This is a genomic window from Blautia sp. AM42-2, assembly GCF_003480245.1.
In the GTDB taxonomy this organism is placed as follows: domain Bacteria; phylum Bacillota; class Clostridia; order Lachnospirales; family Lachnospiraceae; genus Fusicatenibacter; species Fusicatenibacter saccharivorans.
Map to the genome: position 1 here is coordinate 7,377 of NZ_QUIM01000016.1, position 47,072 is coordinate 54,448.

At 48.2% G+C, this 47,072-nt stretch carries 46 protein-coding genes and 2 pseudogenes; 25 read left to right on the top strand and 23 right to left on the bottom strand.

Annotated elements, in window-relative coordinates; translation table 11 throughout:
- Window positions 1–213, bottom strand: a pseudogene (locus tag DW915_RS15935) (IS200/IS605 family accessory protein TnpB-related protein); the annotation flags it as partial.
- 19 nt (window positions 214–232) lie between these two features.
- On the bottom strand, window positions 233–667 hold the full coding sequence (tnpA, locus tag DW915_RS14030; protein WP_118742340.1) for an IS200/IS605 family transposase: 435 nt from the start codon (window positions 665–667) through the stop codon (window positions 233–235).
- A gap of 356 nt (window positions 668–1,023) precedes the next feature.
- Between tnpA and DW915_RS14035 the strand changes: the two genes are divergently transcribed.
- The 6 genes from DW915_RS14035 to DW915_RS14065 all read left to right on the top strand — a co-directional run bounded on the left by DW915_RS14035 (window position 1,024) and on the right by DW915_RS14065 (window position 6,338).
- Entirely contained in the window at window positions 1,024–1,917 is an 894-nt protein-coding gene (locus DW915_RS14035) for a DegV family protein (protein WP_118742322.1), read from the top strand.
- A 171-nt stretch (window positions 1,918–2,088) separates the two neighbouring features.
- Window positions 2,089–2,640 (top strand): stage V sporulation T C-terminal domain-containing protein, encoded by a 552-nt coding sequence (locus DW915_RS14040; RefSeq protein ID WP_117801849.1) that lies wholly within the window; start codon window positions 2,089–2,091, stop codon window positions 2,638–2,640.
- Between the two features lie 257 nt (window positions 2,641–2,897).
- Window positions 2,898–3,842 carry an ABC transporter permease gene (locus DW915_RS14050; RefSeq protein ID WP_022462693.1) on the top strand — a complete coding sequence of 315 codons (945 nt, stop codon included), beginning with the start codon at window positions 2,898–2,900 and terminating at the stop codon, window positions 3,840–3,842.
- Window positions 3,843–3,919: 77 nt separating this feature from the next.
- Entirely contained in the window at window positions 3,920–4,723 is an 804-nt protein-coding gene (locus DW915_RS14055; protein WP_022462692.1) for an ABC transporter permease, read from the top strand.
- A 1-nt stretch (window position 4,724) separates the two neighbouring features.
- Window positions 4,725–5,603 carry an ATP-binding cassette domain-containing protein gene (locus DW915_RS14060; protein ID WP_022462691.1) on the top strand — a complete coding sequence of 293 codons (879 nt, stop codon included), beginning with the start codon at window positions 4,725–4,727 and terminating at the stop codon, window positions 5,601–5,603.
- Between the two features lie 3 nt (window positions 5,604–5,606).
- Complete coding sequence (locus DW915_RS14065; protein WP_117510043.1) at window positions 5,607–6,338, top strand: ABC transporter ATP-binding protein; 732 nt, start codon at window positions 5,607–5,609, stop codon at window positions 6,336–6,338.
- 2 nt (window positions 6,339–6,340) lie between these two features.
- Here DW915_RS14065 and DW915_RS14070 read toward each other — a convergent pair whose 3' ends face one another.
- Window positions 6,341–7,324: a dipeptidase gene (locus DW915_RS14070; RefSeq protein WP_118742323.1), complete on the bottom strand. Its 984-nt coding sequence runs from the start codon at window positions 7,322–7,324 to the stop codon at window positions 6,341–6,343.
- A gap of 284 nt (window positions 7,325–7,608) precedes the next feature.
- Here DW915_RS14070 and DW915_RS14075 point away from each other — a divergent pair, with 284 nt between their 5' ends.
- The 6 genes from DW915_RS14075 (at window position 7,609) to fucO (ending at window position 13,641) form a co-directional block, all read left to right on the top strand.
- A complete protein-coding gene (locus DW915_RS14075) occupies window positions 7,609–9,006 on the top strand; it encodes an alanine/glycine:cation symporter family protein (protein WP_118742341.1) in 1,398 nt (465 codons plus the stop codon).
- Window positions 9,007–9,153: 147 nt separating this feature from the next.
- Window positions 9,154–10,242, top strand: coding sequence for a hypothetical protein (locus DW915_RS14080; protein ID WP_118742324.1), 1,089 nt, complete (start codon window positions 9,154–9,156; stop codon window positions 10,240–10,242).
- Window positions 10,243–10,308: 66 nt separating this feature from the next.
- A complete protein-coding gene (gene codB, locus DW915_RS14085) occupies window positions 10,309–11,553 on the top strand; it encodes a cytosine permease (protein ID WP_118660603.1) in 1,245 nt (414 codons plus the stop codon).
- Window positions 11,554–11,689: 136 nt separating this feature from the next.
- Entirely contained in the window at window positions 11,690–12,271 is a 582-nt protein-coding gene (locus DW915_RS14090; protein WP_117801843.1) for a TetR/AcrR family transcriptional regulator C-terminal domain-containing protein, read from the top strand.
- Between the two features lie 3 nt (window positions 12,272–12,274).
- Window positions 12,275–12,382 carry a DUF6783 domain-containing protein gene (locus DW915_RS16605; protein WP_416388165.1) on the top strand — a complete coding sequence of 36 codons (108 nt, stop codon included), beginning with the start codon at window positions 12,275–12,277 and terminating at the stop codon, window positions 12,380–12,382.
- 110 nt (window positions 12,383–12,492) lie between these two features.
- Window positions 12,493–13,641: a lactaldehyde reductase gene (gene fucO / locus DW915_RS14095; RefSeq protein WP_055226239.1), complete on the top strand. Its 1,149-nt coding sequence runs from the start codon at window positions 12,493–12,495 to the stop codon at window positions 13,639–13,641.
- Window positions 13,642–13,879: 238 nt separating this feature from the next.
- Here fucO and tig read toward each other — a convergent pair whose 3' ends face one another.
- Window positions 13,880–15,115: a trigger factor gene (gene tig, locus DW915_RS14100; protein WP_158581067.1), complete on the bottom strand. Its 1,236-nt coding sequence runs from the start codon at window positions 15,113–15,115 to the stop codon at window positions 13,880–13,882.
- A gap of 243 nt (window positions 15,116–15,358) precedes the next feature.
- Here tig and DW915_RS14105 point away from each other — a divergent pair, with 243 nt between their 5' ends.
- Window positions 15,359–15,814 carry a hypothetical protein gene (locus DW915_RS14105; protein ID WP_118742326.1) on the top strand — a complete coding sequence of 152 codons (456 nt, stop codon included), beginning with the start codon at window positions 15,359–15,361 and terminating at the stop codon, window positions 15,812–15,814.
- 148 nt (window positions 15,815–15,962) lie between these two features.
- On the opposite strand, the gene DW915_RS14110 is transcribed toward DW915_RS14105, so the two are convergent.
- The 7 genes from DW915_RS14110 to ispE form a co-directional block, all read right to left on the bottom strand.
- Window positions 15,963–16,415 carry a DUF1934 domain-containing protein gene (locus DW915_RS14110; RefSeq protein WP_022462143.1) on the bottom strand — a complete coding sequence of 151 codons (453 nt, stop codon included), beginning with the start codon at window positions 16,413–16,415 and terminating at the stop codon, window positions 15,963–15,965.
- A 39-nt stretch (window positions 16,416–16,454) separates the two neighbouring features.
- Entirely contained in the window at window positions 16,455–17,279 is an 825-nt protein-coding gene (gene murI, locus DW915_RS14115) for a glutamate racemase (protein ID WP_055221779.1), read from the bottom strand.
- 197 nt (window positions 17,280–17,476) lie between these two features.
- Entirely contained in the window at window positions 17,477–18,223 is a 747-nt protein-coding gene (gene spoIIR, locus DW915_RS14120; protein WP_117762086.1) for a stage II sporulation protein R, read from the bottom strand.
- 96 nt (window positions 18,224–18,319) lie between these two features.
- Window positions 18,320–20,056, bottom strand: a complete 1,737-nt coding sequence (locus DW915_RS14125; RefSeq protein ID WP_118742327.1) for a GerAB/ArcD/ProY family transporter — start codon at window positions 20,054–20,056, stop codon at window positions 18,320–18,322.
- 3 nt (window positions 20,057–20,059) lie between these two features.
- Window positions 20,060–21,592: a spore germination protein gene (locus tag DW915_RS14130; protein WP_118742328.1), complete on the bottom strand. Its 1,533-nt coding sequence runs from the start codon at window positions 21,590–21,592 to the stop codon at window positions 20,060–20,062.
- 145 nt (window positions 21,593–21,737) lie between these two features.
- Window positions 21,738–22,451, bottom strand: coding sequence for a GntR family transcriptional regulator (locus DW915_RS14135; protein WP_243033842.1), 714 nt, complete (start codon window positions 22,449–22,451; stop codon window positions 21,738–21,740).
- Window positions 22,438–23,319 carry a 4-(cytidine 5'-diphospho)-2-C-methyl-D-erythritol kinase gene (ispE, locus tag DW915_RS14140; RefSeq protein WP_118742329.1) on the bottom strand — a complete coding sequence of 294 codons (882 nt, stop codon included), beginning with the start codon at window positions 23,317–23,319 and terminating at the stop codon, window positions 22,438–22,440. Before ispE ends, DW915_RS14135 begins: the two co-directional genes overlap by 14 nt.
- A 407-nt stretch (window positions 23,320–23,726) precedes the next feature.
- Between ispE and DW915_RS14145 the strand changes: the two genes are divergently transcribed.
- Both DW915_RS14145 and DW915_RS14150 read left to right on the top strand, forming a co-directional pair.
- Window positions 23,727–24,470 carry an AzlC family ABC transporter permease gene (locus tag DW915_RS14145; protein ID WP_022462149.1) on the top strand — a complete coding sequence of 248 codons (744 nt, stop codon included), beginning with the start codon at window positions 23,727–23,729 and terminating at the stop codon, window positions 24,468–24,470.
- On the top strand, window positions 24,460–24,762 hold the full coding sequence (locus DW915_RS14150) for an AzlD domain-containing protein (RefSeq protein ID WP_330410127.1): 303 nt from the start codon (window positions 24,460–24,462) through the stop codon (window positions 24,760–24,762). The genes DW915_RS14145 and DW915_RS14150 overlap by 11 nt, the downstream gene beginning before the upstream one ends.
- Before the next feature lie 60 nt (window positions 24,763–24,822).
- On the opposite strand, the gene DW915_RS14155 is transcribed toward DW915_RS14150, so the two are convergent.
- The gene (locus tag DW915_RS14155) at window positions 24,823–26,352 is read right to left on the bottom strand and encodes an alpha-N-arabinofuranosidase (RefSeq protein ID WP_118742330.1); all 1,530 of its coding nucleotides are present in this window, start codon (window positions 26,350–26,352) and stop codon (window positions 24,823–24,825) included.
- 435 nt (window positions 26,353–26,787) lie between these two features.
- On the opposite strand from DW915_RS14155, the gene DW915_RS14160 reads away from it, so the two are divergent.
- Window positions 26,788–28,080, top strand: coding sequence for an L-cysteine desulfidase family protein (locus tag DW915_RS14160; RefSeq protein ID WP_117813094.1), 1,293 nt, complete (start codon window positions 26,788–26,790; stop codon window positions 28,078–28,080).
- A gap of 8 nt (window positions 28,081–28,088) precedes the next feature.
- Here the strand turns inward: DW915_RS14160 and DW915_RS16610 are convergent, their stop codons facing one another.
- Complete coding sequence (locus DW915_RS16610; RefSeq protein WP_416388260.1) at window positions 28,089–28,247, bottom strand: DUF6783 domain-containing protein; 159 nt, start codon at window positions 28,245–28,247, stop codon at window positions 28,089–28,091.
- On the opposite strand from DW915_RS16610, the pseudogene DW915_RS16615 reads away from it, so the two are divergent.
- The 3 genes and pseudogenes from DW915_RS16615 to DW915_RS14170 form a co-directional block, all read left to right on the top strand.
- Window positions 28,173–28,358: pseudogene (locus DW915_RS16615) on the top strand (DUF6783 domain-containing protein); the annotation flags it as partial. The gene DW915_RS16610 and the pseudogene DW915_RS16615 overlap by 75 nt on opposite strands.
- Before the next feature lie 41 nt (window positions 28,359–28,399).
- Window positions 28,400–29,308, top strand: coding sequence for a ribokinase (locus DW915_RS14165; protein WP_118742331.1), 909 nt, complete (start codon window positions 28,400–28,402; stop codon window positions 29,306–29,308).
- A gap of 140 nt (window positions 29,309–29,448) precedes the next feature.
- The gene (locus tag DW915_RS14170) at window positions 29,449–29,691 is read left to right on the top strand and encodes a helix-turn-helix transcriptional regulator (RefSeq protein WP_278309011.1); all 243 of its coding nucleotides are present in this window, start codon (window positions 29,449–29,451) and stop codon (window positions 29,689–29,691) included.
- Between the two features lie 96 nt (window positions 29,692–29,787).
- Here DW915_RS14170 and DW915_RS14175 read toward each other — a convergent pair whose 3' ends face one another.
- Window positions 29,788–30,414, bottom strand: a complete 627-nt coding sequence (locus DW915_RS14175; protein WP_055221835.1) for a GntR family transcriptional regulator — start codon at window positions 30,412–30,414, stop codon at window positions 29,788–29,790.
- A gap of 285 nt (window positions 30,415–30,699) precedes the next feature.
- Here DW915_RS14175 and DW915_RS14180 point away from each other — a divergent pair, with 285 nt between their 5' ends.
- A complete protein-coding gene (locus tag DW915_RS14180; RefSeq protein ID WP_118742332.1) occupies window positions 30,700–31,653 on the top strand; it encodes an Rpn family recombination-promoting nuclease/putative transposase in 954 nt (317 codons plus the stop codon).
- A 75-nt stretch (window positions 31,654–31,728) separates the two neighbouring features.
- Here the strand turns inward: DW915_RS14180 and DW915_RS14185 are convergent, their stop codons facing one another.
- The 7 genes from DW915_RS14185 to DW915_RS14215 all read right to left on the bottom strand — a co-directional run bounded on the left by DW915_RS14185 (window position 31,729) and on the right by DW915_RS14215 (window position 41,917).
- Window positions 31,729–32,160: an RrF2 family transcriptional regulator gene (locus DW915_RS14185; RefSeq protein WP_117813096.1), complete on the bottom strand. Its 432-nt coding sequence runs from the start codon at window positions 32,158–32,160 to the stop codon at window positions 31,729–31,731.
- 175 nt (window positions 32,161–32,335) lie between these two features.
- Window positions 32,336–33,643 carry an O-acetylhomoserine aminocarboxypropyltransferase/cysteine synthase family protein gene (locus tag DW915_RS14190; protein WP_118742333.1) on the bottom strand — a complete coding sequence of 436 codons (1,308 nt, stop codon included), beginning with the start codon at window positions 33,641–33,643 and terminating at the stop codon, window positions 32,336–32,338.
- Between the two features lie 374 nt (window positions 33,644–34,017).
- Window positions 34,018–34,926, bottom strand: coding sequence for a LysR family transcriptional regulator (locus tag DW915_RS14195; RefSeq protein WP_117813097.1), 909 nt, complete (start codon window positions 34,924–34,926; stop codon window positions 34,018–34,020).
- A 127-nt stretch (window positions 34,927–35,053) separates the two neighbouring features.
- Window positions 35,054–35,986 carry a cysteine synthase A gene (gene cysK, locus DW915_RS14200; protein WP_055221811.1) on the bottom strand — a complete coding sequence of 311 codons (933 nt, stop codon included), beginning with the start codon at window positions 35,984–35,986 and terminating at the stop codon, window positions 35,054–35,056.
- A gap of 141 nt (window positions 35,987–36,127) precedes the next feature.
- Complete coding sequence (locus DW915_RS14205) at window positions 36,128–36,652, bottom strand: spore maturation protein (RefSeq protein WP_118742334.1); 525 nt, start codon at window positions 36,650–36,652, stop codon at window positions 36,128–36,130.
- Window positions 36,653–36,777: 125 nt separating this feature from the next.
- Complete coding sequence (locus tag DW915_RS14210) at window positions 36,778–38,988, bottom strand: glycoside hydrolase family 36 protein (RefSeq protein WP_118742335.1); 2,211 nt, start codon at window positions 38,986–38,988, stop codon at window positions 36,778–36,780.
- A 178-nt stretch (window positions 38,989–39,166) separates the two neighbouring features.
- On the bottom strand, window positions 39,167–41,917 hold the full coding sequence (locus DW915_RS14215) for an alpha-mannosidase (protein ID WP_118742336.1): 2,751 nt from the start codon (window positions 41,915–41,917) through the stop codon (window positions 39,167–39,169).
- Between the two features lie 291 nt (window positions 41,918–42,208).
- Here DW915_RS14215 and DW915_RS14220 point away from each other — a divergent pair, with 291 nt between their 5' ends.
- The gene (locus tag DW915_RS14220) at window positions 42,209–43,354 is read left to right on the top strand and encodes a substrate-binding domain-containing protein (RefSeq protein WP_118742337.1); all 1,146 of its coding nucleotides are present in this window, start codon (window positions 42,209–42,211) and stop codon (window positions 43,352–43,354) included.
- Window positions 43,355–43,361: 7 nt separating this feature from the next.
- On the opposite strand, the gene DW915_RS14225 is transcribed toward DW915_RS14220, so the two are convergent.
- A complete protein-coding gene (locus DW915_RS14225; protein WP_158581068.1) occupies window positions 43,362–44,399 on the bottom strand; it encodes a helix-turn-helix domain-containing protein in 1,038 nt (345 codons plus the stop codon).
- Between the two features lie 489 nt (window positions 44,400–44,888).
- On the opposite strand from DW915_RS14225, the gene DW915_RS14230 reads away from it, so the two are divergent.
- From DW915_RS14230 to DW915_RS14240, 3 genes are all read left to right on the top strand, one after another.
- Complete coding sequence (locus DW915_RS14230) at window positions 44,889–45,089, top strand: DUF6199 family natural product biosynthesis protein (RefSeq protein WP_117659859.1); 201 nt, start codon at window positions 44,889–44,891, stop codon at window positions 45,087–45,089.
- 70 nt (window positions 45,090–45,159) lie between these two features.
- Complete coding sequence (locus DW915_RS14235) at window positions 45,160–45,528, top strand: hypothetical protein (RefSeq protein WP_117659805.1); 369 nt, start codon at window positions 45,160–45,162, stop codon at window positions 45,526–45,528.
- A gap of 87 nt (window positions 45,529–45,615) precedes the next feature.
- Window positions 45,616–46,104: a hypothetical protein gene (locus tag DW915_RS14240; protein ID WP_002569239.1), complete on the top strand. Its 489-nt coding sequence runs from the start codon at window positions 45,616–45,618 to the stop codon at window positions 46,102–46,104.
- 152 nt (window positions 46,105–46,256) lie between these two features.
- Here the strand turns inward: DW915_RS14240 and DW915_RS16260 are convergent, their stop codons facing one another.
- Entirely contained in the window at window positions 46,257–46,382 is a 126-nt protein-coding gene (locus DW915_RS16260) for a hypothetical protein (RefSeq protein ID WP_007037420.1), read from the bottom strand.
- 349 nt (window positions 46,383–46,731) lie between these two features.
- Here DW915_RS16260 and DW915_RS14250 point away from each other — a divergent pair.
- Window positions 46,732–47,072, top strand: a 341-nt coding sequence (locus DW915_RS14250) for a plasmid mobilization protein (protein WP_118742338.1), incomplete at its 3' end; no start/stop codon positions are given.

Genomic DNA, 47,072 nt, shown 5'->3' on the forward strand with positions numbered 1-47,072 from the left:
GTCAAACCGGGCCGGATTCCGTTTCGTTGTATGCACCAGATGTTCTGCTGCATTGAAACGTTTCTTACTTTCCTCAATTTTGACCAGTTCTTCCCACACAGATTCATACACTTCGACCAGATAGCGGACAGCAGAACGGTAAATCTCCAGTGTCTGGCGGATCGGAATATTCTGTTTTCGTAATTCAACACCATAACTGGATATGATTTTCATTCGCTTTCTCCTCCGGGTTTTAACGGGATTTTTCCTTCTGCCCTTCTATATAAGCAAGTACCTGTTCACGGCTCCGGTCACTGACCGTTACAGCACAATAAGACGGATTCCACAAATGCCCTCCCCACAACTCTTTCTTTAGCTCTGGATGCAAAAGGAACATCTGGCGCGCAAGATTCCCCTTCATGATTTTGATCATGTCTGAAATATAAAACTGTGGTCTGCAATCTACAAGCAGATGAATATGATCCGGCATAACCTCCATAGCCAGGATTTGAAATTTATATTCCTGTGCAAGACTTTCCAGCATTTCTTTGCATTCCACATCAATTCCGTCTTTTAAAACCTTTTTTCTGTACTTTGTACACCAGATCAGATGATACTGCAGAGAGTACACATATCCTCTACCATAGGAAAGACCATTTTTATTAATTGTAAACATATCTTTCTTCATAAAAATAGTATACCATATGCATAGGAATATATCAAACATTTGTTCCTCTTTTTGGTAAAAATTTTGCGCGTCTAACTCATCACTGAAGTAACGAGAATGCGACGCGCAGTTTTCAAAAGCCGTTTTTACTAAAAATACGTCTGCCGTTTTTGGTCATTATTACTATGCATTGATACCTGGTCAAATTTCTTCCGAAAACAGATGATTTCAGGAATCAACTTGTCGGCACACTCCTTTGTAGTATGTTGTCTATCCTCCATTGAAATCCCTCTTCTTTGGTGATACAATATGTTACAATGCTTATCAAAAGTTACATCATTTTGGGGGACATTTACACTACAAAGGAGAATTTATTTATGTTTCAGGTTTTTGTTGATTCAGCAGCAAATCTGCCTGCTGTTACTGCGAAAAAATACGATATCCATGTCGTTTCTTTCGTCAATCTTGTGAATGGAAAAGAGCTGGTCTGCTTCGACCCGGATCTGTCACCGGAAGAGGAGCTTGCAAAAGGAAAAGAATATTACAATGCCATGCGCACCGGCTGTGAAATCAAGACCGGACTGATCAGCACCGCAAATTTTGCGGATGCGTTCCGCACCGCTCTTGAGGCAGATCAGGATGTCATCTATCTTTCCTTAAGCAAAAACATCAGCGGAACTTATAACTCCGCAAGACTTGCTGCAGAGGAGCTTCTTGAAGAATACGGCGGAAAACGTAAAATCCGCCTCGTCGATTCCCTGAATGCCTCTCTTGCACAGGGCATCCTCGCCATCTATGCCAGCGAGATGCGCGATCGGGGCATGAACGTAGACGAAGCGGCAGATCTTCTGGAAACCTACGTTAGCAAAATGAACGGTGTTTTCACCGTCGGCGATCTGAAATATCTTTCCCGTACCGGAAGAATCAAGGGAAGTGTCGCTGTGGTCGGAAATATGCTGAAAATCAAACCGATTCTGCGTGGAAGTGAAGATGGCTATATTGTTTCCTACAAGAATGTCCGCGGACGCAAGGCCGTTTTAAATGAACTGATTCGTCTTTTCTGTGAAACGATCGAAGAACCGGAAAAGCAGATCGTCGGAATCGCACATGCAGATGCCTATGAGGAATCTCTTTATATGATGGAAGAAATCCAGAAAAGAGTGAAGGTGCGTGAATTTATCAATACTTCTTACGATTACTGCACCGGAAGCCATGTCGGACCGGATACGATCGCTTTGTTCTATCTCGGAAAAGACCGCAGTCTTCTGTAAAAGGAGCAACCAGACTAACCACTGCTGTTCCCCTGTATTTTTCCGAAATTGCTGTAAACAGCGGAGATACTGTTTCTTCTTTCCATGCATAATTCCACCTGTTTTTCCACATACTACCCATACAGCACAAATTATGGAAAGTACATTGCGGAAACAGGAGGAATTTTTCATATGAAAGCGACGGGAATTGTTCGAAGGATTGATGATCTGGGGCGTGTGGTAGTTCCCAAGGAAATCCGGCGCACGATGCGGATCCGGGAGGGACAGGCCATGGAAATTTATACCGGACGGGAGGGTGAGATTATCCTGAAGAAATACTCACCGATCGAAGAGCTGGCGGAATGCGCAGCTGGGTTTACAAAATCGATTTCAACGGTGACCGGATGTCTCGTCTGTGTTTCGGATCAGGAACAGATTGTGGCGGCAAACGGGCCGGAACAGAAAAATTATCTTGGCAAGTCCATCAGCAGCCGGCTGGAGGAGGCGATTCTGAACCGGAAAACAGTACTTGCGCGTCCCGGTGAAAAGGCTTATTTTTCAATTTTGGAAAACACAGACAATACTACTCCTCTGCCGGAGCTCATTTTTCCGATTCTCTCCTCCGGTGATGCCATCGGTTCGGTCATTCTCTGCGGCAAAGACAGGGAGTCCCTGCTGGGCGACACGGAAAAGAAGCTCCTCCAGGTAGCTGCAACGTACCTCGGACGGGAAATGGAAAACTAAACAGGGGATTTATCGAAGGCAATTTATCAAAGGCTTTTTGCATCATCCGCACCGGTTATGCAAGAGGCCTTTTCCTGTTATTCTGTAATTCGAGATATTCCAATTTTATCTTGCTATTTACACCTGCATTGTCTACAATAAAAATGACGTGCACGAAAACCTTCAGCCGATACGCCCGAAGCTTTTCTGTGCCTGCTTTTATAAGCCGGGAAAAATTCCCGGAGTATCCTACATTACACAAGGAGGAATTTCCATTCATGAAATACATTGCAAAGAAATTCGGCTCTCTCCTTCTTACGCTGCTTCTTGTATCCTTTTTGTCGTTCTTTGCCTTTTCCGTCATACCCGGAGATGCAGCAAAATCGCAGCTTGGAACAGAAGCAACGCCGGAGCGGATTGAGGCTCTGCAAAAGGAAATGGGACTGGATCGGCCGGTTCTGGAACGGTATGCTTCGTGGGTAACCGGCTTTTTTCATGGAGATCTCGGCACCTCGTATTCGTACTCGATGCCGGTCGGAGAACTGATCCGCGATAAAGTTCCGATTACCATCGCTATCACCGTTATCGCATTCCTGATGATCCTTGTTGTCTCGATTCCCATCGGCATTTTCACAGCACAGCACGCCGGAGGCCATCTGGACCGGCTGATCATGACGATCAATCAGGTGATCATGTCTGTGCCGGGATTTTTCATCGGTATTCTGATCACGTATCTTTTCGGTCTGATTCTCAAATGGTTTCAGCCGGGCGCCTATGTGCCGATTTCTGAAAATTTTTCCGGTTTTATCGGTTATCTTGTTGCACCGTCTGCCGCCATTGCACTTCCACGCTGTTCCATGGCTGTCAAAATGCTGCGCAGCTCTGTGCTCTCGCAGCTCGATGCCGACTATGTGCGCACCGCCTATTCCCGCGGAAACAGTACACGCCGTGTTATGTATCACCATGTGCTGAAAAACGCCCTGATTCCGGTACTGACCTTCTGGGGCATGACAATCGCAGATATTGTGGCAAACAGCATTATTCTGGAACAGGTTTTTTCGATTCCGGGCATGGGCAATCTTCTGATCACTTCGATCTCCAACCGCGATTACCCCGTGGTTCAGGGCATCCTTGTACTGATCGCCGCCCTCATTATTATCATCAATTTCGTGGTAGATCTGCTGTATGGCAGAATTGATCCGCGTATCCGCGTAAAAGACTGACGGGAGCTTTCGATCATCAGCTCCCGCGACCGAAAGGTCGTGGGGAGCCGCCCACGACAAAAGAAAGGGTTTTCATTATGAAAAAGAAACGCAATCTCACGCTGATCATCGGAGCTGTTCTCACCGCTTTTATGCTTCTGTTTCTTCTGATCGGCTTTTTCTACACACCGTACGACCCGGACGCAATGAACGGCGCAGCCAAGTTTGCTGCTCCATCTCTGTCACACCCGTTCGGCTGCGATCACTTTGGACGCGATATTTTCAGCCGCGTCTTAAAAGGAACCGGTACAACCTTCTTCGTCGCTTTCGCTACTCTGCTGCTCGGCGGAACCATTGGTGTTCTTGTCGGTGCGTTCACCGGGTATTTTGGCGGATGGATTGACGAAATCCTGATGCGCATAAACGATGTCATTGTTTCCTTTCCGGGAATCCTGCTGGCGCTGGTATTTATCGCACTGCTGGGTCCCGGCAAATACAACGTGATCCTTGCACTCGGTATCGTATTCATTCCGAGCTTTGCACGTATCACCAGAAGCGAATTTCTCGCACGCAAAGATATGGACTATGTCAAAAGTGCCCGTCTGATGGGTGTTTCCCATCTTCGGATCATATTTGTACATATCCTGCCAAATACGGTCCCGTCCCTTCTTTCGATGGCAGCAATCGGCTTCAACAACGCCGTTCTCTCCGAGGCCGGCATGAGCTTTCTCGGCATCGGTGTCCAGCCGCCCGATGCCTCGCTTGGACGGATGCTCTCAGAATCCCAGACGTATCTGATGACTGCTCCCTGGGGCTCTGTTTTCCCCGGTCTTGCCGTCATTTTACTGGCGCTTGGCGTATCGCTCCTCGGCGACGGATTACAGAAGAAAGGCGGTAACTGATATGGCACTTCTCGATGTACGTGACTTAAAAATTGCATTTTACGATACCACGCCACCGACCGAAGTGGTAAAAGGCATCTCCTTTTCCTTAGAAGAAGGTGAGACGCTTGGCATTGTCGGGGAATCCGGTTCCGGCAAAACCCAGACGGCGCTCTCCATTCTGCACCTTTTAAAGGAAAATTCCGCCGTATCCGGCGGAGAAATTCTCTACGAAGATTCTTCCGTTGCGCACGCTTCCAGCCAGGATCTGCAGCGCATCCGCGGAAAAGAAATCAGCATGATTTTTCAGGAACCGATGACCTCTTTAAATCCGGTTCTGACCATCGAAGAACAGATTGCAGAGGGACTGCTGATCCATGAGAGCTGCACACCGGCAGAACGTCATGAAAAGGTTCTTGCCATAATGCATGAGGTCGAGCTTCCCGACCCGGAAAAGCTTTGCAAAAAATACCCTCACCAGCTCTCCGGCGGTCAGCGCCAGAGGGTGATGATCGCTGCGGCGCTTATTACAGAACCGAAGCTTCTGATTGCAGACGAGCCGACAACAGCTCTTGATGTGACGATTCAGTCGCAGATCTTAAAGCTGCTGAAAAAAATCAATGAACGCCATCACACGGCGATTCTTTTTATCTCACACGACCTCGGCGTCATCCGTTCGCTCTGTGACCGGGTCATCGTCATGAATCATGGGACGATTGTGGAATCCGGCAGTGTAGACGATGTCTTTTTCCACCCGAAGGAAGACTACACCCGCCGCTTGCTCGATGCAATTCCGAACCGACGAACATCGCTGCGAAAGCGAATCAAAATCGCTCCAACAGCTCAATGGCCGACAGGCTCTGACAAAAAAGCTGCTCCGCCTGCGGAAAAGGAGGAATAACCCATGGAAGAAATCAGTCCGAACAACATTCTGAAAGTCAGCCATATTTCTGCCTCCTATCAGGAGGGAAAGCAGAGAAAAACGGTGCTTCATGATATCTCTTTCGAGCTTCATGAAAATGAAATTCTCGGTCTCGTCGGAGAGAGCGGATGCGGAAAATCGACACTCTCCAAAGTGATCTTAGGATTTATCCGCCCAGATGAGGGCGAAATAATTTCGCAGGTCGACCATCCGCAGATGATTTTCCAGGACCCGTTTTCCTCCCTGAATCCGGCGAAGAAAATCTCCTGGATTTTAGAAGAACCGCTTCGGATGCAGAAGGTTCCGAAAGAAGAACGAAAAAAACGGGTTCTTGCGATGGCTGAAAGAGTCGGTCTCTCCGCAGAGCACCTGAAACGCCGCCCGCATGAGCTCTCCGGCGGCCAGCGCCAGAGAGTCAGCATCGCGGCCGCACTGATCCAGGGCTCACGCCTGATCCTTGCCGACGAACCGGTTTCCGCTCTCGATGTGACGATTCAGAAGCAGATCATGGAGCTGATGGTTCAGCTTCAGGAGGAGCTTCAGCTCTCGATTCTCTTTATCTCGCATGACCTCAACGTGATCTATCAGATGTGCGACCGGGTTCTCGTGATGAAAGAAGGCCGGATTGTGGAGAACGCGGAGACGGAAGAGCTGTTTGCGCATCCGCAGAATGATTATACAAAGGAGCTTCTGGCGGCATCACCGGAGCTGTAGTTTTATTTCCAGCATTCTCTAAACACCCGAAGTACATTCTTGGAAAAGACCTTCTCGATCTCCTCATCGGTGAAACCGTCGTGGCTCATCACATCTGCGAGATGCTGCATATGCGCAGCGTCCGGCACATCCGTCTTGCCGCTGAAACCGTCAAAGTCGGTTCCAAGGCCGATGATGTCGATGCCGCCGACGTTTCGCAGATACTTCATATGGCGTACCATGTCCATCGTCGATGCCTTTTTCGTTGCCGGCTCCTCCTCGCGCAGAAACGACGGACAGAAATTGATACCGGTGACGCCGCCACGCTCTGCGAGCTGACGAATCATTTCATCCGAAAGGTTTCGCAGATGGAAGCACGCACCGCGCGCATTGGAATGGGATGCAATGACCGGACCTCTCGTATGTGCAAAAACATCGCGGATTCCGGCATCATTTAAGTGTGATAAATCGATCACTATGCCGAGCCGCTCCATCTCCTCGACAAAGGTAATACCGGTCGGTGTCAGCCCGTTTTCAAGATCCGGAAGATATGGCTTTCCCTCTTCCTGCGCCGGGTTCGGGAATCCAAGCTCATTCGGAAAGTTCCAGGTCAGCGTGGAAATCCGCACACCGAGATCGTACAGTGTGTGCAGTTTTTCGATACTGCCTTCGTAAACACCACCCTCTTCGACGGTCATCACCGCACCTATTTTTCCTTCCTTCTGTACCTGCATCAGATCCGCATACGTTTTGATCTGACAAATGCGGTCCGGATACCGTTCCACCTCTGATTTCCAGAGATCAGCCAGCTTTCTCACATGCTCAAACGGTGTTTCGTCTTTCAGTCCCTTCAGGAACGTAAACAGAGAAAAGCACTGGCAGAGGCTGCCGCCCTTTTCCAGCTTATCCAGATTGATCTGAAGATCCGCATCCGCAAGATGCTCCTGTTTTTCCTTCCACTGCAGCGCCGGGATGGTGTCGCAGTGCATATCAATTACCTGAAACATGGCAATAATCCTCTTTTCTGTTTTTTCTCTATTCTATCATACTTCGCTGCATTCCTTCACAAAAACTGGAAGAAAACGTAAAAAACCGCCTGGCTCATGGTAAACCCATAAGGCTAGAGAAAATATATCTTTCCGGAATCGCAAAAAATTGGGGGTCCGCGTTTTTTCTCGAAAAAAACTTGCAAATCTCGTCTGAGATGATATACTTTTTGCATTGTGTTACTTTATGAAAGCACTGATCTTCCAAGAAAGTGCTTCTGCTTATGAAAAAGAAAGAGGTATCTATGCTCCAACTGATTGAAACCATCAACAATGCCGTGAACAATTTTATCTGGGGTGTTCCGGCTATGATCTGCATTTTCGGTGTCGGCCTTTACCTGAGTCTGCGCACCCGTTTTCTCCAGATTCGAAAATTCCCGTATGCGATCCGCACAACGCTCGGAAGAATGTTCCGCAAACGAGATGCTTCCGATGGCGCAATTACACCGTTCCAGGCGGTCTGTACAGCACTTGCCGCCACGGTCGGTACCGGTAATATTGCCGGTGTTGCCGGCGCTATCGCTATCGGCGGACCCGGTGCCGTGTTCTGGATGTGGGTTTCCGCCCTGCTCGGCATGTGTACGAAATTTGCCGAGGTAACACTGGCTGTTTTCTATCACGAGAAAAACGCCAACGGGGAACTCGTCGGCGGACCGATGTATTACATCAAAAACGGTCTCAGCAAAAAATGGCATTTTCTGGCCTATCTTTTCGCTGCTTTCGGTGTACTGACTGTGTTCGGAACCGGAAATGCAACGCAGGTCAACACCATCACAACCGCAGTCAACTCCGCACTGATGAATTACCATGTGATCTCAAAAGACGCGATCCCGACCTCCAACCTGATTCAGGGTATCATTATTGCGGCACTCGTAGCGCTGATCCTGCTCGGCGGTGTCAAACGGATCGCACAGGTAACAGAAAAGCTCGTTCCGTTTATGGCTCTGTTTTATATTGTCCTTGCCATCGGTGTAATTTTACTGAATCTCAACCGGATTCCGTCTGTTTTCGTATCGATCCTTGAGGGCGCCTTCCGTCCCTCTGCTGTTACAGGCGGTATCGTCGGAAGCATGCTCATGAGTGTGAAAAAAGGTGTGTCCCGCGGTATTTTCTCAAACGAGGCAGGTCTTGGTACCGGTTCGATCGCGCATGCCTGTGCCGACACAAAAAAGCCGGTCAAACAGGGTATGTTCGGTATCTTTGAGGTATTTATTGATACGATCGTGATTTGTACCTTAACTGCACTTGTTATTCTCTGCAGCGGTACTTCCATCACCTACGGACAGGCTGCCGGCGCAGAGCTGACCATCAGCGGTTTTACCCTTACATACGGAAACTGGGTTTCGCTGCTCACCGCGTTCGCGATGTGCTGCTTCGCCTTTTCCACGATTCTCGGATGGGGACTTTACGGTGCACGCTGCATCGAGTTTTTATTCTCCGAAAGAATCACAAAATATTTTATGGCCGCCTATGCGCTGGTTGCCATCCTTGGCGCCACCGCAAACCTCGGCCTGATGTGGAGCATTGCCGAGACCTTCAACGGCCTCATGGCAATCCCAAACCTGATTGCGCTCTTCCTGCTTTCGGGCAAGGTTGTGGAGCTTACAAAGGAATATTTTTCCAGAGAAGGCAAAACCCGGTAAAATTCCTTTTCTCGCGGCGCATTCCCTTCTTCTGTAAGAAAATCATGTAAATTCGCCTTTTCCCTTGACAATCAGGTTGCTACCCCTTACACTGTTAAAAGTTTATAACATGTTTACCAAAGAGGGAAAACCGGGAGGAACTTTTGAATGGAAAAATGGAATGAAGTAAAACTGGTGCCGGAGTTTTCGGAACAGGGCGTGGACTGCTATCGCCTCGCAGGCGGCGATTATGAGAACGAATACTATATCGTTTCCGAAGCAGAGACAAGAAAGCTTCTGAACACACCGGAGGTTGTCGGATATGAGGTTTATCACTGCCTGATTCCGTCTACTTCACAGATGCTTTATTATTTTAAAGAGCAGGGAAAGGTAACCGCAGCCAACATCCTTTCCATCCTGCGCGGCGCTTTGAATTATCCGCTGGAGGAAAGCTGCTACCGTGAGCACATTCGTGTGCATGACATCAGCTTTCTGTCAAGTGAGCGTGTCTTCAAAGAAGAGGAGATCGCGGGTCTGGAAATCAAATACAGCAAGCTGACAATGGTTCCGGGAAGCACACTTCTGATCGGCGATATCATCGCAACGGGTGAGACGCTGATCCACTGCCTGCGCTACGTAACCGATTTCTACCGTGAGCACGGTGCTTCCCTTCGTAACATTATCATCTTTACGATCGGCGGCACAACCGGAATCAAAATCCTGGAACGTCTCACAAAAGAAATCCGCGAGTTCTGGCCGGAGTTTGAAGGCTTTATCACCGTATATTACGAAGGAATCTTCAGCACCTATCAGGACAAGGGCGTATCCGGAATCAATCTGCCGGATGTCGATTTCTACTGGAAAGACGGTATCATTGCACCGGAGTTCCGAAGAGAAACGCTTTCCATGCGCGATCCGCTGTTTGAAAAATGCATCATCTACGATGGCGGTGCAAGACGCTATGAAATCCACGAGCACGTCGAGGAGGTTCTCGATTTCTGGAATAAAATGCTGGAGAGGGCCGACCGGATCGACTTTACCAGACTGCTCGAGGAGAAGCTCGGCTGCCCGCTTGGCGCATCCTACGAAGAGTGGATTCACATCAATCACTACGAAGAAATCGATGAACGCGTGGCCAAATGGCTGTACCGCCAGGAAAAAGGTTACATTGCAAGCCTTGGCGATGCTACCCTGAAAGAAATTGCGGCTGAACGAATTGAAGAGTTTACCGCAGCACTTCGCAAATACATGCTGTAACAAAAAACCATTTCTTACGGTTCGCTGAATTTCGGCGAACCGTAATCACAGTTTTCAGGAGATATTATGGAAAAAGAAAAGAAAGTAAAAGATGTTGACTTCGCGGACAGCGCAGTTCCGGCTTCTGCCCGGAAAAATGTAGTAACTATGTTTATGATCATGCTTGGCTTCACCTTCTTCTCGGCAAGCATGTGGGTCGGCCAGCAGCTCGCTGACGGCCTCGATTTCTGGGGCTTTTTGGGATCACTGATCCTTGGTGGAATCATTCTTGGTATTTATACCGGTCTGCTCGGCTACGTCGGTGCAAAAACCGGTCTGTCACTTGATCTTTTGTCCCAGAGAGCCTTTGGCGAAAAAGGTTCCTATCTGCCGTCAGCCATGACCAGCTTTACGCAGATCGGATGGTTTGGTGTCGGTCTTGCCATGTTTGCAATTCCGGTTTCCAAGGAGCTGCTCGGTGGAAGCACTGCGGCACAGTGGGGACTTGTTATTCTTGCCGGCGTCTGCATGACCGCCTCTGCCTATTTTGGTATTGAATCTCTGACCATCGTCAGCTATATCGCTGTACCAAGTGTTGCCATTCTCGGAACGATCGCCATGGTCATGGCCGTAATGAGAGGCGACGGAACGATCATCGATCAGTTTGCCAAATCCAGCGGATCTCTGACTATCATCGGCGGTGCCGGTCTTGTCATCGGCTCCTTCGTTTCCGGCGGAACCGCAACCCCGAACTTCGCACGTTTTGCAAAGGACGGAAAAGCGGGTGCCATCACCACGGTTGTGGCCTTCTTCATCGGAAACTCCCTGATGTTCTTCTTCGGTGCCGTTTCCTCGATCTTTGTCGGCGGAAACGATATCTTCGAGGTTATGGTCCGCCTGAACCTGTTCTACCTGGCTGTTCTCGTTCTCGGTCTTAATATCTGGACTACAAACGACAACGCTCTGTATACCGCAGGTCTTGGTCTTGCCAACATCTTCCATCAGAGGAAAAAACCGATGGTTCTCCTTTCCGGTATCATCGGAACGGTTGCCTCCGTATGGCTGTACTACAACTTCTGCGGCTGGCTCAACATTCTGAATTGTACCCTGCCGCCGGTCGGCATGATTCTGGTGCTCGCCTACTTCATGAACAAAAAGGACTTTGAAACCGATCAGCCGAAGCTTAAAACCGTAGACTGGTTTGCGGTTGCCGGTGTCATTCTCGGTGCCATTGTTGCGAACCTCTTACACTGGGGCATCGCTTCCATCAACGGCATGGTTGTTGCCGCTGTATGCTACTGTGTCGGACAGGCCGTAAACAAAAGAAAATGAGCAAAATCGTCCTGAATATGTTCCTGTATCTTATCTCCGGAACATGTTCAGGGCTTTTTATTTTTTCGGATTCGCGTTATAATATATGCATAACTCTGCATAGTTACAATTTTCGAAGCGAAAGGAAACTGCCCGGATGATCCATTCCACCGTATCTGCTCCCAAAGGAGAAAAAACAAAATACCGTCTTGCCGAATCCATGAAGGAGTGCATGAAATCAACCCCTGTCGAAGAGATCACCGTGCGCCAGATCTGTGAAATCTGTGGTGTTACCCGCCAGACCTTCTACCGCAATTTTCTCGACAAATACGATCTGATCAACTGGTATTTTGATAAATTACTGACAAAATCCTTCGAACATATGGGTCGCGGAACGACCGTTTTTGACAGTCTGGAAAAGAAATTTACCTATATTCAGAAAGAAAAAGCTTTTTTCGCCGCTGCCTTCCGCTACGACAAGCAGAATTCTCTGCGTGAGCACGATTTCGATCTGATTCTCGCGTTCTACGAAAATCTGATTCACGAAAAAAGCGGCAGTCCGGTTTCACCGGAAATACATTTTCTTCTCGAAATGTACTGTCAGGGTTCCATCACCATGACCGTAAAATGGGTGCTTACCAGCATGGATCTGACACCTTCCGAGTTTGCCGCTCTTCTCGTCCGGGCAATGCCGGAAGACTTAAAAAAACTGTTCCGAAATCTGCAGCTGCTCTCTTAGAGCGTGTCAAAGTGGGACTTGCAGATTGCGGAAATGGTTTTTCAGACACGCTCTGGTTATTTTTCACAAATTTTGTTCTGTTGTTTTTGTCACAATGGCGATTTTTTTTAAAGTGTTACACTTCGCCTCTTCTGTCACTTTCTTTTTCCCTTCCGGATTTGTTAATATAATAACAAGTTCAGTAAAACTATTTATTCATTTTAGAAGGGAGTTTTTCAATCATGGCAAATCGTATTAATTTAAATGCAACCTCTTATCACGGAGCAGGCGCTATTGCCGAAATCGCAAATGAAGCAAAGGCACACGGCTTCAAGAAAGCTTTCGTATGCTCTGACCCGGATCTGATTAAATTCAACGTTACTTCCAAAGTAACCGATATTCTGACCGCAAACGGACTCGACTATGAGCTTTACAGCGATATCAAGCCAAACCCGACCATCGAAAACGTAAAACACGGCGTAGAAGCTTTCAAGGCATCCGGCGCTGACTATCTGATCGCCATCGGCGGCGGCTCTTCTATGGATACCTCCAAAGCCATCGGTATCATCATCGCAAACCCGGAGTTTGAGGATGTCAGAAGCCTTGAGGGCACCGCACCGACCAAAAATCCGTGCGTACCGATCATCGCCGTTCCGACTACAGCCGGTACTGCTGCAGAGGTTACCATCAACTACGTTATCACCGATGTAGAGAGAAAACGTAAATTCGTATGCGTTGACCCGCACGATATGCCGATCATCGCAGTTGTTGACCCGGATATGATGTCCTCCATGCCGAAAGGCCTGACCGCTTCCACCGGTATGGACGCTCTGACTCACGCAATCGAAGGCTACACCACAAAAGCTGCATGGGAAATGACTGACATGTTCCATCTGAAAGCCATCGAACTCATCTCCAAATCTCTGCGCGGTGCTGTCGCAAACACCAAAGAGGGACGCGAAGGCATGGCTCTTGGCCAGTACATCGCAGGTATGGGCTTCTCCAACGTAGGTCTTGGAATCGCTCACTCCATGGCACACACCCTTGGTGCTGTTTATGATACCCCACACGGTGTTGCATGTGCCATGATGCTTCCGATCGTTATGGAATACAACCAGGAGTGCACCGGTGAGAAATACCGCGAAATCGCACGTGCCATGGGCGTTACAGGTGTAGACGAAATGTCTCAGGAAGAGTATAGAAAAGCAGCGATTGATGCTGTTAAGAAGCTGTCCGCAGACGTTGGAATCCCATCTGTTCTCGAGGCAGTCAAAGAAGAAGATCTGCAGTTCCTTGCAGATTCCGCACACGCAGATGCCTGCGCACCGGGCAACCCGAAGGATGCAAGCGTAGAAGATCTGAAGGATCTGTTCCGCAAAATCATGGCGTAACGAACATAATTCGTTTCCCACATGCGAAGCGGATATTCACAATCCGCTTCGCTACTTGCTCATAACCAAATAACTGCTCCGCAGTTTATCAGAAGGAGCTTGCACTCCTCCTGATACAAGCAAGTCCCCACCCACTGCTTATTGCTTTTCGCAATGGAAGCAGGGGACTTACTTGATTCGGTTAAATCACCCCGGAAAACAGAAGTTTTCATCCTGTTTTCCGGGGTGATTTTTCTTTTTATTTTACTGTATTTCCGTCTGCATCCACAGTCACGGTATTGACTGTTGCATTGTCGAGAACCATATTGATCATGCGCTCCATCATGATGTTGCGCACTACCGTATCTTCCCCGTAATAGTCATTGGCTGCCTTCAGGAAATCTTCCTGCGACATATTGGCATTGGCTGCCTCGTCGTTTAAGATCTGCTGGTAATCCTGGTCATCTGTAGTCCAGCCTTCTGCCTCTTTTACGGCATCCAGAAGAAGGGCACTTTTTGCCATCGTTCCTGCATACGTTGCTTTCTCCTGATTGTAGGTTGCTCTGTCCGCATACTGCTCCAGATAGTCGTCCAGGGAAATGCCGTAATTCTGAAGATAAGTGGTATACCGTTTATCGTAATCTTCTTCGCCAAGGGTGATATAGGATTTCGGAATTTTGTGAAACGTACAGCCGTCTGCCATCTGCTGCATCGCGTCATTCTGCAGATTATTTTCCGCTGTCGTCTCATTTGCAGCCTCCAGCTCTGCGCGTTTTCCGGCACGGTATTCCTCCACAGTACTGTAATCTGTATTTTTTGCTACCCATGCATCATCGAGCTCCCATCCGTCAATGTTTTCTGCCGGGCGGGTAAACGCATTTACCGTAACGGTAAACACAACGTCTTTTCCTGCCAGATCGGTACTCTGATAGCTGTCCGGGAATTTCAGGTTCAGATCCTTTGTCTCCCCCGTTTTCATTCCAACGACACCATCTTCAAATCCATCGATGAAGGTTCCGGAACCAATCACCAGATTGTAGGAATCACTGCTTCCGCCGTCAAACTCCTTGCCGTCAACTTTTCCAACATAGGCAATATCGGCGGTGTCGCCTTTTTGTACGGTGGCATCCGGATCGTCCATGGTGACAGCTGTCTCTGCCATAATGGCCGTCTGTACGTCATCATCCGTTACCTGCTCTACTTTCTTTTCCAGTGTCAGCTTTTTGTAATCTCCAAGCGTTACACACTCTGCCGGATCAACTTCCTCATCGACAACCGGAATCCCGTCTACATCACTCGGGGAAGCGTATTCCTCAGAAGCTGTGCTGTCGGACGATGTGCTGCCTGCGCTCGACGCATCGGATGCTGAGGAAGCGCTTGTGCTGCTTGCGCTTGATACGGAACTGCTGCTTGTTGTATTGTTTTTTCCACATCCGCTCACACTGGCTGCTCCCAGTGTCATGAGCAGAAGCATGACTGCTGCTTTTCTTTTCATTCTTGAATTTTCCTCCATACTACGCCGTTCCCGGCGCGTTGTAAATCTCATTTTACCATACTTGTCTGGTAAAAAAAAGGCTGGGGCTCCGATTTTAGAAATTCTTATGATTTTCGACCGTAAAATCGCCTGGATTGCGCTAAAATGTGTTTGCGTTTTGCCGAAATCAATGTTAGAATGTTCATAGACTGGCATTGTATGTTCCGATGCCCACATTATTTTTTGCAGAGGAGGAATAGAGGGATGAAACCCTGGATTATCGTATTAATCGTATTAGCTGTCATCGCTGTCATCCTTGGTCTGCTGTATTACTTCGGTAAAAAAGCACAGACAAAACAGGCCGCACAGCAGGAACAAATGGAGGCCATGAAACAGACTGTCTCCATGTTGATCATAGATAAGAAAAAGCTTCGCATGAAAGATTCCGGACTTCCACAGATGGTCATCGACCAGACACCGAAAATGATGCGTCGTGCAAAACTGCCGATCGTCAAAGCAAAAGTCGGTCCGAGAATCATGACCCTGATCTGCGACGCTTCTATCTTCGATCAGATCCCGGTAAAAAAAGAAGTCAAGGCTACCGTAAGCGGTATCTATATCACCGGAGTTCGCGGCATCCGCGGTTCTTTAGAGCAGCCGGCAAAGAAAAACGGCTTCTGGCAGAAAATGCTCCGCAAGGCACGCGGCGAGGAAAAATAAAATTTCATCTGAAGCAAAAAGAAACACGCTTTGCGTGTTTCTTTTTGCTTTCGCGGCAGTCGCCAAGGTCTCGTGCAAGCCCGGACTTTGGCTCGTTGCTCGCGAAAATACCCGAGTTGAATGATTTTCATTCTTCCCGGGTATTTTTTTATAAATTCAGTTTTCCGCCTTCCCGCGGTCTTACCTCGATATCGATTACGCAGTCCCCCACGTAGCTGTCGTTGATGTCGAGCGCGTATTCTGCCTTCAGTAAAATCTGATCCGGCGTCTCTTTCATTCTGACCTTCGTCGCCGCAACTCCCATGTTGATCATGCCATATGGCGTGTGATAAAACGAAATGTTCTTTTTATCCTCCTCAAAAATCATATGGACATCAATGAGGCCGCGCTTGCGCACCTCGAGGGCGTTTTCCGTAAATTTGATCATATTGTGCGTCATCATGTCAAAGCCTTCGGTTGCCTCGTCGTAGATCAGAAAGTGATGGCCGTTTTTCTTGTAGTACGAACCCGTCGTCATAACCTCCACCGGTTCTTGTTCGCCGGATTCCTCATCCATCAGATACTGCAGTCCGCGGATGCTGATGAGTACGTCTTTTTCCATCCTTTTCTGATGTTCCTCTCTCTTTTCTGTATGTCGTTTTTAATAGTTTTCAATCTGTACCTGTTTCGTATCGCTGATCTGCTCCGGCAGAACGGAATGTGCGAAGGCATTGAACCGCTCCACGCCGTCGCTTGCGAAGAACTGGTATTTCTGACGGCCCAGCTCATCGTTTCCCGGATTCTCCAGATCCAGCTCCCGCAGCAGTCTGCGCAGTGCCTGTGAGGTTTCGTATGCCGGGTTGACGAGTGTTACTTTTTCTCCGACTACTTTCCGCAGCAGAGAACGCAGCAGCGGATAGTGGGTGCATCCCATAATCAGCGTGTCGATGTCTTTATCCAGAATCTCTGCCAGATAGCGGCGCGCCACTTCCTCGGTGATCGGATCTTTTGTCCAGCCCTCTTCCACGAGCGGCACGAACAGCGGACACGGTTTTCCGTAAACGGTGATCGCCGGATCTGCCTCGGTAATGAGCTGCTGGTAGAGGCCGCTCTGAATAGTGCTCTCGGTTGCGATGACGCCGACACGCTTGTTCTGCGTCGTCTCGACGGCCATCTGTGCGCCCGGTTTTACCACGCCGATGATCGGGAGATCAATCTCTTTTTCGATCGTATCGAGTGCCAGCGCACTTGCGGTGTTGCAGGCGATGACGATTGCCTTGACCTGCTGGGTTTCCAGAAAGTGTACGATCTGGCGGGAATAACGGATGACGGTATTTTTCGATTTGGAACCGTACGGCACACGCGCGGTATCTCCAAAATATACGATTCGTTCGTCGGGCAGGTTTCGCATAATCTCACGCACTACGGTCAGTCCGCCGACACCGGAATCAAAGACGCCGATCGGCGCCTGTCTGTCTGCTTTCATACTTTCCTCCATTTTTCATCCGGCATTACTTTTTTGTCATGCCGAATGGGGTTCATTTCTATATTTAATATATCTGAATTTTTACATTTCTTTTTTCATTTCACGACCCTGGTTAAAATAGGTTGCTGATACATTATTTTAACCCGAATGGAGGAATATTGCAATCATTTCTCTTGAAAGTCTTTCGAAAAATCCGCCTAACGCCAGAAAAACCGGAACGAAATCCAGTCACTTTTCAGGATTTCGCGGTAGGCGGCGTCACTCAACAGATTCTGCAGCGGAATCCGGCTTTTTTCGACTTTTTCTGCACTTTCGCCGTCCTCGTTTACGGGGCGCAGGGCATCCGAAAAGCAGATGGACGGGTACAGCATGCACCACCAGTTGTGCCCTTTGGCTCTGCCGATGTTGATCTGAAGAGCGTCGTACGTTCCGGCGGGGAGAATATAATTGCCCGTTTCTTTTTCCTCAAAACTGGCTTTTCCGTACGTTACGGTGATATCGTCAGTACTGCCTCCTGCGCGCAGCGTCTGAAGGGCGGCGGCACGGATGGAGGGCTCGTTTTCACGCAGGATTTCTTCGGTTTCTGCTTTTGTTTCGGCTCCGTGCAGGATCGTCTGCAGTTCTTCGGCAACGGCATCGCGTACCTGAAGCTTGATCTGCTGGTCGGAGGCGCAGTCGCTGTTGGCTCTTACGTGAAAGCGCACGATCTTTGCAGCGACTTCCTGCTGCAGACGGGACTCGCGGAGAAGATTGGCGGTTCCGGAAAGGATCAGCGCCGCAATGCAGACGGGGAGCCAGCGGCGGCAGAAAATTTGAAATGCCGCCTGGAATTGACTTCTATACTGGTTCCCAAATGTATTTCGGGGCTGCGCCTGCCTGTCCCTGGATTTCTTCTGTGTCTGATTTTGATTCCGTTTCCGGCTCTGTACTTTTTTCTCATTCATATGCTGCCTCCTGTTTTTTCCAGTTTTGCCGGATTTCAAAACTTTTATACACAGACACTCACTGCCCGCTCCGATATTCCATACACTTTAAACCTTTTACGGCGCTTTCGGAATCCACAGAATGCTCCTTTCGTTTTCCCACGCATAGCACAAGTCCGCCAGTGTCACCGCCTCTTTTCTTTTCACCCGGTTGTCATAAATTCCGCACAGGTACTCACCGACAGACTCCACCTGTTTTCCGTTCTGCTCCATGATATCTTCTGGTTTTTCTGCGTGAAACAGATAGGCACTGTGCCCAAGCGCACGGTCCTGTTCCAGGTACTTCAACAGTTCTTCCATCCGTCCCCGGTCACTGAGCAGTGCATCGGAAAATACAATCGCCTGGACGTGTCCGGTGTCGAGATCATATTCCTCTGTGCTGTCATATTGCTGCGCAATCTCCTCAAACGTCTCCGCTTCAAAGAACAGCGATGCGGGGTCCTCGTCGGTTCCCTCCTCCTGCTCATCCTTTCCCTGGCCGGTCACCACCGCAAGATTCGCAGGCGCATACCAGACGCGCCATTTACCGCCAGCCGTCTCCTTTTCTCCGCCGCTCTCACTGACCGCCGTCCCGGTTTCTTCCCCAGTTTCACTGTTTTCCGGCGCAGTCGCCTCTTCCGACATATAATCAAAGGCAACCGCCAGTGGATACAGCCGCTTTTCCGGCTCTACTGCCCCGCAGGATGACAGGAAAATCATACTGCCCAGCGCCAGACACACAAGCCGCAGTTTTTTCATATGCTTCTGGCAGAAGCCGAGCAGCACCGTGATGGCAAGGAAAAACGGAAAGTAACCGTATCGGACCGACCAGCCGCTTTCCGCGCATGACAGCAGCCATATAAAAAGCACTGTACCGATCCGTACATAGAGATTCTGCGGTTTCCACAGTCCCGTCTTCTCTCCGATCAGCGATACGTAAAACAGCAGACTTCCCAGTGTGAACAGCAGTCCCATCAAAAGAAATGCCATCCACAGAATATCAAACCGCTCCAGAAATCCACCCGGCAGGCTCGTTCCTGCCATTAACAGTAAGAGCGGGTCCTGCGCCGCAGCCGTGCCGCGCCGGCCGAAAACGCCGAGCAGCGCCATGCTTCCTGCAATTACAAGAAGCCCCGTTTTCCAGATACTCTGCGTCACCGGAAGAATGACACTCCTGTGCTCTTTCTGCACATGCCCCAGTAAAAACGGCAGCAGCGCAATCGGTGTTCCATTTTCCAGTGTTCTCCACACATTCCACCCAAAAAGTATTCCGTTATCCACAATTTCAACAGACTTTGCTGTCTTCCAGGCATCCTCAAACGAGGAAAAATGCATCTGCGGAACCGTCAGCAGAAGCAGAATCAAAATCCCGCCCACAATCCACGGATAGAGTGCTTCCGCCAGCCGTCCTCTTTTCTGTACTTCACTGCCGACACCAAACCCGGCCGCCGCGAGCAGAAACAGTCCGCAGAGCTCCTGCGGTACACCCGCTGTCAGATACGCGGCGGCAAGCTCCGCCATTCTGCGAAGCAGTGTTCCGCCGAGGAAAAGCAGATAACACAGATACATCACTGCCAGAAGGAGTTTCCCAGCCTTTCCCATCACGCTTTCCAGGCGGCAGTAAAGCCCGCCAAGGCGCACGAGATAAATGCACCACACCGCCAGCAGCCCATATCCAACGAAAATCCCTGCCATACCGGGCAGGCCGTCCGATGCGCCGTACGCCGCGAGCTGCCAGAACGCCGGGCAGAGCAGAACGAGCACGATCTGGCGTTCCATCTGGCGCTGTGAAATTCTGTCATTTTCCGAAAACATGCGTCACTCTCCCCTTTCCTGTTTTTCTTCCGGCTCCGCAGCTTTTCTGTTTTTCCGCAGCCGCACTCTCTGATTGCGCTTTGTAAAGACCGGCCGCTCCCGCATCTGATGCAGCGGCGGCCGCCATACGGAATCCTTCGGCGCATGGTAGCCCGCAAGTCCTTTCCCGACGAACGGCATCAGATAGGGAATGCCAAAACTCGTAAGCCCGGCAAGATGACCCGCGAGAAGAAACGTGCCGAGCACCATGCCGAAAATGCCGAGCCATCCGCCGAGCAAAATGAAGCCGAACTTCAGCAGCCGGAACGGCGCACCAAACTCTTCGTTCGGAATCGCCAGCGAACAGAGCGCCGAAACCGCAACCACAACGACGGTCATCGGGCTCACCAGATTGGCGGAAACCGCTGCATCTCCGATGATCAGCCCGCCCACAATTCCGATCGTCCCGCCAAGCGGCCCCGGCATGCGCACACCGGCCTCGCGGATCAGTTCAAAAGCAAATTCCATCAGAAGAATTTCCAGAATGCCGGGGAACGGAACGCCTTTCCGCGCTTCGGCGAACGCCAGCAGGAGTTTGGTCGGAAGCACCTGTGTGTGAAAGCCCGTGACAGCCAGGTATCCGCCCGAAATCCACAGGGTGAGAAAGACCGCCGCATACCGCAGCAGCCGCTCAAATGAGACGATCAGAAAATGATGATACCGGTCCTCACTGACCTTTAAAAAGCTGTCAAATGATGCCGGGAAGAGAATCCCGACCGGGGAATTATCACATAAAAGCAGGATTCTTCCGTCCAGAATCTCCATCGCCGCGCGGTCCGGCCGTTCGGTCGTCTCGAAGCGCGGGAACGGCGATTTCCACTGCGGTTCGCAGAGCTGCTCGACCATGCCGCTGTCAAAAACGCCGTCCACCTCCCAGCCGGCAATCTGCTGTTTTACCTCTTCCAGAAATTTCGGATAAATCAGCTCTTTCTCATACACCAGAGCCAGAACCGTATCAGAACGCGCACCAAAATGTATCTCCTCCACTTTCAGATCGGTGGTCCGCAGACGCTTGCGGACGAGTGCCGTGTTGGTTTTGACAGAGTCGGAAAAACCTTCGTTAGAGCCGCGCAGCACTTTTTCGGACTCCGCTTTTTGCACTCCTAAATTTGGATAACCCTTCGATCCGATCTTGACTGCACGGTCATAATGATCCACAAAAAGAATTGCATTTCCCGCAAGCATGGAAGCGAACGCAGCTTCCATAGTGTCAAATTCCAGTGCATCCGAAATTCCGAGCTGATTTTCCGAGAGAACCCCCGGGATATCTGCCTCGGGAACCTCCATCAGACGGTTCAACAGCTTCCCGATCACGGAATCCTTCAACATAACGCAGCTCACCGCCACTTCTACGTAGATCAGCAGCGCACCGGTTCCGCCCGTTTTGCCGAGTTTCATCGGGCGGATCTGAATATCATCGCAATTTTCACACCATGTACGGATCACGCTTTCATTTTCCGCCAGTGTGAGTGAAATCTGCGTCTTCTCTTTTTCCATGCCTGCGTCCCTCCTTCTCCTCCTTTTGAAAGCTTCCGAAAAACCATCTGGAGAAATATACTCTGCAAAATTCCATAAAAAAACATTCTGTCACGATTTTTTTACTCTGTAACAGAATGTTCCTTTTTCGAAATTTTATACGCTTTTATTTTTCTTCTACACCCGTCATGCTCTGGTGATGTACGGTCTGCATAATACTCTCCTGCTGTCGCTCGATATGCTCGCGGATCATCTTCTGTGCGCCTGCAAGATCCCGATTTTTCATACGTTCATAGAGGGCATCGTGCTCCTCGACCAGGGAACGTCGGGATTTTACATCCTTTAAATATTCAATCCGGTAACGGTACATTTGCTCCCGCAGATTGTTCAGCAGCTGAATCAGGCGCTCGTTGTTCGTCGCCTGATAAATCACATCATGGAATGCCACATCTGCCTTTGCAAGCTTCTGCAGATCATCCGTCTCTGTTGTCTCCAGCATTTGTTCAAAGCTGCGCGATGCCTGATAAAGCTTCTGCAGTTCGCTCTCTGTAATCCGCTGACACGCCAGTTTTACCGCCAGCTCCTCGAGTCCGAGCCGCACCTCCAGCACATCGTTCAGATCTTTTTCCGTGATCTGCGCCACCTGTGCACCCTTTCGCGGCACCATGATTACAAGGCCATCCAATTCCAGCATGCGAATCGCTTCACGGATCGGCGTACGTGAAACGCCAAGCTGATTTGCCAGCCGGATCTCCATCAGCCGTTCACCCGGCTTTAACTCCCCGCGCAGAATCGCCTGGCGCAGTGTGCGGAACACGACATCGCGGAGCGGAAGGTACTGATAATCCTCCATCTGCAGGTCTAACTCATTTTTTGCCATACTTTGTACCTCCCGGTTTTGATACTGTAGTCAGGAATGTCTGTTTCGACAGTCCGCTTATTTTTAACTGATCGCGGGCAAATTCTGCCTTGTCCGGATCGTCGAAAATGCCGAATACGGTCGGGCCGCTGCCGCTCATCATCGCATTGACCGCACCGTTTTTCATCATCTGTGCCTTGATCTCATCGATCACCGGATACGCCGGACACGTCACGGATTCCAGCACATTTCCCATGCGGTCCGTGATGCCGTACAGGTCATGATTTCGGATCGCCTCTACCATGCCGTCGATATCCGGATGCTCCGTCACCGCATCAAGATGCAGGTTTCCATAGACAAATTTCGTCGAAACATTGATGCCCGGTTTTCCGATCAGCACGTAGCACATCGGTACGCCGGGAAGGGATGTCAGCTTTTCGCCGATTCCTTCTGCCAGCGCCGTACCGCGCATCACACAGTACGGAACATCCGCTCCGATCTGCACACCCCGCTCCATCAGCTGGCGTTTGGTCAGACCAAGCTGAAACATGCGGTTAATTCCTACCAGTGCTGCTGCCGCATCCGAGCTTCCGCCCGCCATGCCGGCCGCTACCGGGATAAATTTTGTCAGGTTCATATCAACGCCCTGACGGATATCAAATTCATCCATCAGAAGCTTGGCCGCTTTGTATACGAGATTTCCGTCATTACACGGAAGGAACGGCAGATTGGTTGTAAGCCTTATTCCGGGTTCTTTGCTCTCCTTTATTTCCAGCTGATCGTACATCTGGATCGTCTGCATTACCATGCGGACTTCATGGTAACCATCCTCTCTTTTTCCGGTCACATCAAGACCAAGATTTATTTTTGCAAGCGCACGCAGTTTCATCGTAGGCACCACCTTCGGTAATGTTTTTTGTATACATAGATATTAATGGATTTTTCTTCTATTTTCAAGCTTTATCTTCTGTTTTTGTACATAATTTTATACAATTCAGTTCAACAGACTTAGAAACGCAGGCGTAAGCGGTGGCTAATGGAAACGAACAAGAGCAAAATAAGAGTTTACGAACCTGTCGAAACTTGCTATAATTTTCATCAGATATCAGGGCAAAAGATCAAAAAGCCGGTGCAAGCTCGCTTGCAAGAGGATTTTTGATCTCTTGACCCCAACATTTTTGTCAGAAGCCAGAGCATGTCTGAAAAAAACTTTTCGTAAGCTGCGAATCTCAGATTACGGAAATGATTTTTTCAGACATGCTCTAGCTTCTGCGAAAGAAAAGGAAGTAGCTTTTTATGAGTTCACAAAGATCTTATTCATTTTCCCGCCAGGTTCTGGTCAACGGAATCCGCGATGGCATTCCGATCGGGCTTGGCTATTTTGCGGTCTCGTTTTCGCTCGGCATTGCAGCGCGTAAGGCAGGTCTTAGTCCTTTTCAGGGCTTTCTCGCCAGTCTTTTCAACAATGCTTCCGCCGGAGAATACGCTGCCTTTACACTGATTGCCGCCAACGCAGGCTATCTGCAGGTCGCTATCATTACGCTCATCGCCAATGCGCGGTATCTTCTGATGAGCTGCGCGCTTGCCCAGCGTTTTTCACCGGACACGCCGTTTTTCCACCGTTTTCTCATTGGTTACGATGTGACGGATGAACTGTTCGGCATCACAATTGCGCGCCCGGGCTGGCTGAATCCGTATTATACATACGGTGCCATTCTCGTCGCTGCTCCCGCGTGGTCGATCGGCACGGCTCTTGGTATTATTGCCGGAAATCTGCTGCCGCTGCGCGCTGTCAGTGCCTTAAGCGTGGCGCTGTACGGCATGTTCCTTGCAATCATCATTCCCCCGGCGCGAAAGAGCCGTGTGGTAGCGGGTCTTGTTGCCGTCAGCTTTTTCTTAAGCTTTATCTGCAGCTATCTCCCGGGCATCTCCACTCTCTCCGACGGAACCAGAACGATTCTGCTCACCGTTCTGATTTCCTGCGCCGGAGCTATCCTGTTCCCGGTAAAGACAGAGGAGGAAAATGCTGATGTACAATAATTATATCTATATCGCCGTCATGGCTCTGGTTTCCTACACAATCCGGATTCTGCCGCTGACGCTGATTCGGAAGCCGATTAAAAATCAGTTTATTCAGTCGTTTCTGTACTACGTTCCATACGTGACGCTGTCCGTCATGACCTTCCCGGCGATTGTCCATGCAACACAGAGCCCTGTTTCCGGCGCACTCGCGCTTGTCGTCGGCATCGCAGCCGCATGGTTCGGTGCAAGCCTGTTTCAGGTTTCGGTGGCATGCTGTGCCGTGGTGTTTGTGATTGAATTGTTTTTGTAATAGAAATGAGCCGCCCTGTGGGAACAATCCTTTTCCCCGGGGCGGCCCGTTTTATATGTATTACTTTTCTGTTTCTGTTTTTCTGAAATGATAAACGCTGACCGAAGCCGCCGGCAGTGCAATCTGGAAGGAGTCTTTTTCCCGTGCAGGTGCTTTTCCTTCTTTGCAGCGGACTCGGTTCGGATGTTTCGCATCGTTGTAGTTCTGCGGATCTTTGGAGTACAGTGTTTTGGCCTCAACAAATTCCGGACACTGTTTGAATTTCAATTCGATTTTCTTTGATTCGCTGTAACTTGTATTTACGAGATTGACGTAGATATCATCATTTTTGATCGAGGCAAAAATGCAGACCTCAGGATCTTTGTTCTTTTCCTCAAAGCCAAGCGTATACGCACCCTGATGCACCTGATACATATCGAACACATCGTAGTTTGGTGTCAGAATACAATGCTCACCATCCGTCAGGAACAGGGAATTCAGGACATTGACAGACTGTGCCACACATGCCATGCGCACATCCCCGGTATTGCGGTGGAAGATGTCGAGCGTCAGTGCAGTTGTAACGGCATCGCGCATCGTACACTGCTGATACAGCGCCGGGCGCGCATTAAATGCACTGCTGTGCCAGTTGCCCCACTCACCGACAATCAGTTCACATTTTCTCGGTGCCGCCTGGAACGGACCCTCCGGTTTCGGAAGTGTCTCAAGACCGGCGTCTATCAGGCGGCGCTGCTCGTGAATGACATTTTCCAGCTCTTTGCATCCATTGATCACGTCATACCACTGTTTTTCATCGAACTTTTTCTCTGTCTGAAGCTGTTTCAGATTCCAGTTGTAAAAATGGAGATCATAGCCGTAAAGCGATGGCATACGGTATTTTCCCATCTCCTTGAAAAAGTCTTTCGTCCACGCAACACGCTCTTTTGGCTTGTTGCCATCCGGACCGCTGGCAATGCATTTTGGCGGAAATGCCTGATCGCCCGATCCAAAGGATGGACAGGACGATGTAAATTTCCGATATTCATCCGCATACATCTGCGGCGTCATTTTTCCGCCGCCATCCCAGACTTCATTTCCAATACCCCAGTATTCTACCTGAAACGGCGCTTCGTGTCCGTTTACCTTCCGCTCTCTGGTAAGTGTTGTGGATTCTCGCCTGTTGCAGTATTCCATCCATTCACGCATCTCTGCCGGAGAACCTGTCATCATGTTGATATTAAACCATGGCTTTGCGCCGATCATTTCACAGAATTCCATCATCTCGTGCGTACCGAACTGATTCGGATCGGTTTCAAATGTACCAAAATTTTCATTATAAGTAACCGGCCTGTTCTCTCTTGGTCCGATACCGTTTCTCCAGTGGTAAACATCCGCATAGCATCCGCCCGGCCAGCGGATCACCGGCGGATGCAGCTTTTGAAACGCATCCACAAGATCTTTGCGGATTCCATGATAATTCGGAATCTCCGAATCCTCACCGACCCAGATGCCATCGTAAATACAAGAACCAAGAAATTCTATAAAGTGTCCCTGCAGCTCCGGGTAAATATAGTTCTCTCCGATTAATTTTCGAAACGTAATTTTTTGCATACAGACTTCCTCCCCTGTAAGAAATTCAGCACCACAAAGCGCGAATTACTGCGTCACAGATTTTTATCATACTCTGGTACGCCTTCCCATCGGCTCCTTGTAATTCGCGCTCTGCAATACTGCCTTTTGCGTATTATTTTGGGTCTTTGCTATATATTTCAGTATAGGACATGTCGAAAAAAAATACAACGTGTTGCCGGAAAATCCCAACGTGTGTCTGAAAAGAATTTCCGAAACAAAACCTGCGACGAGAACTGTTCACGCGGGCTATAACAGCCGAAGAAGAACAAGCATTCCGCAAATTCAGTCTTGTAGCCTGGGAAGATGCAATTCTATGCTTGACATCTGATATTATCAGTGATATATCATTAGTATAACCAGATAGTATGCAAAACTTATTGTTTATCCGGATAAAAAACACACAGGAGAACTTCAATGGATCAGAAATTATACAACAGTTATGTAAAGATTTTAAAGAACGAACTTGTTCCGGCCCTCGGATGTACCGAACCGATTGCGATTGCCTATGCGGCTGCGAAAGCACACGAGGTACTCGGACAGATGCCGGAGAAGATTGAACTTTGCTGTAGCGGAAATATTATCAAAAATGTAAAAGGCGTTAAGGTTCCAAATTCCAACGGACTGAAGGGAATTGATGTTGCGGCAACACTCGGTGTTGTCGGCGGACGGGCAGATCGTGAGCTTGAGGTTCTTGAGGACGTAACCGAAGCAGACATCGAAAAGACAAAAGAGCTGGTACAGCAGGGATTCTGCACCTGTACGTTAAAGGAAGGTGTAGAAAATCTCTATATCGTTGCAAAAGTCATTGCCGGGGAACATAGTGCGGAGGTTACCATTGTCAACCGCCATACACTGATTTCACGCATTGTAAAGGACGGCGAAGTGCTCTACCAGATTGCCGCACATGAGGACTCTCCGGAATATGTAGATAAAAGCGTGCTGAATGTCAAAGACATTCTCGAATTTGCCGATACAGTAAGAATCGAAGATGTCAAAGACATTCTTGACCGTCAGATCACCATGAACTCTGCGATTTCCGATGAAGGCCTGAATCATCCGTACGGAGCACAGGTAGGCCGCACCCTTCTGAATGATTATGGCAATGACGTTAAAATCCGTGCCCGTGCCCGCGCAGCTGCCGGTTCCGATGCACGTATGAGCGGCTGTTCCCTTCCGGTTGTCATCAATTCCGGCAGCGGAAACCAGGGTATGACCGTTTCTCTTCCTGTTATTGAATTTGCAAAAGAATGGAACGTTTCTCAGGATAAACTGTACCGCGCACTCGTTGTCAGCAATCTGATCGCCGTTCATCAGAAAAAATATATTGGTAGCCTTTCCGCTTACTGCGGTGCCGTCAGCGCAGGCTGCGGCGCAGGAGCTGCCATCACCTATCTTTCCGGCGGATCGTATGAGGATGTCAGCCTGACCATCGTCAACACCATCGGAAACGTCGGCGGTATCGTCTGCGACGGAGCAAAATCCTCCTGTGCAGCAAAAATCGCATCCGCTGTTGATGCCGCAATTCTGGCTCATTACATGGGCCAGCACCACAGAAGCTTCCAGCCGGGAGAAGGTATCGTGCGGGAAGATGTCGAGGATACGATCAAGAGTATGGGATACATCGGAAGAGTCGGCATGAAAGATACCGATACGGAGATCCTGAATATTATGATCGACCGTGTGGATATTGACGAAGTTTGTAAATAACAAAAGTATTACGCTTGACAGCCATCTGGGCAGACTTGCACAGATGGCTTTTTTATGTTGCTCTTTCTATCCACCCTTAAAACCGCTACGATGCCCTCATCCGGGCAAAATCTCCCGTAAATTGTGACACACATTTTGCGGAAAACCTTTTTAACAGACTTTTTCAAACAGGCTTTGATTTTGATTTGAAAAAACGGAGGTTCTGCATTATGATAAAGTACAAGGAATCTATGTACTGGCTTTACCGCTTCCGAAAAGCTATGGTGTCTTCCTTGTGACGGATTCTGTAAAATAAACAGGAAGCAGAAAGAGAGTATCTATGAAAGTATTAGTCTTCGGTTCTTTAAATATCGATTACGTCTACTCCGTCAATCATTTTGTCCAGCCCGGCGAGACGCTTTTAGCGGATGACCGGCAGATTTTCAGCGGCGGAAAAGGGCTGAACCAGGCGATTGCTTTTGCAAAATATGGTCTGGAAACGTGGCATGCCGGCGCTGTTGGGGCGGAGGATTCTGCTCCGCTGCTGGAAACGCTGAAAGATGCTGGTGTTCACACGGATCTTGTTCTGAAAAAAGAAGGATCATCGGGACACACGATCATTCAGAATACACCGGAAGGTGAAAACTGTATTATCCTCTTCGGCGGTGCAAATCAGGCCATTACTAAAGCGGATGTGGATCATATATTAACCTTCGCTGAACCGGGCGACTATCTGGTCCTGCAGAATGAGATCAGTGAGATCCCTTATCTTATGAACTGCGCGTACGAAAAAGGCATGCACATTGTGCTGAACCCCTCACCCGTCAATGCAAAGATTTTCCAGATGCCGCTCGAAAAGGCCGAATATCTGATTCTGAACGAAATTGAGGCCGCTGCAATTTTAAAAGAAACGGGTGCTGCCCTTGCTGAAAACGCGGATGGCACTGCTCTGCTGAACGGACTGGTTCACAAATTTCCGGATAGCAAAATTGTGCTCACCCTCGGCAAAGAAGGTTCCATGTATGGCTATCACACCAAACGCTGCGCACAGGGCATTTTCCCGGTAAAAACCGTTGATACCACAGCGGCAGGCGATACCTTTACCGGATACTTTGTCGGTGAAATCATAAACGGAAAAACACCGGAAGAAGCACTCAAGACTGCCGCCATGGCATCTGCGATTGCGGTAGGGAAAAAGGGCGCCAGCACATCGATTCCGACGCTTGCGGAAGTCAGGGACTCTTTATAAAAGATTCAGAAAATCGGCGTAGCAAACATACTACAAATTTGATATAGTATTCGCACGAAACAAGATCAGTATACCAAGATATTCATATCCGTTCGCATCTTTCCGATCCTGAACTGGGCCGCACCTCCATCGCCGAGGAAATCCACATGAACCTGGACTACCTGTCCCACATTTTCAGTACGAAAACAGGAGCGTCGCTCAGCAGCTACATTATGGATGAACGCATGGCAGCCGCAAAACGCCTGCTTGCCACCACAAGCTTCTCCCCCCAGCAAATCTGTGACCAGATCGGAATCGCAAACGTTTCCTACTTTTACCGGCAGTTCAAGAAAAGCAGCGGGGTGACACCGCAGCAGTATCGGGAGAAGCATTTTCATGGATAATCACGAGCACCGGAGCGTGCCTGAAAAAGGTCTCCAGCGCGCAAAAAAACAGAGTGTATTGGGATTTTTTCGTTCCCATGCACTCTGTTTCATTTCTTACCCGCAAAAATCCGCCAGATCCTCTTTCAGATAATTCTGCGTCTTCTCCAGATCTTTCTCCCGGATGCTCTGCATAATATCGTTATGATGCGCAATGTCCAGTGCCGGGTTTACGTTGGACCAGGTTTGCCAGTAAAACTGGGCGTAAGCGCGTTTTAAGACGTTCATGGTGCGTTCAAGCTCCTGATATGCGTAAGCATTGCCGGAGAAGGAAATCATCTTCAGATGGAATGCTGTATTTGCCTCCCAGTGATCCCAGACGCTGTCGGTGCTCTGCTTGCATCTCTCGTCGATTTCGGCGAGCTCCGCCAGGTTTTCTTCGGTGATGTTTCCGATCGACTGGCGAAGGTATCCGCCTTCAAGAACGAGACGGAAATCCAGGATATTCTGTGCCTCCTCGCGGGATACGCTGACGACCTGATAGCCGAAGCGTGGGAAGCTGCGGAGAATTCCCTCGTTGCAGAGCGTTACCAGCGCTTCACGGATCGGTGTCTTGCTGCAGCCGAATTTCTGCACGAGTTCCTGCTCGTTGATGATCTGGTTCGGTTTATATTCATCAGTAAAAATGCCGTTCAAAATGGCCTGGTATACCATGTTTTTGAGACTTTCCTGCTGTTTCTTCATCCGGAAAAACTCCTCACTTTTCATATTCTCGGCGCCGCAAAAATGTGCTTCCGGCGCTGTTTTTTATCATAACAAAATTTTTTTCACTTGTAAATGCCGGATCCCGCGATTTCCCAGCCTTTGCTTTCCAAAGACCTGTTTTAGAAAAAATTCAGAAAAACATTGTGGCAAACATAATACAAATATGATATAGTATTAGAACAAAATCGAATAGGTTTCAGAAGGATTCTTACCTTAAAAATTCCCGGAAGAGTGGATAAGCGGAAAGGACAAGGTAAGGAACAAATGAGTAAAAAAGACACTGTTACAAAAGCATTCATGCGTGAAAACACTGTGTTTGCGGACGCTTTTAATTACCTGATTTTCAATGGAAAAAAGGTGATTCAGCCGGAACAGCTGCAGGAGCTTGACACAACGGAACTGGTGCAGCTGATCGCAAAAGGGAAAAACAACAAAAACGAGTCCGTTCAGAAATACCGGGACATTTTAAAGGCTACTGTTATTATGGAGGATGAGAATGCGGATTATCTTCTGCTTGGAATCGAAAACCAGACGGAGATACATTATGCAATGCCTGTCCGAAATATGATTTATGATGCTCTGCAATATGGAAATCCGGTTGCAGCAATTGCAGCACAAAATGTAAAAGAAAAGAAAGCACCGACACGCGCAGAATTTCTGTCAGGCTTCTACAAAGCAGACAAACTCCGGCCAGTCATCACTCTTGTGCTTCATTTTGGAGCGGATCCATGGGATGGCGCTACTTCCCTGCATGAAATGATGGATTTTCCGCTGGAAGAAATGCGGACATTCATTCAGGACTACAAAATTCATCTCATCGATCCGGCAGCGCTTAAACCAGACGAACTCGAAAAATTTTCAACCAGTCTGCGGGAAGTGCTCGGCTGTATTAAGTATTCAAAGGATAAAGAAAAACTGTCTTCCTTTATCCGAAATAATACAAGAATGATGTTAGAAATAAACGCCGCCAGAGTAATTCAGACAATCACAAACATAACCTTAGATCTTTCAGAAGAAGTGGAGGAAGTAGACATGTGTAAAGCAATTGATGACATGATGCAGGACAGCAGAGAGGAAGGTAAAGCAGAGGGCAGAACAGAAGGTATTCTGTTTGCACTTACCGGGCTTGTTCGGGATGGAGTTCTGAGCATAAAGGATGCAGCTTTTCGGGCGAATATGACAGAAAGTGCATTTGAAGCCGCAATGAAAAAAATATAAACCACGCAAAAAGGATGTACTGCAGTAATATTTTTAATCGTTACCGCAATACATCCTTCTCTTTTACTCTGAATCTCAGATCACATATTCATTCGCCTTCTGCATCTGCCAGTCCACGAGGTCTGCCAGGGTGATGTTGTCCACGACGCCGTTGATGGCGTCGTTCAGTTTCTTCCAGAGCAGAACGGTGACGCACTGGTCGGCGCGGCCGCAGTCGGTGCCGTCTTCGACGCAGTCGACCGGGGCAAGGCTGCCTTCGGTCAGCCGAAGGATCATGCCTACGGTGTACTCCTCCGGCTTTCGTTTCAGGGAATAGCCGCCTGCCGGGCCGCGGACGCTTTTTACAAAACCGGCCTTATTTAAAATCGAGATGATCTGCTCGAGATACTTCTCGGAAATCTCCTGCCGCTTTGCCACATCTTTCAGGCGCACCGGCTCTCCGGTGTTGTTCATCGCCAGATCCAGCATTAAGCGCAGCGCATATCGTCCTCTTGTTGAAACTCTCATTCACATTTCCTCCGAATCTTTATCCTATAATTTATTGTATCCCACATTCTCTACATAATCAATAGGAAATAGGAAATTTCAACGAAGTTTCCTGTAATTGAAAAAATATGCCTCTGACACGAAACCTTGTGCCAGAGGCGTACGTTTTATTTTACTATAACCTGTTTCTTACTTCTTACCGAACTGCCTTAAATGCCTCGTCCAGATCCTCGATGATATCGTCGATATTCTCGGTACCGATGGAAAGACGGATGGTGTTTGGTTTGATTCCCTGATCCAGCAGTTCTTCCTCGGTGCACTGGCTGTGCGTGGTGGTTGCCGGATGGATTACCAGAGATTTTACATCGGCAACGTTAGCCAGCAGGGAGAACAGTTCCAGATTGTCGATGAAATCTTTTGCTTTCTGTGCATCGCCTTTGATTTCGAAGGTGAAGATGGAACCGCCGCCGTTCGGGAAGTATTTTGCGTACAGTGCCTGCTGCTTTGGATCATCGGATACAGACGGATGATGTACTTTCTCAACCTGCGGCTGGCTCTCCAGATATTTTACAACTTTCAGTGCGTTCTCAACGTGACGCTCTACGCGGAGAGACAGAGTCTCAAGTCCCTGCAGAAGCAGGAAGGAGTTGAACGGAGAAAGAGTTGCTCCGGTATCACGAAGAAGGATGGCACGTACTTTTGTAACGAATGCAGCCGGTCCAACTGCTTTTGTGAAGCTGATGCCGTGGTAGCTCGGGTTTGGCTCGGTCAGGGATGCGAATTTTCCGGATCCCTCCCAGTCGAATTTACCGCTGTCTACGATCACACCGCCAAGAGTAGTTCCATGGCCGCCGATGAATTTGGTTGCGGAATGAACAACGATGTCTGCGCCGTACTCGATCGGACGAACGAGGTATGGAGTTGCGAAGGTATTATCGACAACCAGCGGAATCTTGTTCTCATGTGCAATTTTTGCAAGTGCTTCGATATCGACAACATCAGAGTTCGGATTTCCGAGGGTCTCGATGTAGATGGCTTTTGTGTTCTCCTGAACGGCTGCGCGGACCTCATCCAGATTGAATACATCAACGAATGTGGTGCTGATTCCGTACTGCGGAAGTGTGTGTGCCAGCAGGTTGTAGGAACCACCGTAGATGTTCTTTGCAGATACGATGTGGTCGCCCTTCTGCGCCAGGTTGATGATGGTGTAGTTGATGGCTGCTGCTCCGGAAGCTACTGCAAGTGCTGCAACGCCGCCTTCCAGTGCTGCCATTCTCTGCTCGAAAACGTCCTCGGTCGGGTTGGTCAGACGGCCGTAGATGTTTCCTGCATCCTGGAGTCCGAATCTTGCTGCTGCGTGATCGGAGTTATTGAATACGAAAGAAGATGTCTGATAAATCGGCACTGCTCTTGCTCCGGTTGCCGGATCCGGATTTTCCTGTCCTACGTGAAGCTGTAAGGTTTCAAATTTAAGATTTCTTTCTGCTCTTGTTTTTTTGCTCATGATTTTATTCTCCTGTTCTGATTGTCTTTTTTATTTTCGTTTTTCTATTATTTGTCGGAACCGGTCGTCATTCTGTCTGTCCCCTGCTGCGAAGCGGCTCCGTTTTGATTCTGGATTTATCTGCTTACGCTGCAACACATGACATCATAGATCACGATTCGATTCTCTGCGAAAACTGCTCTCATTGACTTCGCTTCCTCTCGCTTTTGTGATATTTCCTATCTGTTTACAAGGGATATTATAGCGGCTGTCTTCTGTTTTGTCTAATACAGAAAAATAATGGCTGGTTATAGGTTTTTCCTATATCATATCTTTACTGCCATTGCACTTTCTTTTGAATTTCCTATACCCGGTTTGCAAACGCAAATCAATTTTTATAGTACAAACTCTTTATACTTCCGGATCTCCTCCAGATACTGCAGTCCCATCGCACTGATCGACATTCCTTTTCTGGAAACGTAGCCGATCATCATATTTTCATCCGCGTGAAGCGGCACAGCACGGTAATCGCTGCCGTTCAGCTCCTCGCAGATGATTCCGGAACAGAGTGTATACCCGTTCAGGCCGACCATCAGGTTCAGCATCGTTGCGCGGTCGTTTGCCTTGATAATTCTCTTATATTCATACGTAGAAAGCACTTCCTCCGCCAGGAAAAACGAGTTATTGCTTCCCTGGTCAAACGACAGACACGGATATTCCTTCAGTTCCTCCATGGTGATCTCAGTCTTGTCCGCCAGCGGATGATCCTTCCAGAGGTAGACGTATGTTCCGCAGGAAAACAGATCGTGGAATTCCAGGTTATTATCCTTCATCAGCTTGTTCAACACTTTCGCATTGAAATCATTCCGATACAGGATGCCGAGTTCACTCTTGAAGTTCTTCACATCCATCAGCACATCGTACGTTCTCGTCTCGTAAACGGCAAACTCGTATTCATCCATGCCGAACTGTTTCACCAGCTCCACGAATGCCTTCACGGCAAAGCTGTAATGCTGCATCGACACACTGAATTTTTTCTTGCCTTTCGTGCGGTAAACATAGCGGTTTTCGAGAAGCTGATACTGATCGGTAACCTGGCGCGCGTAGCCTAAAAACTCCTCGCCCTCCGGGGTCAGCACCGTTCCGTGGCTGCTGCGCTTGAACAGTTCAATTCCAATCTCCTTTTCCAGCTCCTTGATCGCGCCCGAGAGGCTTGGCTGTGAAATATAGAGTGCCTTCGCCGCCTCATTCATCGATCTGGAATCCGCGGCCTGGATTACGTAGCGAAGCTGTTGTAGTGTCATAAGTAAAGTTCCCTTTCTGGTATAATTTGATATACGAAACTGCCATTCGCGGAGAGGAGAGTTCCGCGGATGGCAGTTTACACATTTATGCATGATGTCTCGATTCAGAGCATACCGCTCTCAATCTTTATTTTGCAAACAGAGGGGTAGAATAGTATCTGTCTCCATTGTCCGGCAGAAGCACAACAATGGTTTTGCCCTTGTTCTCTTCGCGTTTTGCCAGCTGAATTGCCGCATACAGCGCTGCTCCGGAGGAAATTCCTGCAAGAATGGCTTCCTCGGCTGCCAGATATTTTCCGGTCTCGAAAGCATCCTCATTTTCTACCTTGATGATTTCATCGTAAATGCTGGTATTCAGAGTCTCCGGCACGAAACCTGCGCCGATTCCCTGGATTTTATGCGGTCCGGAAACACCCTCAGACAGTACCGGTGAGGATGCCGGCTCTACTGCTACAATTTTTACTTCCGGTTTTTTCTCTTTTAAATACTCACCCGTTCCGGTGATCGTTCCGCCGGTGCCGACACCTGCAACGAAGATGTCAACCTCTCCGTCGGTATCTTCCCAGATCTCCGGACCTGTTGTCTTTTTGTGGGTTGCCGGGTTTGCCGGGTTCACGAACTGGCCTGCGATAAAGCTGTTAGGGATCTCTTTTGCAAGCTCATCGGCTTTCTCGATCGCACCCTTCATACCCTTTGTTCCGTCCGTCAGAACAACCTCTGCGCCGTATGCTTTTACAATGTTGCGGCGCTCTACGCTCATGGTTTCCGGCATCGTAAGGATCATACGATAGCCTTTTACGGTAGCTGCCGCTGCCAGTCCGATTCCAGTGTTTCCGGAAGTCGGCTCAATGATAACGGAACCTTCTTTTAAGAGACCTTTTGCCTCAGCATCCTCGATCATCGCTTTTGCGATACGGTCTTTGACGCTTCCTGCCGGATTGAAGGATTCTACTTTTGCGATCAGTTTCGCCTGCAGTCCTTCTTTTTCTTCAATTCGTTTCAGTTCTACCAGCGGAGTTTTTCCTACAAGATCCAGAATGCTGTCATATACCTTTGCCATCGTTGATTTCCTCCTTACTTTTGCTCGCTTTTTCTCTATTTCCCTATTTCCTATTGAGTTTGTATGTTTTAAGTTGTTTCCATCTTATTCCAATCGTTTTAAAATGTCAACACATTTCACTGATATGATCAGAAAAGATGGTTAGAGCAGACCTGCAAGCGCAATACTGACCGCCATTCCGACCAGGGAAGAGAGCAATGCACCCGCCAGTGTGTACCGCGTTTTTTTGATGTGGACCGCTCCGAAATAGACCGCCATCGTATAAAAAACCGTCTCCGTGCACGACATCATAATCGAAGCCGCCCGTCCGGCGAAGGAATCACACCCCGCCTCTTTGTAGAGATCCAGCAGCAAACTCACCGCCGCACTGTTGGAAAAGAGGCGCACAACCCCGAGCGGCACCAGGGCAGAAGGAATCCCCGCCGGTTCCAGCACCGTTCCGAGCAGCTTTCCAAAATCCTCCAGAAATCCCGATGACCGCAGCACACCGACCGCCGCCATCAGCCCGATCAGCGTCGGCACAATCCCGATCACAGTCCGCATGCCATCCTTTGCCCCGTTCAAAAAATCTCCGAACACATCCTGCTTCATCAAAAGCCCCAATCCGACCACATAAAAGATCAGCAGGGGAACCATAAGATCTGAAAGTACCATAAGAATACGCAAAAAATCCCCTCCCCGAAAAACATTGCTGAAGATACACTCCATACAATTTATTCCGTGGGTGGGGATTTATGTTTTTATTTCGTAACGATTCAGCACCATGCGAAATGGGGCTCTGAATCGTTACTTTATTTCATTTTAATCTGAAACAGCCGCGCCATATACGTCTCTGGAAAATGGACCTTCAGTTTTTTGCTGTAATCATCGTAATGGAATACATCACCGCATGCTTTCGGGTAAATGCAGGAAACCTCCAGCTCTTTCCCTGGGAATGCTCGGTTCAGCGGAACTTCAAAATCAGCCTCTCCGCCGCGTCTCCATACACCAAGATAAATCACATCCCCCGGCACGCGGATGCCGGCTGCGAGGTGCTTGTCCTCATTATCCGCCCATCCCATCGGCCAGAACGGAACGCCGTCCTTGATGCCGCTGCGGATCTCCTTGTAGCAGTCAATTCCCTCTTTTACAAGATCAAACCGCTCCGGCGAAATCTCTGCAAGGTGGCCGCTCTGATGGATACGAAGCAGCAGCGCATTCACCATATTGAAAATAACTTCCTCTTCGGTGCCGTCCCGCAGCGGATACGACCAGATCGCCGCCTGCTCCGGCGTCACGCCGATGGCTGCATTCGCCGAGATCGTCGCATAATTCCGGTAATCCTCCTGATCACTCGTCGACTGAATACTGTTTCTCGCCAGCATCGCATAGTCCATGCGGAGACCGCCGCTCGAGCAGTTCTCAATCACAAGATCCGGGTACTTTTTATAAATGCCGTCCAGCCATGCCAGATACGCTCTCTCATGCTCCAGAAGACCGTCTCCAAAACTGTCTGCATCCACTTCCGTACCAATACCAGGCTCAATATTGTAGTCCATCTTGATATAGCCGACACCGTAGTCCCGTACCACACGGTCGATGACTTCGGTCACATGCTCAATCACAAGCGGATGACGGAAATCCAGCTGATAACGGCTTCTGTCATACACACGCTTGCCGTGGCGCAGGAAGAAGCACTCATCCGGCAGAATGGAAGCCTTCTTACAGTTGATACCCATAACCTCCAGCTCCAGCCAGACACCAGGAATCATGCCCTTCGAACGAATATAATCCGTCACCTCACGCACTCCATTCGGAAAGCGCTTTTTACTCTCCTGCCACTCACCGACACTGTCCCACCAGTTGCCGTCCGCATACCAGCCGGCATCAATGACAAAATACTCACATCCGGCCTTCTCTGCCGCATCCACCAGCGGGAACTCTTTTTCTGTGGTCGGATCTCCAAACAGACAATTCATATAATCATTGAAAATAACCGGCAGATTTTCATTATCTTTGTTCGGACGGCGGATCTTTCTGCGGTACTTCGTCAAAGTACCAATCGCTTCCTCGAAATCATCATGACCTACGCCGACAGCCACCGGAACCGTTGTAAAGGAATCTCCCGGCTTCAGGTTCTTCGACCAGTGTGACTGAATCTCTGTCGGACCGCTCACCGCCAGATAAAAATGGCAGTTCTGATCTCCGATCTCATAATGCCAGGAACCACTGTGGTCAATCTCAAAAAACAGACTCGAATCTGCCGCACTGTTTCCAATATATCCCATCGGCACATATTCCTTCGCCGACCAGTTGCCCGTATTCGTAATCTCAATCGTCTTCGAAGTTCTCTGATAATTATGCGGCTGCGTCTGCGCCATGCCAAGATCTGCAAACCGGTACTTCTTCACCGTCAGCTCCTTCTGCCATCCATTGTGAACCACAACCATCGACATCTTGTCATCCGAGCTGACAAGCTCTGGAATTCCCTCTTTCTGTTCCTTCTCAATACCCCAGTAACTAAAACTCGAAATGTACTCCAGTGTCTGGTCTTCCTTTCCTTCGTTCGTCACTGTATTGTACATTCTCGCAACCGGAATCCCATCAAAAAACTGCATCACAGACTCCACCTTCGCGCCCGTCACATCATCCGACTGCACAATCCGAAGCAGATCCCCGTTCTCATTTCTCTCCTCCGAAATCGAATCAAACTTCAGCATAAAGCCCGGAGCCGTCACAATATACTTATTTCCATGCTTCTCATACGGCCGGTTATACCCCGAAAAATTCACCTGCACCAGCTGGAAGCTCTCCTTAATCTGAGCTTCCCGCATTCCTTCCATCATCCACACTCCATCCGGCTTCCGGCAAAGATTCTCCGCGTCAAACGGTGCATGTGAAAAATGAAACAGCTTCAGCTGATTCTCTTCCGTCACCCCAAACACAATATGAATTCCATTCACATCATAACAAATCAGCTCTGCCTTGATCGGGGTCTCAATCCTGCTCGTCCATTTCTGCATCTTAAAAACCCTCCTTTGGAAATTTTTCTCATATTTCCAGCATATAACTTGTCCCCTTTAAAGTCCAGCACATTCTTGCTTTTTCCATCCTATTCTTTTCAACCATCTTGCGCCGATCCGCCCTTCAGGCGGATCCAGACTTTCCTCCCGTTCTCACTCCCAGCTCACGCGCCAGCCGTTATTTCACAACCCCAAACGTCGCAATCTCAAACTCCAGGAGTGTCACATGATACACCCCGTTCTCATCCGGGCAAAGTACCTCACCCTTCTCTTCCACTACATTACTGCGGTAAACCTCTTTCATCCAGCTCTCCTTTCGGAAGGAAAGTACCTCATCCTGCGGCATATTGTTCACAAACCGCACAAACAGATCGTCCTTTGCAAGTCCCTTCTTAAACGCCGTCAGATGAATTCCTTCCCCTTCAAAGCGGAGGAAGCTCATTTCCAGCGGCATCTCGCCCGATACGAGTTCCGGTTTTACCTGACCCGGCTTTCTGAGCCATGCCTTTGAAAGACCGGCCTGTGCTGCTGTCAGATCCTGCTGGAATGCGTAACCCTCGGTAAATGCCTCGCCCGTCTTACCGGCTGCATACGGCACAACTTCAAACTCCAGGGTAAACGTTCCGATCTGCTGCGCCTTTGGCGTCGGGAAATAACCCCAGTCACCCATCTCCGCAACGGAGCGAAGCAGCGTTACCGCAATCGCATTCTCCTCATCCGCCAGAACCTCATATTCATACAATCCGCGGTTTGCCACAAGAAGACCATTTGTCTCATCTTCCATTGCAGCAAAACACTGCTGTCTTTCACATCCGCAGGGATTCGTCCAGGTATCATTATGACGGTTATTTCTCTTTACAACCTCAAAGGCAGAATCTGCCAGATGCGTAGACGTATTCAGACCCGTCGGCATTACAACGCGGACTCTGTGATCCTTTGCCTGATTGCAGATTGTCGTTGCAACGTGCAGGCCTTTTCCCGATTTTTCCAGTGTCAGAACCGTCTTTACTTCCATCGGAACCAGTTCCTTCGAACGGTTTGCCACACGCGTATATGGGTCAATACACATCTCACGCTGTCTCTGCAGTTCCTCTCCCATACCGGACGGAATCATCATTTCGTGACAGATCTCAACTACCGTGCGGAATGCATTTTTCTCCACACAGCGAATCTCAGCTTTCATGCCTTTCGTTGTGATTGTCTGTTTTCCAGAGTCCTGAATATAAATATATTCATTTCCCATATCTCCGGTATCTTCATAGAGTCCCAGATTTTCATACGTTCTTCCGGTTTCCTTATTCAGAATCTGGTAGGAACCGTCCTCATTGACCGTAACTTTCAGGTTTTCATTTTCCAGAACGCGCTCATTCGCAAAATCTGCAGAGGTTTCCTGGTTCTGATCCGGCTCTGCCTGCTCCAGATAATATGTTGCATATCCCATCGCCGGAACTTCTGCCTCAAACGTTACCAGCACCTTCTTTGCCATATATGGCTGACGGAACCGGTCATCCGGCAGATCGTACCCGAAGGAAATTCCTGCATTTTCGATTTTTGCCGGAACTGCATTTCCGTTTGCATCGCGAAGCACCAGATTTGGCATTTCTACCGCCTCGGCCGCCTCATAACCATCCCATACAAACAGATTGTAATCGCGGAACAGATGCAGTTCTTTTGCAATGACCTGTTTTTTCGCGGTGCCAGAAGTATTCCATACAACGAACGGAATCTTTTCACTGTTTCCAGGAAGTGCCGCGGTATTCACCTGATCGGTCAGGTATTCTACACTCTCATCGTAAATCGCATCCGCCACCTGTCTGCTCTTCGCAAAGCGGGTTTTCATTTCTTCATTTACTTCATCGACGCTGCAGCCGCAGATGCTGTCATGCGGATGATTCTGCATCAGCTTTTTCCAGCTGTAAATCATCTGGTCTTCCGGGTATGCTTTGCCAAGCACCTCTGCCATGGCTGCCGCCGGTTCTGCTTTCCGCTCCAGCGCTGTTTCGCCGGCACGGTTGTCCACTTTCAGTCCCATCCAGGAAGAAGCGGTGTTTGCCAGAGTCCATCTTCCGTCTGTTTCCTGACTTGTCAGCTCGCCCTTTACCGTAGAGAAATTCTCGGAAATTTCTTTTTCCATTGCCTTTACATAGGTTTTGAAATCCGAATGAATAAATTCAATGTCCGGGTATAGTTTCCGTGCGACACGGATTGCCTCGGTAATGTCCTTCTGCAATGGCTGATGGTCGCATCCGTTCATCATCAGAAGCTGATGTGTTGCCGCAAATTTTCTCGCATCGGCCAGTTTTTTGTCCCAGTAAACTTTTGCTTCTGCCTCATCCACCGGAATCTCCACTCCGTTGTTATACCAGTTTGCAAACAGAATACCCGGCAGTTTCGTTCCGTCCGGGGATGCCCACATCATTTCGGAATACGTGGACTCATACTGTCCTCCGGTTACCTCATTATTCGGTCCGATCGGTTTTACACCGCGTCCGAACACAACCGCATCCATGCCCGCCTGCTTCAGCACCTGCGGCATCTGTCCCGCATTTCCGAATGCATCCGGGAAATAACCGACATTTCCGATCGCTCCGTAACGCGCTGCTTCCTGCATGCCGACCTGAAGATTGCGGACACATGCCTCACCGCTGGTCAGAAACTCATCCTGCAGAATGTACCACGGGCCAGTCTGGATTTTTCCTTCACGGACGCATTTTTCCACCTGCTCGCGTTTTTCCGGGCGCACTTCCAGGTAATCGTCCAGGGCAATCGTCTGTCCATCCAGGAAAAATCCACCAAATTCCGGATCGTTCTCTGCTTTTTCCAAAATATTGTCTACCAGCTCAATCAGTTTCATTCTGTGTTTTTCAAAAGACTGATACCACTCTCTGTCCCAGTGGGAATGGGAAATAATATGAACAGTTGTTTTCATGATGTGTTTCCTCCTGTTATAAAAATGATTTTCAAACTTAAAACTCTTTCTATATTAAGTCTTGTTCCTGTATTGCCGTGTTGATTTGATATATCATATCATAAAAAAACGCAATGCTTCTGTCAAGTATTTCCACGTTTTTCCATGATTTTATATCATTTTCTTTTTATTTGATATATCATTTTTAGTTTGACTTATCTTTTTCCCGAGATTATAATACAAAGCAAGTCGATATCACACTTTTACAAATACAGTTGTCACCAATCATACTATTTGAGGAATTTTACAGACATGGATAGAAATAAAAGAATAACGAAACCCAAATATGAAATCATCAAAGAAGCTCTTTTAGAGCGCATCCGCACCGGACAGTTTTCTTCCGATGCCGTGTTCTGCACGGAAAAAATGCTCTCGGAGCAATATGAGGTAAGCCGCATCACAGCAAAGCGGGCGATTGAAGATCTGGAACAGCAAGGAATCCTGTATCGAAAACGCGGCGTCGGAAGCTTTGTCTCGCAGAAAATCCCACCGGTTTCCTCCTCCGCATCAGAAAACGACAGCAAATCAAAAATGGTTTCCCTGCTGCTTCCCTTTGCCACAACACAGGGAAACATTTCGGAAACGATTGGTTCCTTAAGTGCCGCACTGGCCGAAAAAGGATACTTTTTAAGCATTCATATCACCGGCTCTTCCTCTCCGAAGGAACGTACGACACTGGAACTGCTCCGTTCTCAGAACATCGCCGGACTTGTCTACTATCCCAAGCGTGACAATATCCACCTGGAACAGTTAAACGATTTCCTGTTTGCAAACCGCCCGGTTGTCATCATCGACAAACAGACCGACTGTCCGTATTTAAACAATGTTGTCTGCGACAATTACGATGGCGGACGGCAGCTCACCCGTCACCTCCTGGAACAGGGGCATCGCAACATCGCCTTTTTCACAACAGCTCCCCTTTCCGAAACCTCGTCGGTCCGTGATCGTTTCGGCGGATTTTTGCACGAAATAAAAGCCGCCGGAATCATGCCCGATTCCCGGCAGCTTATCACCTGGCCACATGCACTTTCTACAGAAGATGCCCTTTCAACAGAAATCACACCTTTTCAACAGCAGCTCCTTACCCTGCGGCAAAATGGAATTACTGCACTTCTCGCAGAAAATGATCAGGTTGCCGAACTCATCTTTCTCGCCTGCCGTACCATTGGCCTTAGGATTCCGGAAGATCTCTGCCTCTGTGGTTTTGATGACACGAGTCTCAGCCGGAGTCTTGAAATTACCTCTATTCATCAGGACTTTGAAAGCATCGGACGGGAAGCCAGCCGGATTCTCCTTTCCACACTGGAAAACCCTGCGGCGGAACCGGAAAAAATTGTGCTGCCGGTGACACTTGTTCCCCGGGCATCCTCGCTTCGAATGATAAAAACAGAATCCTAAAACCAGATCATTTTTCATCTGAATTTTCTTCCAGAAATTTTCGGATCTTCTCTGGCGGCAGCAATGCATAAATACTTTTATGGAATGTTGCCGCCACTTCCAGTTCTCCGTAATATCCTGTACGCACATCACAATTTCCCTGGAACGCCTCCCGCAGTGTCGCATTCAGCGCTGCTCCCTCATCACTGTCCATAAAATCTTTCAGCATCCGGCAGCAGGTGTGCGTGTTTTCATAATAGCGGCGGTATGCCGGATGAAATTCCCGCATCCATCCGCTCACGGATACACAGAACAACGCCGTCGGATGGATCACCGGCTGATAAAGAAGACGCCATTTTTCCTGCTGTACTGGATCTACCGCAAACGCAAGCAAAGAAACTTTCAGCTCTTCCATAAAACCCGGATAATCTTCCTCCGTCAGAGAGATAATTTTCTGATTGCGCAGATACTGGTTGATATTCGTCGCATCAATCTGCTCCGGAGAAATGTACTGTAAATAACGGGACATCATTTTCAAATCCGTACCTGCGTGCTCAATCGTATGCTGTGTGATTTTCTGCCACAAAAACTGCTGATATTCCGTAACCGGCGTATCCAGATATGCCATCCACAAATACTGTGCCAGCAGCCGGGCATCCCGGGATTCCATTTGATTCCGGGTAGGATCTTCCGGGCAAAAATCGGTATCTGCAAGCATCCCCGCAAGCTGGTCAAGCGACTGGCACACAGGAAGCTGTCCGCTCAGACGATCCATTTCGCTGATCGTCTGCTGAATGGTAAGCATCTGCGACTGGAGTGCATTCAGCTGTTTATGCAGATAAAATGGTGTTGTGCGCGGCTTGTGAAGAATCGCGCGGATATCCGCCAGTGAAAGTCCTGCCTCGCGCAGCTTGCGGATGATAAAAAGTTTTTGAATATCTGCTTCTGAAAAATCATGGTAACCGTTATGTTCATCAACAACAGGCGAGATCATCTTCTGATCGATATAATAATAAACCGTCCTCCTGGACAATCCTGTTTTTTTGATTACTTCCTGAATTCTCATTGTTGCACCCCGTTTTTCCTTTTGTCCAGTCATTCCCCCGCATTCTGACTGTTTCTCTTTTTTCACTCTTTTTCTTTCTGTTTTTCCGCTTTTTTCGTTTTGATTTTATAAAAGCATACACCTGGTGTATACTTTTGTTTCCTATTATATCCTGTTTTCCCTCAAAAAGCCACGTAACAATTCTCTTTTTCCATAGAAATCTTCTGCTTTTGAGAAAAGAATGCTGTTTATTTCTGAAAAAATTTGCATTGACTGTCCACCAACGATATCCCGTATAGTAATGCTTATGTGTCATAAAGTAGCATATAAAAATTGATATGCAGCCCTACTATTCCAAACAAACATTGTTAAAAATGACGAAATCTTTTGAGGTTTTACATATCATATCGTGAATAACGCTTGATTTATCGGCATTTTCATGGTAACATTATCCTAAGATATAGTGTAGAAATGTATACAAGGATACTTAGTTGAAAGGAGGGAAATTTGGTGGACTATTTATGGGTGTTGGTATTATTGATTTTGGGAGTTTGTATGGTCTGTTATCCTAAAATATTATGGAAAATAGAAAATTTATTCACAGTAAAAAATGGTGAACCAACCGAACTATATTTAGTATTAATGCGGATTGGTGGTGTATTTTTTATTATTTGTTCAGTTGGTATGATTATATATCTAATTATAAAATGAAACACCCTTATAGTTCTTAAATTGTATCCTATTATTCGAATTCAATAATTTCAAGAAAGGAGTGAACTGTATGAATAAGATATTTAAAAAGGTTATATCATTGGCACTTATAGGAACGCTATGTATAGGTGCAAGTACGACGACTTTTGCAAGTGAGTTATCGCCGGAAGCAAAGGCAGAAGCGACACAAACTAATGAAAGTGAGCGGAAAGTAAATTGGTGGCAAGTTGGTTGGAAAGTTTTATCCGACTATTTTGAAAAACTTATCGATCTTGATGGACAGAGCGTAAAAGATAGTAATTGGGCATATCTTGTGTCTCCGAGTATTGAATTTAATACTGGCGAGATGGGAAATGAAGTATACTTTAAACCAGAAGTAAATAATTCAGTTGGTTCAATGCGTATGCATGGACATCGAGTGATTTTTGTTGATATTTAATGGAAAAAATAGAAAGCATTGAGAATATTTCATAATTTCTTGAAAGTACTCTCAGTGCTTTCTTTGATAATATGAAAGGAGAAATAAATGCAAAAAAAACAACTTTCTGTATTAGTACTAATTATTTTATGCTTTTTATTAGGATGTAACAGAGAAACACCAAAAGATGAATCTCAACAAAATTATGAAGATGAATCTAATATTTCTAAAACAAATGGAGAAGAACTTGTAAATATAAACAGTGAATTGTTAGGTTCGACTCCTTTTGATATCCAAATCGATAAAACAGCATTGCAGACTAGAAAAGAAACAGAAACAGAAGTTACAATAAAGACAAATTTAACAGACTGGGGTTATACTGTTTCTTCTGAAAAAGGGAAAATATCTGATATAAATAAAAATTCATTCATATATATAGCACCTAAAGATGAGAGGGATGATACTATAAAAATACAATTATCGGACTATGAAAATGGCATATCATATGAATATACAATTCCACTTATTTTTGCGGGAAACAATGAACATTCTTTAGATAAATTCAAGGAAAATCTTTCAAGATTACCTAATAGTTAGTAAAGAGTCGATAGACTAAAGTACCACCATCCTCTTTTATTTCAACTGAATATCCATCCCGCCGCACCGCAGCGGCACATGAAGCAGTAAATCCGAAAAAGATTTGCTGCTTTTTTTGCGTCCATTTTTGGCAAATTTCCAAAAGTTCCGTATTAGACAGTGAAACCAAAAAAGGCTGCCATTTTTTTCAGACAGCGGGCAAAACGCAGCTTCCGAAACGCCTTATTGTCGGGAAAGACCGAGCCGCCGGAAAAGTTCTTGCCGGAAAGTCCGTCCATTCTGCTCTTTTGTGGTTTGTAGGGAGTAAGGGAAAAACGCCAGCCCGCAGCCTTTTATAAAAAAAGCTGGTTATAGATTTTCTGAAAAAGTGGCAGTAGCAAGTGAACGGCAGGCCGGCAGTTTCTTAGAGCAAGATTCTACCGAGGTGCCAAAATTCGCTTATCGCTCATTTTGCCCCTGCGGGAATCTTGTTGGGGAGTGCCTTCCCCAAACCCTGCTTATGCGGCTTGCGCCGCTGAAAAACCCCTCAAAATATTTTTCGGATTTTTCAAAAACAGTTCCGCTTCACACCCTGTTTTTCTCCTATTAGTGAGAGGACACCACGCACAGAAAGGAGGTCAACCACCTATGAAACGATACAACACGCCGCACCGCAGCCGGGTAGTCAAAACACGCATGACCGAGGAAGAATACGCCGAGTTTGCCCAGCGGCTTTCTGCTTACCACATGAGCCAAGCCGAGTTTATCCGGCAAGCCATAACCGGGGCAGCCATACGCCCCATCATAACCGTTTCCCCCATCAATGACGAGCTGCTTGCCGCTGTCGGGAAGCTGACCGCCGAATACGGGAGGATCGGCGGCAACTTAAACCAGATAGCCCGGACGCTGAACGAGTGGCACAGTCCCTATCCGCAGCTTGCCGGGGAGGTACGGGCGGCGGTTTCCGACCTTGCTGCCCTAAAGTTTGA

What these genes read in the sequence shown, in the direction of transcription:
- DW915_RS14210 (WP_118742335.1), bottom strand. Translation starts at nt 38,988, where the DNA reads ATGCAGAAATGGACGAGCAGGATTGAGACCCCGATCAAGGCAGAGCTG.
- DW915_RS14235 (WP_117659805.1), top strand. Translation starts at nt 45,160, where the DNA reads ATGAATAAGATATTTAAAAAGGTTATATCATTGGCACTTATAGGAACG.
- DW915_RS14065 (WP_117510043.1), top strand. Translation starts at nt 5,607, where the DNA reads ATGGAAGAAATCAGTCCGAACAACATTCTGAAAGTCAGCCATATTTCT.
- DW915_RS14080 (WP_118742324.1), top strand. Translation starts at nt 9,154, where the DNA reads ATGGAAAAATGGAATGAAGTAAAACTGGTGCCGGAGTTTTCGGAACAG.
- DW915_RS14150 (WP_330410127.1), top strand. Translation starts at nt 24,460, where the DNA reads ATGTACAATAATTATATCTATATCGCCGTCATGGCTCTGGTTTCCTAC.
- fucO (WP_055226239.1), top strand. Translation starts at nt 12,493, where the DNA reads ATGGCAAATCGTATTAATTTAAATGCAACCTCTTATCACGGAGCAGGC.
- DW915_RS14055 (WP_022462692.1), top strand. Translation starts at nt 3,920, where the DNA reads ATGAAAAAGAAACGCAATCTCACGCTGATCATCGGAGCTGTTCTCACC.
- DW915_RS14215 (WP_118742336.1), bottom strand. Translation starts at nt 41,917, where the DNA reads ATGAAAACAACTGTTCATATTATTTCCCATTCCCACTGGGACAGAGAG.
- DW915_RS14225 (WP_158581068.1), bottom strand. Translation starts at nt 44,399, where the DNA reads ATGAGAATTCAGGAAGTAATCAAAAAAACAGGATTGTCCAGGAGGACG.
- ispE (WP_118742329.1), bottom strand. Translation starts at nt 23,319, where the DNA reads ATGAAACTGCGTGCGCTTGCAAAAATAAATCTTGGTCTTGATGTGACC.
- DW915_RS14185 (WP_117813096.1), bottom strand. Translation starts at nt 32,160, where the DNA reads ATGAGAGTTTCAACAAGAGGACGATATGCGCTGCGCTTAATGCTGGAT.
- DW915_RS14125 (WP_118742327.1), bottom strand. Translation starts at nt 20,056, where the DNA reads ATGTTTTCGGAAAATGACAGAATTTCACAGCGCCAGATGGAACGCCAG.
- tnpA (WP_118742340.1), bottom strand. Translation starts at nt 667, where the DNA reads ATGAAGAAAGATATGTTTACAATTAATAAAAATGGTCTTTCCTATGGT.
- DW915_RS14240 (WP_002569239.1), top strand. Translation starts at nt 45,616, where the DNA reads ATGCAAAAAAAACAACTTTCTGTATTAGTACTAATTATTTTATGCTTT.
- DW915_RS14160 (WP_117813094.1), top strand. Translation starts at nt 26,788, where the DNA reads ATGGATCAGAAATTATACAACAGTTATGTAAAGATTTTAAAGAACGAA.
- DW915_RS14070 (WP_118742323.1), bottom strand. Translation starts at nt 7,324, where the DNA reads ATGTTTCAGGTAATTGATATGCACTGCGACACCATCCCGGCGCTGCAG.
- DW915_RS14105 (WP_118742326.1), top strand. Translation starts at nt 15,359, where the DNA reads ATGAAACCCTGGATTATCGTATTAATCGTATTAGCTGTCATCGCTGTC.
- cysK (WP_055221811.1), bottom strand. Translation starts at nt 35,986, where the DNA reads ATGGCAAAGGTATATGACAGCATTCTGGATCTTGTAGGAAAAACTCCG.
- codB (WP_118660603.1), top strand. Translation starts at nt 10,309, where the DNA reads ATGGAAAAAGAAAAGAAAGTAAAAGATGTTGACTTCGCGGACAGCGCA.
- DW915_RS14220 (WP_118742337.1), top strand. Translation starts at nt 42,209, where the DNA reads ATGGATAGAAATAAAAGAATAACGAAACCCAAATATGAAATCATCAAA.
- DW915_RS14180 (WP_118742332.1), top strand. Translation starts at nt 30,700, where the DNA reads ATGAGTAAAAAAGACACTGTTACAAAAGCATTCATGCGTGAAAACACT.
- DW915_RS14035 (WP_118742322.1), top strand. Translation starts at nt 1,024, where the DNA reads ATGTTTCAGGTTTTTGTTGATTCAGCAGCAAATCTGCCTGCTGTTACT.
- DW915_RS14145 (WP_022462149.1), top strand. Translation starts at nt 23,727, where the DNA reads ATGAGTTCACAAAGATCTTATTCATTTTCCCGCCAGGTTCTGGTCAAC.
- DW915_RS14060 (WP_022462691.1), top strand. Translation starts at nt 4,725, where the DNA reads ATGGCACTTCTCGATGTACGTGACTTAAAAATTGCATTTTACGATACC.
- DW915_RS14190 (WP_118742333.1), bottom strand. Translation starts at nt 33,643, where the DNA reads ATGAGCAAAAAAACAAGAGCAGAAAGAAATCTTAAATTTGAAACCTTA.
- DW915_RS14075 (WP_118742341.1), top strand. Translation starts at nt 7,609, where the DNA reads ATGCTCCAACTGATTGAAACCATCAACAATGCCGTGAACAATTTTATC.
- DW915_RS14050 (WP_022462693.1), top strand. Translation starts at nt 2,898, where the DNA reads ATGAAATACATTGCAAAGAAATTCGGCTCTCTCCTTCTTACGCTGCTT.
- DW915_RS14175 (WP_055221835.1), bottom strand. Translation starts at nt 30,414, where the DNA reads ATGAAGAAACAGCAGGAAAGTCTCAAAAACATGGTATACCAGGCCATT.
- DW915_RS14090 (WP_117801843.1), top strand. Translation starts at nt 11,690, where the DNA reads ATGATCCATTCCACCGTATCTGCTCCCAAAGGAGAAAAAACAAAATAC.
- DW915_RS14130 (WP_118742328.1), bottom strand. Translation starts at nt 21,592, where the DNA reads ATGGAAAAAGAGAAGACGCAGATTTCACTCACACTGGCGGAAAATGAA.
- DW915_RS14040 (WP_117801849.1), top strand. Translation starts at nt 2,089, where the DNA reads ATGAAAGCGACGGGAATTGTTCGAAGGATTGATGATCTGGGGCGTGTG.
- DW915_RS14135 (WP_243033842.1), bottom strand. Translation starts at nt 22,451, where the DNA reads ATGGCAAAAAATGAGTTAGACCTGCAGATGGAGGATTATCAGTACCTT.
- spoIIR (WP_117762086.1), bottom strand. Translation starts at nt 18,223, where the DNA reads ATGAATGAGAAAAAAGTACAGAGCCGGAAACGGAATCAAAATCAGACA.
- DW915_RS14155 (WP_118742330.1), bottom strand. Translation starts at nt 26,352, where the DNA reads ATGCAAAAAATTACGTTTCGAAAATTAATCGGAGAGAACTATATTTAC.
- murI (WP_055221779.1), bottom strand. Translation starts at nt 17,279, where the DNA reads ATGAAAGCAGACAGACAGGCGCCGATCGGCGTCTTTGATTCCGGTGTC.
- DW915_RS16260 (WP_007037420.1), bottom strand. Translation starts at nt 46,382, where the DNA reads ATGGACGGACTTTCCGGCAAGAACTTTTCCGGCGGCTCGGTCTTTCCC.
- DW915_RS14195 (WP_117813097.1), bottom strand. Translation starts at nt 34,926, where the DNA reads ATGACACTACAACAGCTTCGCTACGTAATCCAGGCCGCGGATTCCAGA.
- tig (WP_158581067.1), bottom strand. Translation starts at nt 15,115, where the DNA reads ATGAAAAGAAAAGCAGCAGTCATGCTTCTGCTCATGACACTGGGAGCA.
- DW915_RS14110 (WP_022462143.1), bottom strand. Translation starts at nt 16,415, where the DNA reads ATGGAAAAAGACGTACTCATCAGCATCCGCGGACTGCAGTATCTGATG.
- DW915_RS14165 (WP_118742331.1), top strand. Translation starts at nt 28,400, where the DNA reads ATGAAAGTATTAGTCTTCGGTTCTTTAAATATCGATTACGTCTACTCC.